The following is a 56,049-nucleotide window of genomic DNA, read 5'->3' as shown; positions in this document are numbered from 1 at the left end:
GAGGTGCCCGGCACCCACCAGGAGCTGGCCGGCGCGCTGCGGGCGCCGAGCCTGTACGACGACGTGCTGGCGCTGCTGGCGCGGCGCGGCCTGGCCGTCCCCTACGAGCCCTCGGCCCAGCGGTACCAGCCGCTGCAGCAGGTCCAGGACGCCTGGCACCGGGTGTACACCGAGCCGGCGTACGCCGACCTGGCCGGCCTGGGCGAGGCGCTGCTCGACGCCGCGGAGCGGGTCACCCGCTGGCGGCAGAAGCACTACTCGGCGGTCAAGCGCTCGATGGGCGACAAGCCCGGCACCGGCGGGTCCAGCGGGCTGACCTGGCTGAAGCGCTCCGCCGAACAGGATGTCTTCCCCGAACTGTGGACCGTGAGGAACGAACTGTGAGCATCGGACCCGACGACACCCGGCCCTCCGGCGGCCGGCCCGGCACCACCCGGGAGCAGTGCGAGGCCCTGGACGCGGCCGACCCGCTGGCGGGGTTCCGCGCCGAGTTCACCCTGCCCGACAAGGGCGTCTACCTGGACGGCAACTCGCTCGGCGCGCTGCCGGTGCGGACCGCGGAGCGGGTCCGCGAGGTGGTCGAGGAGGAGTGGGGCCGCGAGCTCATCCGCAGCTGGAACGACGCCGGCTGGTTCGAGCAGCCGTACCGGCTGGGCGGCCGGATCGCGCCGCTGGTCGGGGCGGCGGCCGGCGAGGTGGTGGTCTGCGACACCACCTCGGTGAACCTCTTCAAGGTGCTCGCGGCGGCCCTGCGGCTGCGCCCGGGGCGGCGCACGGTGCTCGGCGACGGCGCGGCCTTCCCCACCGACCTCTACATCGCCGAGGGCGTGACCGGCCTGGTCGGCGGCGCGCGCAGCGTCCTGCTGCCCTCGACCACCCCCGAGGAGCTGGAGCGGCACCTGGACGGCGACGTCGCGGCCGTCGTCCTCTCCCACGTCGACTACCGCACCGGCGAGCTGCTGGACATGGCGGCCGTCACCGCCCAGGTCCGGGCGGCCGGCGCCCTGATGATCTGGGACGTCTGCCACTCGGTGGGCGCCCTGCCCGTCGAACTGGGCTCCTGCGGCGCGGACTTCGCGGTGGGCTGCACCTACAAGTACCTGAACGGCGGCCCGGGCTCGCCCGCCTTCCTGTACGTCGCCGAGCGCCACCAGGCGGCCGCCGAGCAGCCGTTGAGCGGCTGGTTCGGGCACGCCCGCCCGTTCGCCTTCGAGCCGGCGTACGCGCCGACCGGCGGGATCGGACGGTTCCTGACCAGCTCACCCTCGCTGCTCGGGCAGGCCGCGCTGGGCGCCGCCCTGGACGTCTGGGAGCGGGCCGACCTGCGGGCCGTCCGGGCCAAGAGCCTGGCGTTGACCGACCTGTTCATCTCGCTGGTCGAACCGTTGGACGGAGTCGAGGTGGTGACGCCGCGCGAGCACCACCGCCGGGGCAGCCAGGTCGCCCTGCGGCACCGCGACGGCTACCCGGTGGTGCAGGCACTGATCGAGCGCGGGGTGATCGGCGACTTCCGGGCCCCCGACCTGATGCGCTTCGGGTTCACGCCGCTGTACGTCTCGTACGCGCAGGTCTGGGACGCGGCACAGCAGTTGGCCGAGGTACTGGAGTCCGGCGAATGGCGCGAGGAGCGCTTCAACCGGCGCGGGGCGGTGACCTAGGCCACCGGCAGGCCCCTTATGTGACGGATCGTCATTTCGTACGATGGTCCGTATGGGACCTCTGGAGCCTGACCCCGCCCAACTCCTCGTCGGACTGCTCTGCTTCTTCCTGATCTTCGGCATCCTCGGCCGGATCGTCCTGCCGGGCCTCGAACGCACCCTCGCCGCACGGCGGGACGCCATCGAGGGCGGGGCCGAACGGGCCGAGGAGGCGCAGGCCGAAGCCCTCCGCACGCTCGCCGCCTACCGGCAGGAACTCGCGGCGGCCCACCACGAGGCGGCCCGGATCCGCCAGGCCGCGGCCGAGGAGGGCGCCGCCCTGGTCGCGGCCGCCCGCGAGGAGGGCCAGCGCGAACGCGAGGAACTCGTCCGCACCGCCCGCGCCCGCTTCGCCGCGGACCAGGTGCTCGCCGCCGCGGTGCTCCGGGAGAACGTCGGCGCCCTCGCCACCGATCTCGCCGGCCGGATCGTCGGCGAGCCGCTCGACTCCTTCACCGCCGGGCGCGGCTCGGTCGAGCGGTTCTTCGCCGAACGCTGACCGCGGCCCGGAGCCGTCGGCCGACCCCCGGCCGCCCCGGACCTGAGCGCTTTTTTTTCGAGGCAACGACGGTGCCCCGGTGTCCGAGGACACCGGGGCACCGTCGGTTCAGCGGGAGGCCTGCCGGGGGCAGGTCAGCTGTGGCGTCCGCGACGACGGACCACCATCACGACCAGACCACCACCCGCCAGCAGGACCGCACTGGCGAACCCCATCAGAACGGGGCTGACGCTGCTGCCCGTGGACGGCAGCGACGGACCGCTCGGGGATCCGCCACCGTGCCCGTGGGTCGGCGGGCCGCCGGGAGTACTCGGCGAAGGCACGACGCTCGGGCTGTGGCTCGGGCTCGGGCTGGGGCTGGGGCTGGGGCTCGCACTGTGCGAGGGCGAAGGCTTGGGGCTGTAGGAGTGGGTCGGGCTCGGCTTCGGGCTGTACGAGTGCGTCGGAGACGGCTTCGGACTCACGGACGGACTCGGACTCGGCGAAGGCTTCGGACTGTACGAGTGCGTCGGGGACGGCTTCGGACTCACGGACGGACTCGGACTCGGCGAAGGCTTCGGACTGTACGAGTGCGTCGGAGACGGCTTCGGACTCACGGTCGGACTCGGACTCGGCGAAGGCTTCGGGCTGTACGAGTGCGTGGGGCTCGGCTTCGGACTGTACGAGTGCGTCGGGGACGGCGACGGGCTCGGACTCGGGCTCGGCGACGGCGACGGCGACGGGCTCGGGCTCGGCGACGGCGACGGCGACGGGCTCGGACTCGGGCTCGGGCTCGGCGAAGGCGACGGGCTCGGACTCGGGCTCGGGCTGGGGCTCGGCGACGGCGACGGGCTCGGACTCGGCGACGGCGAGGTGCACTCCGGGAGGTCCCCGTCGAAGGGGTAGGCGTGCAACTCGTACCCGCCCACACCGCGCTGCTCCAGGTTGCCGGCCAGGTAGACCCGGCCGTCGAGGCCCGGCTGCTCGATCGTGGTGGTGCCGGCCGGGTTGCCGGCCATGATCGAACCCTGGAACTGGGCCTGGCCGGTCAGCAGCGCGGTCGTGGCGGTCGGGAAGTTCCACAGCAGCCTGGGCCGCAGGTCGGTGGTCGGGTCCCCGGGGATGCCGGTGCCCGTGTACGTGTTGATCACCGGATTGGCGGACAGCATGTTGACGATCACGGTGGCGCCCGCCGGGATGCCGGCGAATTCCAGGCCGATCGGGCCGCCGGTCGAGCCGGTCAGGTTCCCGGTGACGTTGAAGACCTGCCGCGCGCTGGTGCCGTCGCCGGTGAAGGTGGCGCTGAAACCGGTGAGGACGACCGTGCCGGTCGCGGTCGCCTGGCCCGTGCAGGTCGAGGCGTTCTCGATCTGGGTCCGGACGGACTGGTACTGGTCGGTGGCGTGGGTGTCCTGGATCGCCTGGCCGGTCGGCGCGATGTTGGTGTTCCCGGTCAGGGTGCCGGCGTACCGGAGGTTGCCGAAGGCGACGGTGCCGTCGGCCTGCGACCCCCCGAGGAAGAGCGTGTTGCCGGTCTTGATGTCGACGTTGCCGCCGACCGTGACGTGGTCGGTCCCGTCCGGCGGGGGCACCCGCGAGCCGACGCCGACGACGCCCGCGTTGAAGATGCCGCCGCCGTCCTTGTCGACGGTGAAGTTGCCGAGCGCGACGATCTTGCCCTCGGCCTCGGCCGCGCGCTGGGACGCCCGGAAGTAGCCGCCGGTGAAGATGTTGATGGTGGCGTCCCGGCCGAGGAAGTCGCCGTTGTTCGGCGGGAGGTAGCCGGCCGGGCAGTCCGGCCCGCTGCAGGGGCCGAGCGGCGGGGCCAGGGGGGCGGCGCTGCCGATGCTCAGCAGGGCGGTCAGCGGAGCCAGCGTCAGCCCGGCGACGAGGGCGGCCCTGAGCACCCGGCGGTTGCGGGCGGGCGGCGGACCGGTCGCCGGAGGGGGCGGTTCGACCGGCCCCGTGGTGCCGACACCAAGATTCATTGACTGCCCCTTACGCACGTCGGAGCGGGTTACCCCCCATCACCCGTCACTCATCTGATGATGTGTCCCATCCAAGCCCGCGGGCCGTCCGGTTCATGGTCACCACGCCGTCCCTTTTGCCCCGGGATCATACGGTTGGTCTCCCGTCGGCGGGTTGTCCGATCAGGCTTCCGGCTCATAGGTTGGGCACGGCGATCGGAGAGGGCGACAACGATGGACAACGCTTCGTACGAACCGGCGGGCCCCCTGGTGGCGGTCGCGGCGAGCACCGAGGTCATGCGGCACCCCGAGGCGGGCGAGCACCTGCTCGGCCCCGCCGAGCAGCAGCGCGCCGCCCGGTTCCACCAGGCCTCCGGCCGGCTCGACTACGTCGCCGCGCACGTCCTCGTCCGGATCTGCGCGGCGCGGGTACTGGGCGTGGACGCGAGCGGTCTGACGCTGGCCCAGCAGTGCCCCGACTGCGGCGATCCCACCCACGGGAAGCCCTACCTGCCCGGCCACCCGGACCTCCACGTCAGCCTCTCGCACACCCGCGGCGTGGTCGCCGCGGCCGCCGGCCACCACCCCGTCGGCGTCGACGTGGAGCTGCCGACCAGGACGGGGACGCCGGTCGAGGTCTTCGAACGAGTGCTCACCGAGGCCGAGATGCGGCTCGTCCAGGCGCACCCGGAGCCCGGCCGGGCGTTCCTGCGGCAGTGGGTCCGCAAGGAGGCCATGGTCAAGATCGGCCGGACCACCCTGGACACCCTCGGCGGGCTCGACCTCTCCGCCCTGCCGCTGGACACCCCGGGCGAGCTCCCGCTGCACAGCCGGTTCACGGACCTGTACCTGCTGGACTGGCAGGACGGCGGGCAGGCCGGGGACGGCGGCGGCACCGGTGCGACGGCCTGCGCCGTGAGCACCCGGGCACCCCGGCTGGCGACCCTGGCGACCCTCGTCCCCTGAGCCGTCCGCCGCCGCCCGCCGCCGGCGGCGGGGCCCCCGACGACCGCGACGGCCGTGCCCGCCCGGGTGGGCAGGCACGGCCGTCGTCCGGGTGTCAGCGCATCACGTCGGCGCCCGTCAGGACGCCTTGGCGTCGGCCAGCCTGCCGCTCTTGGTCAGGCAGTCGCGGAACTCGTACCAGGGCGCGGTGCCCGGCCAGCGGAGGAAGCCGGTGGCGCCGGTCCCCGCCGTCACGCTGCTGAAGCGGCAACCGTCGTAGAGCAGCTTGCCCGCCGTGGTGGCGGTGGCGGCCGTCACCTGGTGGGAGCCCATCAGCGCGCAGTCCTGGTAACGCACCATCGGCCCGCGCGAGGGGTTGACGGCGTCGAAGCGGTACTGGTGGGTGACGGCGTTCGCCCCCCAGGCCTGGAAGGAGAGCGCGGTGTCGTCGCAGGACACGAAGGTGATGGAGCCCTTGTACCAGCCCGAGTCGATGACCTTGTGGCCCGCGCCGCGCAGCTCGAAGCGGATGCCCTGCGCGTAGAGGCGCATGGTCGAGTCGGCGCGGCCGCTCGCGGCCGAACCGAGCTGGAAGAAGGTCCCGGTGGAGGCCGCGTCGGTGAGGATGTACGAGCCGCCGACGAAGTTCATCGAGCCGCCGCGCTCGTTGCGCACGAACGAGCCGGACTTGAACTCGACCTTGCAGTCCCGGAACCAGTAGTTCAGGAACTGGTCCTGCTGCGGCTCCGCCGGCGTCATGCCGATCACCAGGAAGGCGTCCGCGTAGGAGCCGCCGATCTGGCAGTGGTCCCAGCCCATCTCGCTGTTGAGGTCCGAGGTGGTGGCGGGCCCGTCGAGGCCGATGCCGACCTTCCAGGTGCCGCGCCACTCGACGTCCGTGTACCAGGTGTCCTGCACGCCGCCGGCGTCCGAGGAGTACGCGTAGTTGAAGGTCGAGGTGGCGTCCTGGCTGTCGAAGGTCAGGCCGCTGATCCGGATGTTCTTGTACCGCTGCCGGTTGGTCCACAGCGTGGTGTTCCGGGCCGTCGGCGCGTACGTGATCCGGGAGAGCCGCTTGCCGTAGCCGGTGATCGAGATGCCGTCGACGATGCCGCCGTGGCCGACGCCGTCCTCGCCCGGCAGCAGCGAGTCCGGCTGCGTGAGCAGGTAGTTGCCCGGCGGGACGAGCAGCACCTTCTTCGGGACGGCGCCCGAGATCGGGCCCGGCTGGAAGGAGCCGAGCAGCTCCGCCGCCGCGGCCCGGAACGCGGTGTCGCTGGGCGTCTGGCCCGTCGGGTCGGCCCCCTTGGCGACGACGTCGACCACGTAGGCGTCCACGCCCGTGGTCGCCGCCGAGGCGCTGCCGCCCCCGAGGACGACGCTGCCCGCGAGGGCGCCCGCCCCGGTGAGCCCGGCGAGCAGGGCGCGGCGGCCGGGCCTGCGCTCCGCGCCGCCGTCCGCCCGGCCGTCGCCCGGCCGGTCTGCGTATGTGGTCATCTGTACCCCCGTGGTGGTGCGTGCTCCGGTGGACCCGGATCAGGATGGATCATGACGGTGAACCGACACGATCTTCATACAAGCCTCGCCCCGCCACAAGGCCCGGCGGTCCACCGCCCCTCCCCGACGGCACGTCACTTCGACTGCTCCCGAGCCCGGTTGCGCAGCCCCGTGCCACCGGGCCTCGCGGAGCACCGGGCCCGTTCGCCACCGGGGCTCCGGTGCCCGGCCGCGGTGCCCCGGCGTGGGCGGCCGGACGGATGTGGCCCACGAGTCCCGCGGACGGCCGGCCCGCGGGGCCCCGCAGATCCCGCGGCCGGACCGGCGGCCCGGCCGAAGGTGCCCCGGCCTGAGGTGCCCCGGCCTGAGGCGCCCCGGCCGGCCGGTGCTAGCGTGCTCGGGGCTTCGCTCGGTGGACGCCCCGCCGCACCGCCCCACCCCAGCGCGAAAGGGCCGCCCCGCCATGGCCAAGTTCCTCCTCAGCCTGCACGTCCTCGTGTCGGTGCTGTTCATCGGTCCGGTCGCGGTGGCGGTCAGCATGTTCCCGGCCCGGGCCAGGGCCGCGCTCGCCGGCGGCACCGACGGGGCCCCGGAGGCCGGTTCCGTCCGGCTGCTGCACCGGATCACCCAGGTCTACGCGGGGCTGGGCCTCGCGGTGCCCGTGCTGGGCATCGGCACCGCCCAGGTGATGGACGTGCTGGGCCAGTCCTGGCTGATCGTCTCGATGGTGCTGACCGCACTGGCCGCGCTCTCGCTGCTGCTCTTCGTCCTGCCCGCCCAGCAGGCCGCCGTGGACGCGCTGGAACTCGCCGACCCGCAGGCCCCCGAACACGCGAAGGCCGTGCAGGGCCTGCGGCTGCTGCCCATGACGGCCGGCGTCTTCAACCTGCTCTGGGCCGTGGTGGTCGTCCTGATGGTGATCCGCCCCGGCTCCACCACCGGCGCCTGACGGCCCGGTCCGCCCGTCCCGGCCGGCAGCATCCGCCGGCCGCTCCGGCCCGGCCGGCGCCGCGGGCGGATCGGCCGGGCGTCCACGAACGGGCCGCCCGGCAGCGGCTCGGCCGCCGCGTCGCCGGCGGAGCCGTCCGACACCCCCGTGGCCGGACCGCCCCGCGCAGGACGGGTCATCAGTCACCGATCCTGCGGGGTCCCGCCAACGGACCACTAACATGTCACCAACAGGACCGACGGCGCAGAGTCGATGGGGGCGGCCGGGTCCATCACGGGAGACTTGTGACATGCGTTTTGGTCTGCTCGGTCCGCTGACCGTGCACAGCGATGCAGGTACCGGGCGCCCGGTCGGCGCCCTCAAGAGCAGGACGCTGCTGACCGCCCTGCTGCTGCGCCCCGGCCGGCAGGTCCCGCTCGACACCCTCAAGGAAGCGCTCTGGGGCGAGCACCCGCCCGCCACCGCGACCGCCTCGCTGCACAACCACGTGGCCCGGCTGCGCCGCGCGCTCGCCACCGACGGCGACTCGCGCCTGCGGGCCGTCCCCCAGGGCTTCCTGCTGCACGTCGAGCCGGGCGAGCTGGACACCGAGCTGTTCGCCGCCCGGCTGGCCGCCGCCCGCAGCGCCCACCAGCGCCAGGACTGGACCGGCGTGGAGCGGGAGAGCGCCGCGGCCCTCGAACTCTGGCGCGGACGGCCGCTCGCGGACGTGCCGGCCTTCGCCCAGCACCCGCTGGTCGACCGGCTGACGGACCAGCACCTGCAGCTGCTGGAGTGGCGCTACGACGCGGCACTGCAGCTCGGGCAGCACGAGTTCCTGACCGCCGAGCTCGGCTCGCTGACCCGCGAGCACCCCTACCGGGAGGCCTTCCACCGGCAGTTGATGCTCGCGCTGCACCGGACGAACCGGCAGGCCGACGCGATCGCCGCCTTCCACGCCCTGCGCCGGGCCCTGGTCGACGAGCTGGGGGTCGAACCGGGCCGCGCCGTCCGCGAGGCCTACCAGGAGATCCTCACCACCCAGCCGGGCCCGGCCGAGCAGCCGGCGCCCGCCGCCGCCCGGCCGAGGCCCGCCCAACTCCCGGTCCCGCCGGCCCACTTCGTCGGGCGCTCGGAGCAGCTCCGGGCCGTGCACGCGGCCCTCACCGCCGACGACGGGCAGCCCGCGGTGGCGGTCGTCAGCGGCATGGCCGGGGTCGGCAAGACCGGGCTGGCGCTGCAGGTCTCCCGGTCCCTGCGCGAGCACTTCCCCGACGGGCAGCTCTTCCTCAACCTGCACGGCGCGACCCAGGGCGTGGCCCCGCTCGAACCGCTGCAGGCCCTCGGCGTGCTGCTGCGCGGACTGGGCGTGGAACCCCGGCTGATCCCCGGCGACGCCGACACCGCGGCCGCCCTGCTGCGCTCCACCCTGGACGCCACCCGCACCCTGATCGTGCTCGACGACGCCGCCTCGGCCGCCCAGGTCCGCCCGCTGCTGCCGGCCGGCCCGGGCTGCGCCGTGCTGGTCACCAGCCGGCCCCCGCTGGCCGCCCTGGACGGCGCCACCCACATCCCGCTCGCCCCGCTCACCGCCGACGAGAGCACCGCGCTGATCACCAGCGCCTCCGGGCGCGATCCGGCGGAGCACGACTGCCCGGCGGTCCGCCGGCTGGTCGAACTCTGCGGCCAGCTGCCGCTCGCCCTACGGGTCGTGGCGGCCCGCCTGGCCGTACGGCGGGCACTGACCGCCGAGGCCCTGGTGGAGCTGCTCACCGACGAGGAGCGCCGGCTCGACCAGCTGGAGTACGACGACCTCAGCGTGCGCCGCTCGCTGGCCGTGGCCCACGACGCGCTGCTCACCTCGGAGCGTGAGGACGACCGCGACGCCGCCCTCGCGCTGCGCCGGATCGGCGCCCTGGACCTCGCCGAGTACGGCGCGCCGCTGCTCGCCCGGCTGATGGACGACGAGGAGCCCCGCGCGGCCGCCGCGCTGGAGCGGCTGGTGGACGTCGCCCTGCTGGAGGAGACCGACTTCGGCAGCTACGCGCCGCACGACCTGGTCCGCGACTTCGCCCGCGAACTCGCCGGACGCCTCGACCCGCTGGCCGCCCGGGAGGCGGCCGCCGACCGGGCCCTGCGCTGGTACGCGGCCGCCGCCCGGGAGTCGGTGCTGGCGATCCTGCCGCCCGGCGGGGAGCGCGACCGCCGGCTGCCCGACCCGGTCGGCTCGGCGCAGCCGTTCGCCGACTCCGCCGCGGCCTTCGCCTGGTGCGACCGCGAGCTGTCGAACATGGCCGCGCTGGCGGTGAACTTCGCCGGTCTGCCGGCCCACCGGGAGGCGGTGCTGGCGCTGGCCCGGTCGCTCTCGCCGTACCTGCAGCGCCGTGGGCGGGTCGAGGCCCTGCGGGTCCTCAGCGAGGTCGCGCTGGCCACCGCCCGGGCCGCCGCCGACCCGGCGGCGCAGGGGCAGGCGTTCAGCGACCTCGCCGCCGGCCACTACATGGCCGGCCAGTTCGAGGCCGCGCTGGCCCTGAACGACCAGGCGATCGAGGTCTGGCGGGCGCTCGGCGACGACGACCGGGTGCAGCCGGCGCTCGGCAACCGGGGGCTGCTGCTGCGGGACCTCGGCCGGACCGCCGAGGCCACCGTCGTCCTGGAGGAGTGCCTGCTGATCGCCCGGCGCCGCGGCGTGGAGCGGGACGAGGCGATCGTGCTGAGCACCCTGGGCAACCTCCGGGAGCAGGACGACCCCCGGCTGGCGATCCACTTCCACCGGCTGAGCCTGGAGTCGGGCGAGCGGATCGGCGACTCCATCATCCGGCAGGCGGCGCGCACCAACATCGGCTACGCGCACCTGACCCTCGGCGAACCCGACCAGGCGCTGCCGCACTTCGAGACCTGCATGCGGCTGCTGACGGGCAACGACGACTGGCACCACGAGTCGCAGGCCCGTCTCGGGCTGGTCCGCTCGCTGCACGGCCTGCGCCGGGACGAGGAGGCCGAGCGGGAGTGCCAGGCGCTGCTGGGCAAGGCCGCCGAGCGCGGCGACACCTACTCGCAGGGCCTCGCCCAGCACGTCAGCGGGCTGATCCTGGACGCCCGGGGGCGCCGGGCCGAGGCCGTGGCGCACTGGCAGGAGGCGCTGCGGGCGCTGGCCGGCACCGACTCCCCGCTGGTCGCCGAGCTGGAGGAGCTGATCGCGCCGGCCGTGGTGGGCGCGCCCGCCCCGACGCTGCTGGGCACGGTGCCCTCCCCGCGCTCAGGCGGGTCGGGGGCGGCCGCCCGGCGCTGACAGCAGCACGCCGGCCCGCTTGACGGCCCGCCCGACGACGGCGGTCTCGGCGCGGGTGACGCCGAGCGGGCCGAGCGTTCCGGTGGTGAACCGGTAGAGGCCGCCGTGGTCCGGGCAGAAGACGGTGGCCAGCAGGTTGCTCGGGCCGCTGGTGGCGAACACCCCGTGCACCTGCGGGTGCGCGGCCAGTGCCTCGCCCACCTCGGCGAGCCGGCCGGGCGGGACGTCGATCCAGAGGTTGGCGTCCACCGCCATCCCGAGCAGCCGCGGGTCGACGGTGGCGTGGGTGCGCAGCAGGCCGCCGGCCGCGAGGCGGTGCAGCCGGCGCCGGACGGTGGTCTCGGGGGCTCCGACGGCTGCCGCCAGGGCCGCGTGCGGGAGGCGGGCGTCCTCGCCCAGCCGGGCGAGCAGGAGCTGGTCCAGGGCGTCGGTGACCGGCGGCGGGGTGCTGGGCGGCGGCGGCCTGAGGGCGGCGGCCTCGGCGGCGTCCAGGTACCCGGCCCGCCACTGGCCGGCGTCGGCGAAGGCGTGCAGCACGACGTGCGCGGTGCTCTCCAGCACCGAGCCGGTGGCGGGCAGTTGGCCGTGCAGCAGCCGGTCGCGGGCGCCCTCGCCGGCCAGCACGACGGCGCTGACCTCACCTCCGCCGAGCATCACGTCGACGAACGGGACGTCCGGCCGGGCGGCGAGGGCGTGCGCGACGGTGTCGACCTTGCCGCGCAGCACCCGGACCCGCAGCAGCAGCGCCCCCACCGCACCGAACTCGGCGTCGGGCATCCGGACCACCGTCAGCAGGCCGGCCTGCCGCATCCGGGCCAGCCGGCGGGTGACCGTCCGCACCGAGACCCCGAGCACCTCGGCGAGCCGGCCGCTCTCGGCCCGGCCGTCGACCTGGAGGGCGCAGACCAGCCTGCGGTCCAGGGTGTCCAGCACCGTGGCCGGATCCGCCGTCGAGGTGTCCATGGTGTCCGATCTCCGCTGTCGCGGCCGCTCCGAGGTCCGGTCCGGCCGACGCAACGATACGACGTGTCCTGCACCCGGGACGCTCCCGGCGCACGGACGGAGGCCGCCATGAACGAGATCCAGCAGTTGCTCCCCGAGGTCGTGGACGCTGTCCGGGCGGTGGGCGCCCGGTTGGCGGCCGCCCGCCCCGCCGAGCCCTCGCCGGCCCGGACGCTGCCGGAGGCGATGGCGCGGTTCGCCGCGCTGGACGGCCCGGCCGGCGAGGAACTGCGGCTGCGGCTGGGCCGGTTGCGCCCGGGGGCCGGCCAGGTGGGCGACGAGCTGGAGGCCACCGTGCCGGCCGAGGGCGAGTGGTGGGTCTGCGACCCGACCGACGGGGCCGTCCAGTACCTGCTGGGGCTGCCGCACTGGGCGGTGACGGCGACCCTGGTCCGGGACGGCCGGGCGGTGCTGGCGGTGGTGCACGCGCCGCAGCTGGGCGGCTCCACGTACGCGGCGGTGCTCGGCGGCGGTGCGGTGCTGGACGGCCGGCCGGCCGCGCCGGTCGACCGCGAACTCGCCGTCGCGGTGGCCGGGTTCGGCCACCCGCCGCTGGCCGCGCAGGACCCGGTGGCGCTGCGCCGGGCGGGCGCCGCGCTGCCGGCCGTGCTGGCCCGGGTGCTGGCCGTACGGAACCTCGGCCCGACCGCCCTCCAGGTGGCCCAGGTCGGCTCCGGCCACCTCGGGCTGTTCTGGGAGTACGGGCCGGACGCCGGCAACCTGCTGCCGGGCGCGCTGATCGCGGCCGAGGCCGGCGCGGTGGTGACGGACGCCCTCGGCGCGCCGTGGACACCGGCCGCCGACAGCTTCCTGGCGGCGGCGCCGGGCCTGCACGGGGACGCCCTGAAGGCGCTCGCCGGGGTCGGCTGACCGTCAGGCGGCCCGGCCGGGAGCGAGGTTGAACAGCGCGGCCGCGTTGTCGTGGCAGACCGCCCGCAGCCAATCCTCCCCCAGCCCGAGCCCGGCCAGCGCGTCCAGCGCCTCGGCGTACGGGTACGGGATGTTGGGGAAGTCCGTGCCGAGCAGGATCCGGCCCTGGAGGGCCCGCAGGCGCGGCAGTTCGGCGGGCGGGAAGGGACTGTCCCGCTCGGTGAAGGCGGTGAACGCCATCGTGGTGTCCAGCCGGACCCGCGGGTACCGCTCGGCCAGGTCGAGGAAGTCCCCGTACTCGGGCAGGCCCATGTGCGCCACCACCAGCGGCAGTCGGGGATGCCGGGCGAGCACCGCGCCGATCGGCCCCGGGCCGGTGTGCTTGCCGGGCGCCGGGCCCGAGCCGCAGTGGGTGACCACCGGGGTGCCGCTCTCGGCGAGCAGCCCCCAGACCTCGTCCAGCAGCGGGTCGGCGGGGTCGTACCCGCCGACCTGGAGGTGCGCCTTGAAGACCCGGGCGCCGTCGGCGAGCGCCCGCGCCACGTACCCGGCGGCCCCGGGCTCGGGGTAGAAGGTGGCGGTGTGCAGGCAGTCCGGGGTGCGGGCGGCGAAGCCGGCCGCCCAGGCGTTCAGCCAGGCCGCCATGCCGGGCTTGTGCGGGTAGAGCATCGCGGTGAACGCCCGGACGCCGAACTCCCGCAGCAGCTCGACCCGGCGGGCCTCCTCCTCGCGGTAGGTGATCGGCCAGGGCCGGCCCAGCAGCGGGCCGGCCGCGTCGAAGTACGCCCACACCTTGTCCAGGACGTTCTTGGGCATGAAGTGGGTGTGCACGTCGACCAGTCCGGGCAGGCCGAGGCCCTGCCAGAAGGCCCGGACCTCGGCGGCGCTCACCGCAGGACCGGGGTGGCCGCCCGGGCCAGGATCGCGGCGGTGTCCAGGCCGGCCGGCAGGGTGCCGAAGGCGCCGCCGTGGTCCCCGCCGAGCCGGGAGGCGCAGAACGCGTCGGCGACCGCCGGGCTGCCGTACCGGACCAGCAGCGAGCCCTGGAGGGCCAGCGCCATCGACTCGACCAGCCGGCGGGTGCGGTACTCCAGGTCGGTCGGGTCGGTGAGCTCCTTGCGCAGTCCCGCGACGGCGGTGTCCAGGCGGCGGTCCGCCCCTGCGGCCAGGTCGAGTTCGCCGAGGAAGGCCTCGACGCTCTCCGGGCGTTTGGCCATCGCGCGCAGTGCGTCCAGCGCCGCGACGTTGCCGGAGCCCTCCCAGATCGAGACCAGCGGCGCCTCCCGGTAGAGCCGGGGCATCCCGGACTCCTCCACGTAGCCGTTGCCGCCGAGGCATTCGAGGGCCTCGGCGGCGTGCGCCGGACCACGCTTGCAGACCCAGTACTTGGCGACGGCCAGGCCGAGCCGGCGGACCAGCGCCTCGTTCTCGTTGCCGGCCAGCGCCGCGTCGGTGGCGGCGGCCAGCCGCATGGCGACGGCGGTGGCCGCCTCGGACTCCACCACCAGGTCCGCGAGCACGTTGCGCATCAGCGGCTGGTCGACCAGCGCGGCGCCGAACGCCCGCCGGTGGGTGGCGTGCTGGAGGGCGCGGGTGGTGCCCAGCCGGATCCCGGCGGCGGCGCCGAGGGTGCAGTCCAGCCGGGTCATGTTGACCATCTCGATGATGGTCGGCACCCCGCGGCCCTCCTCGCCGACCAGCAGGCCGACCGCGCCGTCGTACTCGATCTCGGCGGAGGCGTTCGACTTGTTGCCCAGCTTGTCCTTGAGCCGCTGGAGCTGGATCCGGTTGCGCCCGCCGTCGGGCAGCACCCGGGGCAGCATGAAGCAGCTCAGGCCGCCGGGGGCCTGGGCGAGGGTCAGGAACAGGTCGGACATCGGCGCCGAGGTGAACCACTTGTGCCCGGTCAGCCGGTAACTGCCGTCGGGCTGCGGGACGGCCGTGGTGGTGTTGGCGCGGACGTCGGAGCCGCCCTGCTTCTCGGTCATCGACATGCCGGCGATCAGGCCGCGCTTGGTGTGCGGCTCGCGCAGTCCGAAGTCGTACTCGGGCGCCGCGAGCAGGGGTTCGAGCCACTCGGCGAGCGCGGGGGTGGCCCGCAGGGCCGGCACGGCCGCGTACGTCATGGAGACCGGGCAGGTGTGGCCCGCCTCGACCTGGCTCCAGACGTAGAACTTGGCGGCCCGGGCGGTGTGCGCGCCGGGGCGGTTGTCGCGCCAGGGGGCGGCGTGCAGGCCGTGGCCGACGGCGGTCCGCATCAGGTCGTGCCAGTGCGGGTGGAACTCGACCTCGTCGATCCGGTTGCCGAAGCGGTCGTGGGTGCGCAGCACCGGCGGGTGCTCGTTGGCCAGCCGGCCCCACTCGGCGGCCTGCTCGGAGCCGGCCAGCACGCCGAGCCGGTGCAGTTCGGGCTCGGCCCAGCCGGCGCCGGCCCGGTGCAGGGCCTCGATCAGGCCCGGGTCGTCGGCGGTGTCGTGGCCGTAGGGCAGCGGCACCTGGTTGGTGACCTCATGCGTCGGTGGCATCGTGTCCTCCCAGGGCACGCAGGGTGAAGGAGACCAGGCCGGGGATGACCTCGTCCGGGGCGGAGCCGGCGGCGAGCGGTCCGGCCAGGGCCTCGCCGACCGCGCCGACCAGCGCGGCGGCGGTGAGCTCCGGGTCCTGCTCGGGCAGCCGGCCGGCGGCGACGGCCGCCGCGATCTGGGTCGCTATCACGTCGCGGAAGGCCCGCCGGAACACCAGCCGCTCGGTGTCGACGACCGCGTCGGCGGGCTCGACCAGCAGCGCGTACGCGAGGCGCGGTGCCTTCAGCGCGCGGACGGCGAAGGTCTCGACGACGGCGGCGACCTTGGCCTGCGGGGCGTCGTGGCGGGCGACGGCCTCGGTGACGGCGGCGATCTCCCGGCTGACCACCCGCCGGAACAGCTCCACCGACAGCTCCGCCTTGTTGGCGAAGTGCTGGTAGAGGCTGCCGGTGGCGATGCCGGCCCGGTCGGCGACGGCGGCCATCGAGCAGCCGCCGTAGCCGCGCTCGGCCAGCAGGCCGACGGCGGCCTGGAGCACCGCCTCGCGCTGGGCGTCCAGGCGGGCCTGTACGGCGGGGGTGCGTCGGTAGGGCATGGGAAGCATTGAAGCATCGATTCAATACTTCGGCCAGGGGGCGCGCGGAGCCTCCTCAGAGCGACGGGAGCGGCTCGCCGGCCTTCGGCTCCCGGCCCTCGGCCAGCCAGAACAGGTACCCGCGCAGGTAGTCCTCCAGCCCGTCGTCCAGGTGGGCGGCGAAGGCCAGCAGCGACTTCCGCTCGTTGTCACCGCCGCCCCGGCCTGCCAGGTCCTCCTCGATCCAGCGGCGCACCCCCGCCCGGCCGGCCCACCACTCCCGGACGGCGTCCGGCGTCCAGTGCTCGTCACCGTCGCCGGCGTAGCCGCGGAAGAGCTCCTCGCCGAAAGCCTCCTGGAGGTCCGCCAGTTCGTCGGGGCCGGCGGCCTGGCGGTAGACGAATTCCGTGCCCCGGTCACCGAAGAGGACGTGCCGCGGCGCGCACGCCGGACCGTGCCCGCCGCTGTCGGTGGCGCCGCCGTAGAACGGCCCGGGGACGTTCAGCCGGCTGCGGTCCTCCCACCGGCCCTCGCCGACCTCCCGCGAAGGGGAGCCGATCAGCTGCAGCGGGTTCCAGTAGGCGACCTCCGCCGGGTCGCTCACCTCCGGCCGGCCGGCCGTACGCCGCCGCTCCGGGCCGCGCTCCGGCCGGTCTGGCGGCGGCCCGGCCGGGCGGCCGTCCGCCCGCCGCTCGCGGATCAGCAGCAGGCCGAGGGGCAGGGCGAGAGCTGCGGCGACGCCCAGCCAGATCTGGTTCACGCCGTCGACCCTACGGCCCGGCCATCCGCGCCGGAGCACGGGCGGCCGGGCGGCCGGGCGGCCGGGCGGGTCCTAGAGCCGGTGGTGCTCCTCCAGCAGCCCGGCCCGGTCGAGGTCGGTGAAGGGTGCGCTCTGGGCGAGGGCGGCGGGGCGGCCGGCCTCGGCGGCCCCCAGGCCCGCCCAGTCGAGCAGCTTGGCGGTGGCGGCGGCCGACTCGGCGGGCGTCAGCGCCGCGATCTTGGCGCCGTGATTGGCACCGGGGGCGGTGTAGACGTAGCTGTCCTCGCTGCCGCGGCCTAGGGTGAAGCGCTCGGCGCCCCACGGGTCGTTCTGGCCGTAGACGAAGATGATCCGCTCGGCGTCGTGCCGCACCCAGCGGTCGATGTCCCGCATGGCGGACGGGTCGAAGCGCATCGGGATCGAGCGCGGCACGTAGCTGCGCGGCGAGTAGAGCTCCTTGGTGTCGTAGTGCAGCAGCCCCTTGAGGTGCGACACGTCGAAGTTCGGGGAGCCCAGCTCGGTGCCGGCCTGGTAGTAGTACGCGGTGTACCCGGCGAGCGACTGGTCGCTGTTGGAGGTGACCCCGGAGTGCGTGTCGAGCCAGGCGTACAACTGGTCGTCGGTGGCGCCGGCGGCGGGCACGTCCGCGCAGTCCGCCTCGATGCCGTACTGCCAGAACGCCCAGACCACGTCGAGGACGCCGACCTCGTAGGCGCGGTCGGCGTTGCCGATGGTGGCGAAGGTGTTGCCCACCGCCGCGTTGTCGGCGGCGTAGCGGGGCTCCAGGGTGGCCCGGCGGACGAGGAGTTCGCGTTGGGCGGCGTCCAGCGCGGCCCGGCAGGCGGAGGTCCCGACCTGGTCGAAGAAGGCGCTGTAGGCGGAGTCCTCGCGGTCGTCGACGTCGTTCGGGGCGACGTAGGCCACCGTGCCGTCCACGTCGTCCGGGTAGAACCGCCGGTGGTAGACGGAGGACATGCCGCCCTTGCTGGCGCCGGTGGAGATCCACTCGTGGTCGTAGATCCCCTTGAGGGCGGTGATCAGCCGGTGGGCGTCGCCGGCGGCCTGCTGGATGCCGGCCTTGGACCAGTCGGCGGGCTGCGGCCGGGAGGGCGTGAAGTAGCGGTACTCGACGGAGACCTGGTTGCCGTCGAGCAGCCGGGTGGGCTCGGTGCGCGAGGGCGTGGTGCCCAGGGTGTAGCCGTTGGTGTAGAAGACGGTCGGGCGGTCCTCGCCCCGGTGGAGCACGCTGAACCGCTGCTGGAAGGTGCCCAGCCAGGGCCGGCGGTGGTCGACCGGCTGGGTGTACGTCAGCAGGAAGTACCGGTGCCCGGTGGTGGTGGGCTTCTCCTCGGTGACGGTCACCCCGGGGATCGCCGCCAGGCGGTCCTTGATGTCCGTGGCGGCCGCGGCGGGCCCGGCGCCCTCGCCGCGGGCCAGCGCCGGCGCGGCGGACCCGAGGGCGAGCAGGGGGATCAGTACTGCCGCTACCAGCAGCCTCTTGAGCGTGGTGCGCATCGACTCTCCGTTGTGTCGGCGGGTGGCGGTGCGGTGCCGGCCGGACGGGGCCTGGTGGGCCGTCCGGCCGGTGGTGCTCACGGCCGAGTGGGCCACCCGCTGGCTGCGGGCGGCCCACCGGCTGTCGGTCGGTCTCAGGGGCGCGGCAGGGTGCAGCCGGCGCGGGTCAGGTCGAGGCGGTTCCCGGCGGCGAAGCAGGCCGGGATCCCGTACGTCTGCTGGGCGTAGTTGATGCCCTGACGAACCGTCACCTTACCGTTCTGGTCGACCTCGCAGGGGTTGTTGACGGTGCACGACTCGCCGTCCTCGTTGCCGGTGTTGTTCACGGCGACCACCTCACCGGTGGCGGTGCTGACCACCGGCGAGCCGGAGGTGCCGCCGATGGTGTTGCAGCTGGAGGTGTAGCGGACGGAGTCCTTGAAGGTCCACTCCCCCTCCTTGAGGCGGTAGGCGAAGCCGTCGACCGAGCAGGAGTAGATCTTCTTCCAGTACCCGGAGACGACCTTGATCGAGGCACCCTGGGCCGGGTGGGTCGCGGCGATGGTCAGCGGCGCGATGCCGTACCGCGACTGGATCGCGGCGTAGGTGGTGTTGAGCTGGTAGAGCGACACGTCGGTGTCGGTCATGGTGCCGTAGACGACCTTGCTGGCGCGCAGCGTGCCGAGCTTGGCGCCGGTGGAGCTGAGCAGCGAGAAGGTGCGGCTGGAGGCCTGGCCGACGACGACCTCGCCCGGGCCGGGCATGCCGTTCTCCAGGCAGTGCCCGTTGGAGAGGACCAGCGCCGGGTCGCCGGCGGCGGAGCCCGGCATCCGGACCAGGGACCCGGAGCAGTTGCTGAGCGCGACCGTCCCGGCGAAGCTGACGGCGGCGGCGGGCTGCGCCTGAGCGGCCCGGTCGGCGGAGGCGTCCTGGCCGACGGGGACGGCCCGGTCGGCGGATACGGCCCGGGCCTGTGCGCCGGAGGGGGCGGCGGCAGCGGCGGGGGCGGCGAGGGCGGTGGCCCCGGCCAGCAGGAGCGCGGTGAGCACGCCTATGAGCGGCTTCTTCATGGGAGGGCCTCTCGTATGTGGGGGTGCACCAAAATTGGCGCGTGCATGACGAGATGTCAAGACACCCTCAACCACGGGAGAGCGGGGCCACCGGCCGCCGACGGACCGTCAGGCGTCCTTCCAGTGCCGGCGCCCCAGGCTGACCAGGCGCAACTGCATCCGGGCGGTGGCGGCGACCCGCCGGGCCGCCTCGGGATCGCCGGCCGGCGCCTCCAGGAAGGCCGCCGCGGTCGACACCACATGGCCGACGTAGAGCTCCGCCAGCATCCGCAGCTCCCCCTCGCCCCAGCCCGCGGAGACCGACTGCAGCGCGAGCGCGGCGCCGACCTCCTCGGCGAAGCGGTCCAGCTCGGCCGCGATCGCCTCCCGCACCTGCCGCGCGCCGCCGTGCCGCTCGCGCGCCAGGAAGCGGACATGGGCGGGGTGCTCCCGGACGTGCAGCTCGATGATCTCGACCGTACGGTCGATCAGCTCCTCGGCGCCGCCGCGCCCCTCCAGCACCGAGCGGACCAGCAGGTGCAGGCTGGCGAGCGACTCCTCCACCAGGGCCACGCCGAGGTCGGCCATGTCCCGGAAGTGCCGATAGAAGCCGGCCGGTGACATGCCGGCGGCCCGGGTGACCTCGCGGACGCCGAGGCTGGTGAGGTTCTGGTCCTCCAGCAGGCGCAGGCCCGCGTCCATCAGCGCGCGGCGGCTCTGCTGCTTCTGGGCCTGTCTGACCCCCACGGTGTGACTCACATCATTCAGTAAACAACTGTTTGCCGAGATTCGCCAGCGTAGAGTGATGATGTCAGCGAACAGTTGTCATCCCAAGTGTTCGCCGACCTTCTCCCGCCCGCCGACCGACCCGAGAAAGGCCCACCCCATGTTCCTGCTCGCCCTCCTGGTCGCCATGGGACTCCTCGCCGGCGCCGCCGTGCACACCTCGATGCCCGTCTTCCTCACCGCGTCGGCCGTCATCGCCCTGTGGCTGCTGGCCTTCGGCGCCCGCGAGGGCCTCGCCCGGCGCCGGGCCCGCTGACCTGCCCGCCCCGCGCATCCGGCCCCACCGGCCACCCAGCACCGGCCCACCAGCACCGGCCCACCAGCCATACGGCCCGCCGACCGCCTGGCCCACCACCGGACCCCGGCCACGGCGACCCCGCCGGAACGCCCATCGGAGGAACCCCGTGAACAGCACCCTGACCGCCCGTCACAGCACCGCCGACCGTCGGACCACGACCACGGACCGGGCCGGCACCGACCGGGGGGCCGCCGACGCCGACAACCTCGCCGTCGCCTCCTTCCTGCTCGGCCTGCCGGGCCTGCTGCTCTTCAACATCGCGCTCGGCCCGCTCGCGATCGTGCTGGCCGTCCTCGCCCTGGTCCGCGGCACCACCCGGCGCGGCCGCGCCCTGCTCGGCCTCACCCTCGGTGTCGCCGACCTCGCGGTGCTGGCCGCCACCACGCTGGCCGGCCACGGCCAGCTCTGGCACCTCGGCTGACCGGCGCCCAGGAAGACCGGGGGCACGGACGACCGGGGCACGGACCGACGGACGGCGATCGACCCGGCCCCGCCCGCTCCAGCGGCCCCCGCGACAGCCCTGCGACGGCTGCTCCGACGGCCACCGGACAGCCGTCCGGACCGGGGCCGGCCCCAGGCCCCTGCCCACCCGGTACCGGTGGCGACTACGCTCCCCGCATGGAGCCAACCTTCGCCGACTTTGCTTCAACTCCCTTCATTTCCAACAACATCGGCATCCGATCCGGGCCCGGCCCGGCATCGGCCGAGGGCTACCACGCGATCCCGCCCGGCAGCACGCTGGAGCTCGGCTTCGGACTCCCCGGGCGGCCTGCCGAGCTGACCGTCACCCTGGCCGCCGACGGCGCCCCCGTACTCTCCGTCAACGGCGAGCCGGTGGAGACCCGGCCCGGCCGCACGGACCCGACCGGCCCGGCCCCCTCGGGCGACTCCCCCGCGGGCCGACGACACCTCGGACCGCCGCCCTTCGGCGGGCGGACCATCACCGCCACGATTCCCGCCGGCCTGCTCCGGCCGGGCCACAACCTGCTCACGGTCGGCCCCGGCCCGGCCGCCGCCCGGGCCCTGCGGATCAGCCGGATCCTGATCGACCCCGCCGCCCACCCCGGCCGCGCCGAACGGGCCCGGCTCGCCGACCCGGACCGGGACAGGTTCGTCCCGGTCGGGACCCGGCTGCGGGTCTTCAGCACCCTGCGCACCCCGCTGGACGACGCCGGCGAACCGCGCCCCGGCGCCCTGTGGCTCGCCCTGGACGACGGCACCGCTCCGCAGTTGCGCACCCTGTCCTGGCTGGACGCCGAGGGCGGCCGCGCGGCGATCGGCTTCGGCGCCCGGATGCACCGCTTCCAGGGCCACTGGGTGGCGGCCGACGGCCGGCGGTTCAGCTACGAGGGCGACGCCGCCTCCCCCACCGGCCTGCCCACCGGACCGACCCCCGGCTGCCACGCCGTCTTCCACCGCCTGGCGGACGGCCGGCCGGGCCTCGACCTCCGGCTGGACGCGGGCGTCGCGCCGCTGCCGGTCGAGCTGGCCTGGACCGACACCGAGGGCCGCGCGACCTCCGTCCTGTTCGACGCCGGATGGGACACCTTCGTCGGCCACACCCACCGCGACGGGGCGCCGCTCGGCGCCTACCGGGGGCGCCGGGCGCCCGTCCTGCCCGGCGCGGGCGGCCCCGGCAACGGCCGGCCACCCGGCCATCAGCCGCAACTGCCGGGCGTGGGAGCCTCCTTCGCCCGGGTGCGGGCCGAACAGGTGGACTTCCCCGCGCTGTTCGCCTCCTACGCGCCGAACCTCGGCCCGCGCCCCGGCACCCCCCAGCAGATCCAGGAGGTCGGCGACCTCGTGCTGCCCACCGGCGTCCTGGCCGTCACCGACCCGGGGCCGGACGGGTGGACGGCGGACACCACCCTGCCGCCGGGCCGCTACCCCGTCGCCGTCGCCGTCGAACCGCTGGCCGACGCCCCGCAGGCCGGGCAGCACGCGCGGGTCCGGATGCTGGCGGTGGCCCTGTCGACCGACCCGCCGGTCAGCTGGGACAAGGAGACCTGGAGCGGCCCGAACGACAGCGGGCTGCTCTGCTTCGGCGGCCGCCCCGGCACCCCGTCGGCGGGGACGGCGCAGGCGGTCGGGCGGCTGGTGGAGCACGCCCGGCCGGTGCTCGCGGCCCGCCGGACGGCACGGGAGGGCGCCGGCCCGGACGGGACGACGGGCTCCGCCCGGCCGGCGGAGAACCCCTCCGGGCGCGACCCCGGCGCCTTCGCCCACGGCTGGCACGCGGCGCCGCACCCGGACGCCGGCGGCGTGGCCGTCGGCGTCCTGCTGGAGCGGACCGGCACCTCGGCCGACCCCGGGACGGGACGGGTCGGCCGGGACGCCGGGGGCCGCCCGGTGGCGTACGTGCACCACTTCCCGCAGGGCTGACCGCGTCGGGGGCCGTCAGGTCCGCGGACCTGACGGCCCCCGACGGGGACGGTGTGGACGGTGCCGGGCGGGGCGGCCCCGCGCGGTCAGTCCGAGGCGACGGCCCGCAGCACGTCGAGCCTGGCCGCCCGCCCGGCCGGGCGCAGGCCGGCCACCGCGCCCGCCAGCAGCCCGGCGACCAGCACCACGGCCAGCTGGAGCGGCGGGATCGCGAAGGAGCCCGTCCCGGCAGCGTCCGAGGCCTTCACCAGCGCCCAGCCCAGGAAGGCGCCGAGCCCGAGCCCGCCGACCGTGCCGAAGGCGGCGACCAGCACCGACTCCCAGCGGACCATGCCGCGCAGCTGGCCACGGGTCTGGCCGACCGCGCGCAGCAGGCCCAGCTCCCTGGTCCGCTCGTGGATCGCCAGGGTCAGCGTGTTGGCGATGCCCAGCAGCGCGATCAGCACCGCCAGCGCGAGCAGGGCGTAGACGACAGAGAGCATCATGTCGACGCCGGACGCGGCGCTCGCCGCGTACTGGTCGCGGTCCTGCACCTGCGGGTTGCCGAACGGCGCGGCGGCCCGTTCCACGGCGGCCCGGCCCTGCGCGAGCGGGACGCCCGGGCGCAGCGCGACGGCGACCATGGTGTCGCTGTCCTGGCCCCGGTGCGGCGCCCACGCCTCGCGGGTGACCAGGTAGTCGCCGGCGAGGCCGGCGGCGTCGTACACGGCCCGGACGGTGAACGGGCCGCTCGTCCCGTCGGTGAAGCCGACCGTGACGCTCCCGCCGAGCCGCCAGCCGCGCCGGTCCGCCTCGGCCCGGGAGACGGCGAGGCCGTCGGTGCCGAGCGCGCCCAGCGAGCCCTCGACCCGGCCGAGGTCGACGATGCCGGCCAGCCGCGCCGGGTCGGTGACGTCCAGCGTGCGGCCGTGGCCGTCGACCCGGGCGACGCCCCGGCCGAGGCCGACGCTCTGCCGCACCTCGGGCAGGCCGGCCAGCGCGTCCGCCAGCCGGGGGCTGAGGCCGCTGCCGCCGGCGCCGAAGGAGGGCGCGGTGACGGCGAGGTCCCCCGCGAAGGAGTCGTCGACCGTCCGGTCGAGGGTGGCCCTGATCGAGGCCCCGAAGACGGTGAAGAGGGTCACCACCGCGACGCCGATCATCAGCGCGGTCGCCGTCGCGGCGGTCCGCCGGGGGTTGCGGGCGGCGTTGCGCCTGGCCAGCGTGCCCGGGACCCCGCGCAGCCGGGTCAGCGGGGCACCCAGCGTCCGGACGGCCAAGGCGGCCGCTACCGGGCCCAGCACCACCAGCCCGGCCAGCACCGCCAGCGCCCCGGCGGTGGTCAGCACGACGGACGGGCCACCGGTGGCACCGGTCACGGCCAGCGGGACGCCGGCCGCCAGCAGCAGCCCGCCGAGCGCCGCCCTGGCCCGGCCGGCCCGGCCGTCGGCCGCCCGGTCCACCGCGGTCTCCCGCAGGGCGGCGAGCGGCGCCGTCCGCCCGGCCCGGACGGCGGGCAGCAGGGCGGAGCCGGCCGCCACCACCGTCCCCACCAGCAGCGGCAGCAGGACGGCGGCGGCGCTGATCACCGTGCCGCCGGTCGGCAGCGAGAACCCGAGGGCGGCGAACAGCGCCTTCAGGCCCGTCGCCACCCCGATGCCGCCGAGCAGGCCGGCCAGCGAGGCCAGCAGGCCCACCGCGAGCGCCTCCGCGAGGGTCGCGCCCAGCACCTGCCCGCGGGCCGCGCCGAGCGCCCTGAGCAGGGCGTTCTCCCTGGTCCGCTGGGCGACCACGATGGCGAAGGTGTTGTGGATGGTGAAGGTGGCGACCAGCAGGGCGATCCCGGCGAAGACCAGCAGCAGGGTGGTGAACATGGTCAAGAACCGGCCGGAGACCTGCGCGGTGCTCTCCGCGGTGGCGGCCGCGCCGGTCACCGCCTGCACGCCCGCGGGCAGGTACGGGGTGATCGCCCGGACCAGCTCGGCCTGCGAGGTGCCCGGCGTGGCGCGGACCTGCACGGCCGAGGCCTGCCCGGCGCCCTTCGGGGTGAGCCGGGCCGCGGCCTCCTCCGTGGTCAGCGCGGTGAAGGTGCTGGGGCCCATCCCGTCGGCGCTGTCGCCGAAGGTGGCGATGCCGACGATGGTGATCCGCAGCGGGTCGGGGGTGCGCAGCACCGTGGTGTCACCGAGGTGCAGGCCGCCGCTCCGCGCGGCCCCCCGGTTGACCACCGCCTCGCCGGGCGCGGCCGGTGCCCGGCCCTCGGCCAGCCGGTACGGGTTGAGCTCCGGGTCGGCCAGCCAGTTGCCGGCCAGCGTGGGCGGTCCCTGGCCGCCGACCGGCTTGCCGTCGCTGCCGACCAGCTGCCCCGCGCCCTGGACGGACGCCTCGGCGGCGGCCACCCCCGGGACGGTGCGCAGCCGGGCCGCGAGGGCGGCCTCGACCGGGGCCCGGACCCCGCCGGGGGTGCCCGGGGAGTCCAGCACGTCGGCGCTGCGCACCACGGCGTCGGTGCCGGCGTTGGCGTCGGCGAACAGGGTGTCGAAGTTGGCCCGCAGGGTGTCGCCGAGCACCATCGTCCCGGCCAGGAAGCTGACGCCGAGCAGGATCGACAGGAAGGTCCCGGCGAGGCGCCGGCGGTGGGCGCGCAGCGAGCGCAGGCTGATCCGCAGGGTGGTGCCGGCCGGGCTCATGACTGCCGCCTCTCGAAGGCCTTCATCCGGTCGAGCACCCGGTCGGCGGTGGGCGCGTCCATCCGGTCGACCAGGCGGCCGTCGGCCAGGAACAGGGCCTGGTCGGCGTAGCCGGCGGCGGTCGGGTCGTGGGTGACCATGACGACGCACCGGCCCATCTCGTCGACGGCCCGGCGGAGCAGCCCGAGGACCTCGCCGCCGGTGCGGGAGTCGAGGTTGCCGGTGGGCTCGTCCGCGAACACCACCTGGGGCCGCCCGGCCAGTGCCCGGGCGACCGCGACCCGCTGCTGCTGGCCGCCGGAGAGCTCGCCCGGGCGGTGGTGCAGCCGGTCGCCGAGCCCGATCACGTCGATCAGGGAGTCCAGCCAGGCCTGGTCGGGGGCGGCGCCGGCCAGGTCCAGCGGGAGGGTGATGTTCTCCCGGACGGTCAGCGTCGGGACGAGGTTGAACGCCTGGAAGACGAAGCCGATCCGCTCGCGGCGCAGCAGGGTCAGCCGGCGGTCGTTCAGGGTGCCGAGTTCGGTGCCGCCGATCCAGGCGCTGCCGGCGCTGAGGGTGTCCAGGCCGGCGGCGCAGTGCATCAGGGTGGACTTGCCGGAGCCGGAGGGGCCCATCACGGCGGTGAAGCGGGCGGCGGGGAAGTCGACGGTGACGTGGTCCAGGGCGCGGACCTCGGTGGCGCCGACGCCGTAGACCTTCACGGCGTCGGCGACCCGGGCCGCGACGTCCGGGACGAGGTCGAGGGTGGTGGCCCGGGGCTCGGTGGCACTCATTCGGCACCGCCCCGGCGCTCGCGCGGGTCCTCGGTGAGGACGGCGCGGCGGGCCCGGTACTCCTCGGCGTCGATGGCGCCCTCGGCGTAGCGGCGGCCCAGCACGGCCAGCGGGCTGTCCGGCCGTCCGGCCCAGCCCCGGCCCCGGAAGGCGCGCCGCAGGACGAGGACGACGAGGAGCACCACGACGATCCAGAACAGCGGGAACAGCAGGATCCAGGGGCCCGGCCCGTCCCACCCGTGGTCGGCGAGTGCGGTGGCGGCCGGCGTGACGCCGGCCAGCAGGGTGTCCATGACGGTTCATCTCCTCGGGCGGTGGCTCGTCCCGGGAGTGCTTCCCGGGGCATTTCGAGCATTCCGCCGAGGGGGGTCGCGGCGCGTCGTACGGGCAGCGGCTTCACGGCTACTGCGTGCGGAGTACCCGGCGGGCGGGCGGGTACCCCGCGGGCCGCCGCGCCGGTCGGCTCGGCCGGCGGCCCCGGAGCCGTCCTGGTCGGCCCAGCCGTCCCGGTCGGCCCGGTCGGTCCTGCCAGCCCTGCCAGCCCTGCCAGCCCGGGTCGGCCCTGCCAGTCCTGGTCAGCCCAGCCAGCCCTGCCAGCCCGGGTCAGCCCAGCCAGCCGGGCCGGACCAGCCCGGACTCGTAGGCCAGGACGACGAGTTGGGCCCGGTCCCGGGCGGCCAGCTTCACCATCGCCCGGCTGACGTGGGTCTTGGCGGTGAGCGGGCTGACCACCAGGCGCCGCGCGATGTCCTCGTTGGACAGGCCGAGCCCGACCAGGGCCAGCACCTCGCGCTCCCGGTCGGTGAGCACCGAGAGGTCCGGCCCCGAGCCGTCGGGCGCCTTGGAGCGGGCGGCGAACTCGCCGATCAGGCGGCGGGTCACGCCGGGCGAGAGCAGCGCGTCGCCCGCGGCCGCGACCCGGACGGCGCGCAGCAGGTCGGCCGGCTCGGTGTCCTTGACCAGGAACCCGGCGGCGCCGGAGCGCAGCGCCTCGAAGACGTACTCGTCCAGCTCGAAGGTGGTCAGGACGACCACCCGGACGGCGGCCAGGGCCGGCTCCCCGGCGATCCGGCGGGTCGCCTGCAGGCCGTCCAGCCGGGGCATCCGGACGTCCATCAGGACGACGTCGGGGGTCAGTTCGCGGGCGAGCCGGACGGCCTCCTCGCCGTCGCCGGCCTCCCCCACCACCTCCAGGTCCGGCTGGGCCTCCAGCAGGGCGCGGAAACCCGCCCTGACCAGCACCTGGTCGTCGGCCAGCAGGACCCGGATCACGTCGTCCCCTTCGTCGTCGTCCCCAGCGTGGCCCGGACCCGGAAGCCGCCGTCCGGCCGCGGGCCCGCCTCCAGCGTGCCGCCGAACGCGGCCACCCGCTCGCGCATGCCGACCAGGCCGCTGCCGGAGCCGCCCGCGTGGGCGTGCCCGGCCGGGCCCGGGTCCTCCACCTGGACGGTGAGGGCGTCGGCGTCCTCCCAGTCCAGCAGGACGTCGGCGGACCGCGCGGCCGAATGCCGGATCACGTTGGTCAGCGCCTCCTGGACGATCCGGAAGGCCGTCAGGTCGGCCCCGGCGGCCGGCGGCCGGGGCCGGCCGGCGACCCGCAGGGTCACCTTCAGCCCGGCCCGGCCCGCCTGTTCGACCAGCTCGTCCAGCCTGGCCAGGCCGGGGGCCGGGCCGCGCGGGGCGGCGGCGTCCGGCGAGCGGAGCGTGCCGAGCACCTGGCGCACCTCGCCGAGCGCCTCCTTGCTGGCGCTCTTGATCGTGGTCAGCGCCGTCCGGGCCTGCTCGGGCCGGGTGTCCAGCAGCTCCAGGGCCACCCCGGCCTGCAGGTGGATCAGCGAGATGCTGTGCGCCAGGATGTCGTGCAGCTCGCGGGCCATCCGCAGCCGCTCCTCGTCCGCCCGGCGGCGCTCGGCCTGTGCCTCGAAGGCCCGCCGGGCGTCCATCCGCTCCCGCCGGAAGCGCAGGATCTCGGCGACCGCGACCACCAGCAGCACCCAGGCCAGCGCCCCGGCCTCCTGCCACCAGAGGATCCGCGGCGCGGGCGCGCGCGACCAGTCGGCCGGCAGCACGAAGGTGACCAGGGCGTGTGCCAGGTAGCAGACGCCCAGGCCGGTCCAGGCCGCCCGGCGGTGACCGGTCTGCACGGCCGCGCAGACGGCCACCACCAGGCTGATGAACACCGGCCCGTACGGGTACCCGGCGGCCAGGTACGCGACGGTCACCGCCGAGACGCCGGCCACCACGGCGACCGGCCGGCGGCGGCGCAGCACCAGCAGCGCCGGGCCGAGCAGGAGCAGCAGGTAGCCGAAGGCGTCCAGGGCGGCCCGGCTGCCGGCCTGGTGACGGGCGGCCGCGGCGGTGCCGGCCACCTGGACCACCGCGATCACCAGCGCCGAGGCCACCGGCCAGCCGGCCTTGGCCGCGCGCACCCACGGAGGGCGCCAAGGACCGCCGTCCTGAGGATCTGATGCCATGCCGGAAGGCTAGACCGGCCGGTCCGCGCCGCGCGTCACCCCGCCGGGGCGGTCCGGCGTACTCCCTGCGTAGTACGGCGTAGTACGCGTAGTACGGCTCCGGCGGGCCGGCCGCGGTGGGAGCGGGGCACGGCGGAGCGGCGTACCGCGCGGGGAGGTCACGCCGGGGCGGCCCGTGCTCAGGCCGGGCCGCTCCCGGCGGCGGCCCCCGCCGTGGCGGGCGAGGGGAGCGGCGACGGGCCGGGCGGCGGGACGGCCGGCGGGACGGCCGGCACCCCCGCCACCGCGGCGCTCCGCGCCAGCCGGTCGGTGAGCCGGGCGGCCAGGTCCCGGTGATGGGCGCAGCGGCGGGGCTGGGCCAGTCCGGGGATGAGGACCTCCCACATCTCCAGCAGCCGTGCGGGGAGGTGCCCGGGCGACTCCAGCGCCCGGGCCACCAGGTGCACGCCGGTGAAGGAGCTGAGCACGAAACGCGCGCAGGCGTCCGGGTCGACGGCCGGGCGCACGTCCAGCTCCCGCACGCCCCGCCGCAGCTGCTCGGCGAGGACGCCGGTCCATTCCTCGAACGGACCGGCGACGGGATTGCGCAATGTCCCCCCCTCCAGGGTGAGCCGGACCCCGGCGCGGGCCACCGGGTCGGTGAGTACCTGCTCGGCCAGCACGAAGGGGGCCCGGAGCACCGTTTCGAGCCCGGGGAGATTGCGGGAGAGCAGCCGTTCCGCGGCGTCCGCCGACCGCTGGTGCTGGCGGGCGATCACGGCGCGGGCCAGTTCGTCCTTGGAGACGAAGTGGAAGTAGAGGGCACCCTTGGTGATGCCGCCCCGGGTGACGATGTCGCTGAGACTGGTGGAGCCGAACCCCTGGCGGTCGAACATCTGCGCCGCGGCCTCGATGATCGTTGTGCGGGTCTGCTCAGCACGCGGCTGCTTCGCCATGGCTGGTTCCTCCGGGGGTTCAACAGGGCCTGAACGTCGGGCGCACCCAGAAAACGGGTCGACCGGTATGGTCTGCAGGCCGAGACAAAATGTTAACGCATCATCCCTATCCCTGTTCCCGGCACCCCTGGACATTCCAGAACTGGGCAGTCGTGTCATGTGCCCTACAGATTCCGCCCACTGAGCCGCTGTCAGCACGACCGGCCCGGTGATTGACCGAGTGGTCTCGACCTTTTAAGAAGATAACGAATTAGGCACTTGTCCAGCGTCGACGGTTTAGTTATTGACGACAAGCACCGGGGGGCGTTTGACTCCGTGCTCGGCCGCAACGATGCGGCGCAGTCAGGAGGCACCACCCAGCATGAATGTTGTGACGCGACGCACCATCAGTGGCACAGCCGCGCTCTCACTCGCGCTCCTGGGCCTGACCGCCTGCGGTCAGGACGACGCGGGCAAGAGTTCGGGCGGCGTCGGCGCCACCACCGTCGGCCTGCTGCTGCCCGAGAAGACCTCCTCCACCCGGTACGAGGCCTTCGACAAGCCGCTGATCGAGGCCTCCGTCGCGTCCCTCTGCACCAAGTGCACCATCGACTACGCCAACGCGGACGGCAACGAGGAGACCCAGAAGCAGCAGTTCGACGCACTGCTGGCCAAGGGCATCAAGGTCATCCTGCTCGACCCGGTGAACGCCAAGAACACCGCGCCCTGGGTCCAGGCGGCCGCCGCCAAGGGCGCCAAGGTGGTCGCGTACGACCGCCTGGCCGCCGGCAACGTCGCCGCGTACGTCTCCTTCGACAACGCCCGCACCGGCGAGCTCCAGGGCAACGCCCTGCTGGACGCGCTCGGCCCGAAGGCCGCCGAGGCCGAGGTCGTCATGATCAACGGCGCCGAGTCCGACCCCAACGCCGCCAGCTTCAAGGCCGGCGCGCACAAGTCGCTGGACGGCAAGGTCAAGCGGATCTCCTACGAGCAGTCCGGCGAGTGGAAGCCGGAGGTGGCCGCCCAGAAGATGACCGAGGCGATCCGCCAGGTCGGCAAGGACAACGTCGACGCCGTCTACGTCGCCAACGACGGCATGGCCGCCGCCGTCATCGAGACCCTCAAGGGCGCCGGCCTCAAGAACGTCCCGGTCGGCGGCCAGGACGCCTCGCTCGACGCCGTCCGCCGGGTGCTCTCGGGCGAGCAGTCCTACACGATCTACAAGCCGTACAAGCCCGAGACGGACGCGGCCGCGACCATCGCCGTCCACCTCCTGAAGGGTCTGGACGTCACCTCGATCGCCAGCGCGATCACCGAGAGCGGCGGCTCCCACGTGCCGTCGATGCTCCTCACCCCGATCGTGGTGACCAAGCCGAAGGTCGCCGTCACGGTGATCGCCGGCGGGCTCTACACCGCGGCCGAGGTCTGCGCGGCACCGTACGCGGACGCCTGCGCGGCCGCCGGCATCAAGTAGCCCCCGTCACGGGCGGCCCGTTGACGGCGACCGGAGACGGTCCCGGTCGCCGTCAACGGGCCGCCCGGGTGGCCCGCCCGCCGTCGCGGCCGGTGCCGGGACGCACCGGCGGCGGCCGGCGGCGGGCCACCCGGCGGGCGGTCAGGCCCGGTCCACCGCCGCCGAACGGCGGTCGAACACCTCCGGCCGGGCGGTGCGCAGGGCCGTGGACAGCGCGCCGATCAGCACCGCCTCGTCCCCCAGCAGGCTCGGCGCCAGCCGCGGCCGCAACGGGGTGAGCGCGTGCAGCGCCTCCTCGACCCGGTCGAGCAGCAGGTCGGAGCTCTGGCCCATGCCCCCGCCGAGCACCACCAGGTCCGGATCGATCACCGAGGACACCACGGCCACGGCGTACGCGAGCTGCTCCGCCTGCCGCTGCACCGCGGCGAGCGCGGCCGGATCGCCGGCCCGCGCGGCGTCGAACACCTGCTTGGCGGTGGCCGCCCCGCGCACGCCCAGTTCCCTGGCGCTCCGGACCACGGACTCCGCCGACGCCGCCGACTCCAGCATCCCGGGCCGCTGGTCGTGGTCCCTACCCTCGTCCCCGCCCTGGTCGGGGCCCTGCTCGGGGGCCTGGTCCGCACCCTGGCCGCCGCCACGGCCCCCGCCGGCCCCGGCACCCGGGCCCCCCGGCAGCGGCAGGAAACCGATCTCGCCGGCCGCCCCGTGCGCGCCGCGCTGCAGCTTGCCGCCGGAGACCACGCCCATCCCGATGCCGGTGCCGAGCAGCAGGTAGACGAAGTGCCGGCTCCCCGCCCCCGCACCGCGCGCGTACTCCCCCAGTGCCGCCAGATTGGCGTCGTTGTGCACGCTGATGGTGGTGTCCAGGCCCGCCCTGATCCGGTCGAACAGGCCGCGGCGCCCCCAGCCGGGCAGCTGCGCCGCGTACCGGACGCGTTGCTCCGTCTCGTCCCAGACACCCGGGGTGCCGATGGCGGCGTGCACCACGGCGCCCGGTCCGATCCCGGCCTCGGCGATCGCGGCCCGGGCCTCGGCGATCACCGCGTCGGCCACCGCGCCGGCCGTACTGCCCCGGTTCGGGACGTCCCGCCGCGCGGTGATCTCCCCGGCCAGGTCGGCGACGGCGACCCGCAGCCGGCCCCGGCCGATGTCCACGCCGAGCACGTACCCAGCGGTCGGGTCCGGCTCGTACAGGACGGCGACCCGGCCCCGGCCGGGTGCCAGCAGCCCGGCCTCACGGGCCAGTCCGGCCTGCTCCAGGGTGGCCAGCGCAGCCGAGACGGTCGGCTTGGAAAGGCCGGTGTCCCGGGCCAGTTGAGCACGGGAGGCGGCGCCGGTGGTCCGCAGCCGTTCCAGCAGCAACCACTCGTTGTTGCTGCGCAGCCGCTGCCTGCTCCAGGGCTGCTCGGCGGCCGACCCGGGCGCCGGGTCGGGCCCGCCGAGATCGCGGCCGCCCTGCTCCCGGCCGCCGCCCTCCGGGCCGTCCGCCCCCCTCCGGAGGCCCTCACCGGAACCCTCGCCGAGACCCGAACCGGGGGGACGGCCTGACGTCCCGTCCGTCACGGACCGCCCGCCCGGGCCTGAGGTCCGGTCGGAACGCTGGTCGGAGCCCGGGCCGGGTCTCGCGGCCGGGTGGGAGCTCATGGGTCGCCTCCGCGCCTGAAATGGTGTCGGTGATCTTCTGACTTCCTCCGCAACTGTATGCGCCGGCACGGCTGCGCCGACCGGTGGTCAGCAAGGTCGATGTGATGCCGGGGTGCCGCCGGTGTGACGCGGGTGTGGACGCGCGAGCGGGCACGGCCGTCCGGGATCGGGTGGGCGTGCGCGTACGGGCACGAGCTGCACGCGCGTCCGGGCAGAGCGGGTGCGCGTGCGCGTGCGGGCGAAGGTCATGGGCAAAGGTGGCGGGCAGGCGCACGGCGGGAGGCGCGCGGGCGGGAGTGGGGGCACCGGAAGGGGCGCGCGGGCGGCGGCGCGCGGACCCGGTGCGGCACGGGCCTGGCCACCCGCTCCGCCAATGAGTTAAGTTAGCCTTACCTAAGTCAAGCGGAAGGCAGCCATGCGCCCCACCGACGTCAGCACCCCGGCCCCCACGGACGCCGAGCGGGTCCGCAGCGTGCTCCAGGCCGCCTGCTCCCTGACCGCCACCACCCGGGCCGGCCGCCACGACCTGCTCGGCCCGCACCTGCTCGGCTTCGGCAGCGCGAGCGGCTTCGGCCCCGCCCCCGAGCCGGACTTCGCCGCCCAGGGCGCCGGCCCCTACCTCCAGGCCCCCCGGGACTGCCGCCTCACCCGCGAGGCGGCCGAGGCCGACGAGGACGGCCTGCCCGTCCTGCTCGAATGGACCGACGTCGCACCGGTCGCCGTCCGCGACCGGGTCCGCTGCCAGGTGCGGATCGCCGGCCGGCTCGGCCGCCCCCGCGAGGCGGCGGACGGCACCGTCAGCATGCCGCTCGACCCGACCCAGGCCCTGCTCGGCACCGGCGGGACGCACACCCCCGTCGACCTGGACGCCCTCGCCCGGACCGCCCCCGACCCGCTCGCCCCCTACGAGGCGGTCCTGCTCACCCACATGACCGACGACCACCACGACCAGGTGGCCGCCCTCTCCGGCCTGGTCGACCCCCGGCTGCTGATCGGCGTCACCCGGGCCTGGCCGCTCGCCATGGACCAGTACGGCATCGTGCTCCGCCTGGAGACCCTCCGGACCCACCACGACGTCCGTCTCCCGTTCGAGCAGCCGCTGCTCGATCCCGACCAGGTCGGCCACCGCATCCACGCCCTGCTGCACTCGGCGAGCCGGGTCCGCACCCGCCGGCTCCGGCTCCACACCGAGCGCCGCTGACCCGCCCCCGCCCGGCCCCGCCCGCTCCCCCGGTTCGCATCCGAGCCCGCGTCCGCCCCGGCCGCCGGACCGGGACGGGCTGACAACCCCCGCCCGCTCGCGGCATAGTGACGCCGTGATCGGACGCCTGTTCTCGCTCGTCATCGACTGCCCCGCCCCCGCCGAACTCGCCGGCTTCTACGAGCGGCTGCTGACCCTCGCCCGCGTCGAGGACAGCGGCGACTACGTGGTGCTCGAAAGCCCGGACGGCCGGGAGCGGGTGACCTTCCAGCGGGTCGACGGCTACCGGCCGCCGCGCTGGACCGACCCCGGCCACCCGCCGCAGATGCACGTCGACGTCCTGGTGGCCGACCTGGACGTGGCGCAGGAGGCGGTACTGGCCCTGGGCGCGACCCTGCTGGAGGGCTCCGACAAGCCGATCGGCTACCGGGTGTACGCGGACCCGGCCGGCCACCCGTTCTGCCTGGTCACCCACGAGGGCGTCACGCCGCCCGGGCCGCCGGCCCCCGGCGAGGAGGCCGGACGGCCGGGCCCGGACGACGACCGCTGACCGGACGGCCGGACCGGTCGGGGAGGGGCCAGGCCGGTGAGGCCGCTTCAGACCCGGTCAGGCCGGTCAGGAGTGGAAGACCTCCCACACCGAGGTGATCTTGCCGGCGGGGCCGAGCGCGATCTCGTGGGTGGAGCACCAGAAGCACGGGCGCTGCTCGAAGTCCTCCGTCCTGCTCCGGCACTTGGTGGTGTGCGGGGCCGGCTCCGCGAGGGTGACCGCCTTCTCCGAGCCGGTCAGGCCGACCTCGAAGGCCTTGGCACCCACCGCGAAGCCGTACGCCTTCTCCGGCCCCGCGCCGCCGGCACCGCCACCGGTGCCACCGCCACCTCTCCGGCAAACAGGGGGTCACGGCCGCGGCCTCACCGCCAGTCGTCCCCGCGTGGTTCGTCGCCCGCCGTCCTGACCTGCCTGCGGTAGGCCCCCGGCGGCGCTCCGAAGTGTCGTTTGAAGGCCTTGGCGAAGGCGAACTCCGACGTGTACCCGGTGTGCTGCGCGACCGTGCTCAGCGGGGCCGCCGAGTGGTGCAGCAACCGCGCCGCGGTGGCCATCCGCCAGTTGGTCAGGTAGGTCAACGGCGGCTCGCCGACCACCGAGGCGAAGCGGCGGGCGAACGCCGCACGGGACAGCCCGGCGCGGGTGCCCAGCGACTCCACCGTCCAGGGGTGGCCGGGGTCGTCGTGGATCGCCTTCAGGGCCGGGGCGACCGCCGGGTCGGTCAGCGCGGCCGTCCAGCCCCGGGTCCGCTCCTTCGGCAGTTCGGCGTACCACGACCGGAGGATGTACAGCAGCAGCAGATCGATGAGCGCCGTGACCACCGCGTCCGACCCCGGCTGCGGCGCGTGGAACTCGGCGCACAGCTGATCGACCGCCGAGCGCAGCACCGGGTGGCGGCCGGGGACCGCGGGGAGGTGGACGACCTCCGGCAGATCGCCGAACAGCGGATGCGGGCGGTCGACGTCGATCGCGTACGCGCCGCACACCAGCACCGTGCGCGGCCCCGGTCCGTCCACCGTGACCTGGCCGATCGGCGAGGAGCGGTCCACGCGCTCCGGTACGAAGTCCACCGGGTCGCGGTCCGGCAGGTCGCACAGGACGTGTCCGCTGCCGCGCCGCAGGAACACGATGTCGCCAGGGCCGAGCGCGAGCGGCCGGCCGTGCGGTGGCAGCAGGTGGCAGTGGCCTTCCACGACCACGTGGAATCCGGCTCCTGAGACGGGCTGGAACTTCAGGGCCCACGGGGCGTGCGCCTCGGTGCGGCTCACCATCGGGCGTCCCGTGCGCAGGACTTCGAGGGTGTCGCTCAGGATGTCCATAGCGCCACCCTAATGCCTGTTCGGCGAGACGATATGACAAAGAATCGAGATCTTCAGTCATTCATCGTCTCGGCCTGGAGCCATACGTTCGGGCCATGGAGGTGCCGGGCCCCGGCACCTCGTCGACGAAGGAACGGACACCTCATGTCTCTGGCCGGCAAGAAGATCGTGATCATCGGCGGAACCTCCGGCATCGGCTTCGCGGTGGCCCGGCAGGCCGTGGCGGCCGGCGCGGACGTCGTGGTCGCCTCCAGCAACCAGGGCCGGGTGGACGCCGCGACGAAGCGGCTGGGCGGGGCGGCCGAAGGCCACCGCCTGGACGTCGCCGACGGGGGCGCCATCGCCGCGTTCTTCGAGCAGGTCGGGGAGTTCGACCACCTCGTGTACACCGCGGGCGAGTCCCTGCTGATCAAGCCGCTGGCCGACACGGCACCGCAGGAGGCCCGGGCGCTCTTCGAGCGCCGGTTCTGGGGCGCGTTCCTGTCGGCCAAGTACGCCGCACCGCGACTGCGCGACGGCGGCTCGATCACCTTCAGCTCGGGCGTCCTCGCGATCCGCCCCCTGGCCGGAACCGCGCTCGCGGCGGGCATCACCGGCGGCGTCGAGGCCCTGTCCCGGGCACTCGCCGTCGAACTCGCCCCGCTGCGCGTCAACGTGGTCCAGCCCGGCGTGATCCGCACCGAGCTGTGGGACAGCAGCGTCCCGGACCCGGAGGCCTTCCTCCAGGGCGCCGGGTCCGGGCTGCTCACGGGGCGTGTCGGCACGGCCGAGGAAGCCGCGGCGGCCTATCTGTTCGCCCTGTCCAACGCCTACGTCACCGGCACCACGCTCGCGGTGGACGGCGGCGCGGCACTGGTCTGACACCGGCGCGACGCACCCCGGCCCACGGAGCGACGCCGCGGCCCTCACCGGCCGCGGCCCGCCGCCCCCTCCGGCGCGTGGAGCGCGAAGTCGCACCGGAGTCCCGGCCGGCCGGGAGCAGCTCAGCGGGCCCGGGGCCCCGGCAGGCGCACCGTCACGCACAGGCCGCCGCCCGCCCGGGCCCGCGCACGGACGGTGCCGCCATGGCTCTCGACCACCGCCTGCACGATCGACAGCCCGAGCCCGGAGCCCGGCCGGCCGGTCGCCAGCCGGGCGGCCGCGCCCCGGTGGAACGGCTCGAACAGGTCGTCCACCTCGGCCGGGTCCACCGCGCAACCGGTGTTCTCGACCCGCAGTTCGGCGCCGCCGCCGACCTTCGCGGTACTGACCCGGACCAGCCCCCGGCCGCCCCCGGCCGGACCGTTGTGCCGGACCGCGTTCTGGACGAGGTTCACGGCGACCTGCCCGAGCAGCACCGGATCGCCCGAGGTGGGCGCGCCGGCCAGGTCGCAGCTGAGGTCGATGCCGGCCGCGGCGGCCTGCTCGCGGTGCGCGTCCACCGCGTCGGCGGCCTGCCCGGCGAGGTCGGCGGGCAGGTAACTCCGCGGCCCTTGCTGCCCCTTGGCGAGCAGCAGCAGGCTGTCGACCAGGCGCTCGCTGCGCGCGGTCGCCCGCAGCGCCCGCTCCAGCGAAGGCCGTAGGTCCTCGGGCACCCTGCCCTCCGCGAGCGGGATCTCCAGCGAGGTGCGCTGCAGCGCCAGCGGGGTGCGCAGCTCGTGCGAGGCGTTGGCGGCGAACCGGCGGTTCGCCGCGAAGGAGCGCTCCAGCCGGACGAGCATCGCGTCGAAGGTGTCGCCGAGTTCCTTGATCTCGTCCTCGGGGCCGGTCAGCGCGAACCGGTCGTGCAGGTTCTGCTCGGAGATCCGCCGCGCCGCCGCCGTCACCGTGCGCAGCCGGGCCACCGAGCGCCCCGCCGTCCACCAGCCCAGACCCGCCGAGACCAGCGCCATCACACCGAGGGCGGCCAGCGACTGGCCGACCAACGAGCCCAGCACCACGGTCTTGAAGTCGACGAACCTGGCGCTCGCGAAGGTGGTGGCCTGGGCCGCCTGCGGTGCGGTCAGCCCGGACACCGCGCCCCCGTACGGCTCGGCCGGCCTGGCCAGGAGGGCGCCCGCCAGGAGCGGGTCGTCCGCCTCCGGGAGGGTGGTGGCCGCACTGGCCGCACTGGTCACGGTCGCCGGGACGGTGGTGATCACGGCCTGGTTGTCGCCGATGATCCGGTTGACCGCGAGGTACTGGACGACGAGCAGGACGGCCCCGCAGGCCAGGAACAGCCCGGCGTGCAGCAGCGCCAGCCGGGTGCGGATCCGCAGCCCGCCGCGCCCGCGCACCGGCTCCACCTGCTCCACCTGTACCGTCGGCCCCGTGCCCGCGCCCGCACCCGCGCTCACAGCCGGTATCCGATCCCGGGCACGCTCTCGATCAGCGGCGGTTCGCCCAGTTTGCGGCGCAGCCCGTGGATGGCGACCTTCACCACCGTGCTGCGCGGGTCGACGGCCTCCTCCCACGCCTCGTCCAGCAGGTCCCCATGGGTGACCACACCACCGTCGGCGGCCAGCAGCAGTTCGAGGATGAGCATCTCCTTCGGGCTGAGACGCAGCAGTCGCCCGTCCCGTTCGGCCAGGTGCCGCTGGGTGTCCAGGACGACGCCGTCCCGCGCCAGCACGGTGCTCCGCGCCCCCGCACCGCCGCGCCGGGCCAAGGCGTGGACGCGGGCGACGAGTTCGGTGTACGCGAAGGGCTTGGCGAGGTAGTCGTCGGCGCCCAGGTTCAGCCCGTCGACCCGTTCGGCCAGCGATCCGGAGGCGGTCAGCATCAGGATCCGGGCCCCGTGGCCCGTGGCGACCAGCGTGCGGCACACGGCGTCGCCGTGCAGGACGGGCAGGTCCCGGTCCAGCACGACGACGTCGTACGAGGCGCCGGCCGCCCGGGAGAGCGCCTGCGCGCCGTCGCCGGCGGTGTCGACCGAGAAGCCCTGCCGGCGCAGTCCGTCGGCGAGCAGGTCGGCCAGCTCCGCCTCGTCCTCGACGATGAGCACCTTCATCCGTGTTCGACCCCTCTGGTCATGAGCGTTTTCGGTCTGGTCATGCGTGTCTCCGCCCGGTCCGGGCCCGTCGGCCGTCCACCGGGCCGTCCGGCTTCCGGCTTCCGGCTTCCGGCTTCCGGCTTCCGTGCGGCGTCCGGCGGACGGCCCTGGCGCGCATCCGCACGTCACGGCCCGCCGCTCCCGGCTCCGGACAGCATCCGCCGCAGGGGGTTAGCTCCCGGTTAGCACCGCCCGAACCGGGCCCGAACCGGCCCTTCCGTAGAACTGCCGCATGCCGGGCGGCAACGGGCCGCCCCGGGCGAAGGGACCTCGCGATGCGGAACCCCGGCGAACGCGACCACGACCGTCACGGCAGCTGTCACACCACCTCCGACCACCTCCCGGACGGCGCCGGCCGGTACACCGGCCGGCTCAGGCTCGCGGTGCTTGGTGCCACCGCGCTGGCGCTCGGCACCGTCCTGCTGCTCTCGTCCTGCTCCGCCGGCGACGGCTCGGGCCGCGGCGACAAGGTCGCCTCGCTCGCCGGCAAGGGGGCCTCGTCGGGCGCTCCGGCGCAGGCCGCCGCCGGCGAGAAGGGCGACATGGTGAAGTTCGCCGGCTGCATGCGCGAGCACGGCGTCGACATGCCCGACCCGAACGCCGACGGCAGCATGCCGGCGATGGCCGCCCGGCCGGCGGACGCCGCCGGCAGCGCGGAGGCGGAGAAGATGCAGGCCGCCGACGAAGCCTGCCGCAAGTGGCTCCCGAACGGCGGTGTGCTCTCCGAGAAGGACAAGGCGGAGCAGCGCGAACGGGGGCTGCAACTGGCGCGCTGCATGCGGGACCACGGCGTCGACATGCCCGACCCCAAGCCGGGCGAGGAGGGCGGGCTGACCCTCGGCAGCGACAACGCCGACAAGGACACCATGGAGAAGGCCATGCAGGCCTGCGCGGGCGGCGCCCTCGGCGCGGCAACGGTGGTGGCCCCGTGACCGATCCCGTGACCGATCCCGTGACCGATCCCGTGAGCTACCCCGTGGCCGACCACGTAGCCGGCCCAGGGACCGATCCCGCGGCCGGCACCGGCCGGCGGCCGGCCGGCGGCACCGCCCCGGACGACCTGCCCTCCGCCGCCGCCCCGACCGGGCGCGGCCGCCGGGGCACCCGTACCCGGGCCTTCGTGATCGCCGCCGTCGCCGTGCTCGCCGCCCTCGGGGCCGGCGGGGCCGTGGTGCTCGCTCCCGGCGGCCCCGGGAAGGCCGCCGCCCGGCCCGAGGAGCACGGGACGACCACGCCGATCGTCCGGGGCGACCTGACGGTGACCGCCGACGTGGACGGGACGCTCGGCTACACCGGCACCGGATCGCTGTACGCCCAGGCTCCGGCGCCGGCCCCGGACAAGGGATCGGGTCAGGGCCCGGGCCAGGGCGCCGGCCCCGGCGGCGCTCCCCGGCCGCAGGGCGGCGGCCCGTCCTCGCCGAGCCCGTCGGGCGGCCCGAAGGGCGGCGCCGGACCGGACGCGGACGACCAGGACTCGGGCACCCGCCTGTTCACCGGGCTGCCCAAGGTCGGCGACTCCTTCAAGCGCGGCGACACCGTCTACCACGTCAACGGCCGTCCCGTGCCGCTCTTCCAGGGCGAGGCACCGCTCTGGCGAGCCCTCGCCAAGGGCGTCCCGGACGGCCCGGACGTCCGCCTCCTGGAGCAGAACCTCGCCGCCCTCGGCTTCGGCAAGGACCTCCAGGCGGACGAGAAGTTCACCGACGCGACCACCGCCGCCGTCAAACGCTGGCAGAAGTCCCTCGGGGTGCCGCAGACCGGCCGGGTCGACCCGTCCGCGATCGTGGTCCAGCCGGGCCCGGTCCGGATCACCGCCGTCAAGGTGGTCGTGGGCGCGCCCGCACAGGGCGAGGTCGCCGCCGTCTCCGGCACCGGCCGCCAGATCAGCGTCAACCTGCCGGTCGACAAGCAGACCCTGGCCAAGCAGGGCGACAAGGTGACCGTGCGGCTGCCCGACGGCAGCTCGACCGCGGGCACGATCACCTCGATCGGCACCGTGGCCGCCAAGGAGGAGAACCCCGGTCCGGGCCTGGGCGGCGGCGGCAAGGCCACCGTCCAGGTCCTGGTGGCGCTGGACAAGCCCGAGGACGCGGGCACCCTGGACGGCGCCCCCGTCACGGTCGGCTTCACCAGCCGGAGCCGCAAGGACGTCCTGTCCGTACCGGTCAACGCCCTGGTGGCGCTGGCCGAGGGCGGGTACGCCGTGGAGGTGGTCGAGGCGGCGGGCAGCCGGCGACTGATCGGGGTGAAGCCCGGCCTGTTCGCCAACGGCCGGGTGGAGATCGGCGGCGAGGGCCTGCGCGAGGACCAGAAGGTGCTGGTGCCGAGCCCATGAGCGCTGCGCCCGACCCGCTGCCCGACCGGTCGCCCGACCTCCTGCCCGACCCGCTGCCCGACCCGGCCCCCGGTCTGCTCGACGGGCGGCTCCCCGGCCCGTCCCCCGCGGTGATCGCGCTGCGCGGGGCCTCGAAGACCTACCGCGGCGGCCTGACCGCCCTCGACAGCGCCGACCTCACCATCCGCCAGGGCGAACTCCTGGCCATCGTCGGCCCGTCCGGCTCCGGCAAGTCGACGCTGCTCAACCTGATGGGCACCCTCGACCGGCCCAGCTCGGGCAGCGTCGAGGTGCTCGGGCACGACATCGCCAGGCTCTCCGACCGCCGCCTGTCGGCCGTCCGGGCGCACTGGATCGGCTTCGTGTTCCAGCAGTTCTTCCTCTCCCCGCACCTCAGCGCACTGGACAACGTCGCCACCGGACTGCTCTACCAGGGTGTCCGCCACACCCGGCGCCGCCGGCAGGCCGCCGAGGCGCTGGAGCGGGTCGGCCTCGGGCACCGGCTCGGCCACCGCCCGCACGAGCTGTCCGGCGGCGAACGCCAGCGCACCGCGATCGCCCGCGCCCTGGTCGCCCGGCCGCAGATCGTCCTCGCCGACGAGCCCACCGGCGCTCTGGACTCCGCCTCGGGCGCCTCGGTCGTCCAACTCCTGCGCGAGCTCAACGCCGAGGGAACAACGATCGCGGTCATCACCCACGATCCGCAGCTCGCCGCCGGCCTGCCCCGCCGGGTGCGGATCCTGGACGGCCGGATCCGCGAGGACACCACGACGAAGGCGGTCGCATGAGCACCCCGGCCACCTCTCCCACCACCACCGCCGCCACCGCCACCGCCGCCGCCCCCGCGTCGAGCAGGCCCTCACCGGACGGTCCGGAGCACACCGCCCGGACCGCCCACCCGCTGCCGAGGCCGGCCCGGCTCCGGCCCCGCGACGCCCTGGCCGTCGGCGTCTCCGGCCTGCGCGGCCGCAAACTGCGGGCCGTGCTCTCCGCCCTCGGCATCGCCATCGGTGTCGCGGCGATGGTCGCCGTGATCGGCATCGGCACCTCCAGTCAGGCCCAACTCGCAGCCCAGATAGCCAAGCTGGGCACCAACCTGCTCACCGTCGGCCCGGGCCAGAGCTTCACCGGCAAGGACAGCCCGCTCCCCACCGACGCCGATGCGATGGTGCGACGCATCGGCCCGGTCAGCTCGGCCACCGCGACCGGGAAGACCCGGGCGACCGTACGCCGCAACGACCACGTCGACGCGGGGATCACCGGTGGCATCGCCGTCCTGGCCGCCCGCGAGAACCTGCTCGACACCGTCGGCGGCCACCTGAGCAGCGGCCGGTTCCTGACCGTCGCGAGCAGCAAGTACCCGACCGTCGTACTGGGTTCGAAGGCCGCGGCCCGCCTGGCCGTCGAGCGGCCGGGCGGCCTGGTCCGGCTCGGCGAGCAGTGGTTCACCGTCACCGGCATCCTCGACCCGGTGGCGCTGGCCCCCGAGCTCGACACCGCCGCCCTGGTCGGCTGGCAGGCCGCGGCCGAACACCTCGGCTTCGACGGCCACCCCACCACGGTCTACACCCGCACCGCCGAGTCCGCCGTCGAACAGGTCCGCGACGTACTGGCCCCGACCGTCAACCCCGCAGGACCCAACGAGGTCAAGGTCAGCCGGCCCTCCGACGCGCTGGCCGCCCAGCTCGCCGCCAGGAACACCTTCAACGCCCTGCTGCTGGGCCTGGGCGCGGTCGCCCTGCTGGTCGGCGGCGTCGGCGTGGCCAACACCATGGTCATCGCCGTCCTGGAACGCCGGCAGGAGATCGGCCTGCGACGCTCCCTCGGGGCCAACCGGGCCCAGATCCTCACCCAGTTCCTCACCGAGGCGGTCACCCTGGCCGGGCTCGGCGGCCTGGCCGGCGCGGCCCTCGGCGGCGTCGCCACCTACGGCTACGCTGCCGCCAAGCACTGGCCCTTCGCCATCCCCGGCGGAGCCCTGGCCGCCGCCGTGGCCGCCTCGGCCCTGGTCGGCGCCGTCGCCGGCCTCTACCCGGCCTCCCGGGCGGCCCGGCTCACCCCCACCGAGGCCCTGTCCACGGGGTGAGCCCCGGACGGCGGCCGCCGGGCCCCGGCCGGTGCGAGCGCCCTCCCGGGCAGGCGCGCACCGTCCGGGGCCCGGCGCGTGCACCGGACACCCGCCGCTATTCGGACTCGCGCTTCCCGTTCTCCGCCTCGGCGATGCCCGCCGCCCGGCCGGCCTCGTACACCTCGCGGACGAACTGGACGGCCGCGTTCGGATCGATGCCGTCGGCCAGGTGGATGAGCTGCTCGGAGTACTTCGCCAGCCAGCGTTGAGTAGTAGCCATGCCCCTATCCGATCGCTGGTTCCGCCCTCCCGCACCCGGATGGGTCCGATCAGGCGGTGCGCCCGTCCCCCTTCGCGCTCCCCGCCGCGCCCTCAGGCCGGGGTCTGCGCCGAAGCCGACTCCTTCGCCTCGGCCGCCGCCGGCTCCTTGAGGCGCTTGCCCAGCAGCACGAACAGCAGGATCAACCCGACCGTGAGCAGGATGTGCCCCAGCCCGGCCGTCATCGACACGGCCTCCGGCACGCTGCTGCCCAGCACGGTCTCGGTGCCGTGGACGAACATCATCGAGACGGTGATCCCGATCCCGGCGTTGTAGAACCAGAAGAAGGCGGTGAACAGCCTCGTCCCGGACAGCTGGAACAGCTTGTCCAGGGCCAGCACGATCAGGAACCCCAGCATCCCCAGCGCCAGCAAGTGCGTGTGGATCAGCGCCAGTTGGGTGTCACCCTCGAAGTCGTTGGCCTTGGTGAACTCCCGGTAGTACAGCCCCGAGACCACGCCCAGGATCATGTAGACGTGCGCCGCGTAGTAGGACTTCCGCATCCTCGTACCCACTCCCCCGCAGATCAAGTACCGCTCTTTCGGGGGCCATTGAAGCACTCAGCACGCGTCCGGTCATCGGTTCGGACACAGGGGAAGGACGTCGGACGGCGCCACACCCTCCCCACCGGCACCACCGTTCCGCCCGGACGGGCTCCGCCACGGTTCGACGGGGCCGGACGGCTCGACCCGGCCGGACGGCTCAAGGGAGCCGGACGGGTCACCAGGGCAGGACAGCTCGACGGGCGTCGCGTGTTCGAGTACGTCGTCCAGCCGCCCCCTCGACCGCCCGCCGGTGTCCAACCGCTCGGTCTCGACGTACGTGACCCCGTCCTTCGTGTGCACGGCGGTCACCCGGAAGTCACGGTCGAACCGGGGAAAGCCCGGAACGCGCCGGGCCCAGCACGAGCCGGCCTCGACGGGGTGGTGCGGGTCTGTCGTCACGCTTCCATTCTCCCCGTACGCACGAGCCCCCGGGCGGCAGACAGGCCCGGGCTCCGCCGCAGCGGCGACAGGCGGTGGCATCGGTCGACGACGGCTCGGTCGAGCACGACTCAGTCGATCAAGGCTCAGTCGATCACGGAGCCGCAGCTGAGGTTGACCACCGTCCCCGTGACAGCGCCGGCCCGGTCGGACGCCATGAAGGCGGCCGTGTCGGCGACTTCGGCCAGCCTCGGCAGCCGTCGCAGCGCTGTGCCACGCTCCATGTAGGCCTTGACCGTCGAACTGCCCTCCGGATCGGGCGCCGCATCCTCGATCATGCCCCAGGTCACCCAGGCATCCGGAATCCCGTCCGGCCGGAGACAGACCACGCGCACCCCCAACGGCCCCACCTCGCCCGCCAGATGCCGCGACAGCAGCTCCACCGCGCCACAGGCGACACCGAAGCCCCCGGTCGCGTGAAAACCCTGGTCACGCCCGGAGAGCCGGGACGCGGCGGTCGAAAAGGTCAGGATCACACCCGATCCCTGCTCGGCCATCCGCCGGGCGGCGGTCGTCGCGGTGAGGAAATTCGCCGTCGCGGCGGTGTTCACCGGCGCGAGGAAGTCCTCCAAGGACAGCCCCACGAGCGGCGTGCCCTGCAAGTCCCCACGGATGCTGACCGCATTGACGGAGATGTCGATCCCACCGGCCGCCTCGACCACCTCCGCGGCATGCCGCTCAACCTCGTCCCGGTCGAGCGCATCGACCCGGGCGACCTCCGCCCGGCCACCGGCGGCCCTGATCTCAGCCGCCAACTCCTCAAGTCCTGCCAGCCTGCGACCGGTGAGAAAGACCCACGCCCCCTCCCGGGCAAAGGCCCGGGACACCGCCCGGCCGACGGCACCACCCGCGCCGTAGACGACGGCGGTCTTGTTCTCCAACAACACGTCCGGCCTCCAGCATCAAGGTCACCCGACCCCGCTCGTGAGCGCACCCTACGGTCGGCAACTGACATGCAAGCTCTCGGAGCCGGCGGCCACCCACTCGGGCGTGGGACCCGGCCACCCGCCCGGACCCACCTGGGGAACGGAAGACACACGGCTCCGCAGGCGGGACGTCAATTCCCTGATTGAGTGGGGCATCGGGCAAACCCGCCCTCCCCTAGTCGCTACCAGGCGCAGCTGATCCACGGGTAGCAGTAGTCCCACTCCATGTTCGCCTGCCGCCCCTCCGAGTTCCATTGCCTGGCAGGGGCACCGTTGTCGGTACGCCAGTCCGCGATCTCCAGAAGTCTGAAGCTGTGCAGATTCAGCAGATACTCCGCGACGCTGCCGTCAGGTGGTATCCCAGGCCCCACTTCGCGGTAACTCCAGGCCTGGTTCGTCCCGCCGGTGCAGTCCCACTGCCTGGCGGGGGCACCGTTGTCGGTACGCCAGTCGGCGATCTCCAGGCACTTCCCGCTGTACTGGTTGATGAAGAAGGTCCCGGTGCTGCTCTCACTGGTGAGCCACTGCTGGTTCGCCCCACCTGTGCAGTCCCATTGCCTGGCGGGGGCACCGTTGTCGGTACGCCAGTCCGCGATCTCCAGGCACTTCCCGCTGTTGTGGTTCCGCAGGGGATGGGGCGTCGCCGCACTCGCCGGCGTCGTTCCCGCCCCCACCAGCAGCCCGGCCGCAGTCGCCGCCGCCCCCAGAACCCTGAAGATCCTCATCCGTCCGTGCATCGTCCCCTCCTGATGTCTTCCGGACGGCGCTCCCCCGACCGTCTGTCGGGATCATAGAGGTCGCCGCAGACAGCGCAACGAGTCACGTGTCCAGGGGACTCGGAACACCAAGGGCGCGGTAGGGGGCCCGGTCCGGGCAGGTCGGGTACCGCCGTGGACCCGCCCGCCCCAGCCACATCGGGGCTTGCCGCCCAGCTACGTTCTTCGGCCCGGCGCGCGGCCCATCTACGCCTGCCCACCCCTCCGGTCCCGCGTCCGGCGCCGAGCCTGGCTGATCGCGTTCTTGTCATCACCACCTCGGGCGTGCTGATCTCGCGTCAGGGGTCGCGCATCTGGAGGGGGCAGCATGGAGGAACTGACGGTCGGGCCGTGGCGTAGGCCGGGCAAGGATCGCTTGTACGTCAACCGTCCGGGGGCGAAGGGCGAGTCGGTTGCGTGGCTGGACTGCCGAACAGGCGTGGTGACGATCACCAATCGGGAGTATGAAGCCGCAGCTCTCGCCAAGATCGAGGAGTGGTGCAGGACCTGCGGTCGGACCATTCCACCTCGAACCGTGAAGCCGAACGCCGGCCCGACGCGGCAGCCGGTCCGCCCGCCACAACCGCCGTCGCCACCGCACACACCGAGCCTGCCCGTCCTGCCTCCGCTGACCTCTGCGGACGACCTCGCCCGGAACCGCCCCGGTGCCGGCTTGCAGTCGATGATCAGAGCTGACGAGCAGCGTCACAAGTGGCTGGTGCGGGTCGCCGCCAAGCTCGTCGGTGACTCGCTGGGGGGCGAGCAGCGTCTCAAGGGGCTTGCGGGAGAAGAGATCGTCGGTGGTCTCCTGGAGAGCCTCAAGCCCGCCGGCTGGAAGGTGCTGCACGGTATCCCGCTGCCCACCGGGGCGGACATCGATCACGTGGTGATCGGGCCGCCGGGCGTCTTCACCGTCAACGCGAAGCACCATCCCGACGCTTCGGTGTTTGTCGGCGACGGTGCGGTGAAGATCAACCGCAGCAGCCACCCCTACTTGCAGAACTCCGAGTTCGAAGCCGATCGCACGGCCAGGCTGCTCTCACGGTGGTGCGGGTTCGACGTCCCCGTCCACCCGGTGATCGCGGTGGTGGGGGCTCGGAAGATCAGCCATGGCGCGGACGCCCAGCGGGTGGAGGTTCTCGATGCCGCGCTGATCGGTTCGGCCCTTTCCGCTCGGCCGGCCCTCCTGTCTCCCGCCCGGCAGGAGCAGATCTACCGGATCGCCCGGCACCGATACGTCTGGAGCCAGCTGGGGAAGCGGAACAGCCGGAGCCGGTGACTCGGCTCGACGCCGTCGATGACCAACTCATCCGGCGCAACTCCTGCCGACTCGCACCGACGTCATCGCCGTCATTTGGGGGGATTTCAGGGGGCGGGACCGGCCGGCCGGACACTGGCACCCTCGGAGCAACTACGGCTTCATGCCGCACACGACTGCGGCCCAGGCCGGACAAGTGTCCCGGCCTGGGCCGCAGCCTCAGTTCTGTCCGTTCAAGGAGTGGGCGCGGACGGTTTCGAACCGCCGACATCTGCTTTTGTAAGCTCGTTCATGAGTTCAAAGGTGCCGTACAAGGCCTTGCGCGCCGCTCCAGGGATCGGTCTCTGGTGGCCTCGTTCGTCATCTTGTGTCTGTCAGGGTTGCCGTCAGTTCTTGCCGTCAGCAACGGCAGACGCGATCACGGACTTGCCAGTCGGAATTGCCGAGCTGCACTCACCTGTTCCTGCGCGCAGTCCCAGGCCTGTCCCACCCCAAACCGGCAGGTCAGCAGCCATGCTGGGACAGCGGGACAGCTGGGACACAAGAACCTCTGTCCCCTGTTCCACCCTCAAGGGCAGAGGCGCTTCAGCGTCCCTCTCCGGGCTAGCTTCAACCCCCGACCAACCTTCACGAACACCTCACTCAGGCACGACGATTGCCTCTACGCTCCGTCATAGATACGGCAAGGTAGTCGCATAGGCCCAGGGAGACGCCGATGAGCACGGAGATCGTGGAGCTGGTGGGGCAGGCCACCCCCTACCTAACCGCAGCGGTGAGCGCCTATGGGGGCGCAGTTCTGGCCCGGACCGAGGACGCTGCTGTGGAGGCCACCGCGAACCTCGGCCGCCGCATCCTGCACGCCGTGTTCCGCCGAGGCTCCCAGGCCGAGCAAGCTGCTCTGGAAGCCGCGGTCCAGGACGCTGCCCAGGACCCTGAGAATACGGACGCTGTGGCCGCACTGCGGCAACAAATCAAGCGGGCACTTCGCGAAGATGCCGACCTGCGCAAGGAACTCGCCCATCTCCTCCCCGCACCGGCCGCCGGGCCAGTGACCATCACCGCCTCCGGGGAACGGTCCATCGCCGCCCACACCATCACCACCGCCATCACCGGCGACGGCCACCGGATCGGGCAGTGACCGGCCCCCACTACGACGCTACCGGTGCTAGAGCCGTTGCTGCCCAGACCATCGGAACCGCGATCACAGGTTCGGTGACCGCGCTTCCCGCTGAGACTCTCCACGCCGCTCGCGACATTCAAGCACCGGCCAGCCTTACCAACTTGCCGCCCTTCCCCCTGTGCCTCGGGCGCGAGGACGCCCTCACTTGCCTCCGCGACACATTCGCTGAGGCCAACGGGACCGCGATCACCCAGACCTCGGCTGTCCACGGTCTCGGCGGTATCGGGAAGAGCACTCTCGCTCTTTCGTACGCCCACCGGTTCCGTCAGGACTACGCCCTCATTTGGTGGATCAACGCCGAATCCTCCGCGCACATCGAGCAGTCCGTCGGCGACCTCGCCTTGCGGCTCGTGCCAGCATGGGCTGGAGGGGCATCGCACGACGAACGCGCCGCCTGGGCCCTGACCTGGCTGCAATGGCATCCAGGGTGGCTGCTGATCTTTGACAACGTCGAGGACCCCAGCGACCTGGCCCCCTACCTCGGCGCCCTCAATGGCGGGCACCACTTGATCACCAGCCGCCGCGCCACCGGATGGCCCCGCACTATCCGGACTCACCCCCTGGGAGCCCTGGATGCCGACAAATCCGCTGACCTGATCTGCACCTATGCGTTTGCCGGCAGCGTCATAACGCCCCGGGAACATCAGGACGCCCGCGCCTTGGCGGCCGAACTCGGCTACCTGCCCCTCGCTCTGGAACAGGCCGGTGCCTACCTCCGGCAGAACCCCAACATCACAATCAACGCCTACCGTCAACGACTGTCAGCCAAGCTGGATAAGGCCGCCGTCGGCATCGACGCTGAACGCACCATCGCCCGTATCTGGACCCAGACAATCAAAGCCCTCACCGCACGGAACCCCCAATCCGTCCACGTCCTGCATACTCTCGCTTGGCTCGCCCCTGACAAAGTCTCCGTCAGCCTTCTAGAGACGCCCGACGCCGACAATGACGACCTCCACGAAGCCCTCGGCCTCCTGAACGCCTACAGCATGGCCACCGTCGACAGGCACACCGTCAGCGTCCACCGCCTTCTCCAAGCGGTTCTGCGCGCCACTGCACCGGCCGAACCTGACGGATCACCGGCCGGGCGCCATGCAGCCGAGGAAGTCATCGTAAGGGTCCTCGATGCCCCGACCCCGGGCGCAGACATGGCCTGGGATACAGTAATGCCCCACTTGATCGCACTCGCAACCACCCGACCAGCGGGGCACAGTGGCGACCGCGCGGCCGACCGCTACAACGTCGCCGCCCAGCACCTGCATATACAGGGCCGCTACGTCCGCGCCACGCCTCTGCTCGCGGCCGTCGTCGCCCAGTGCGAGCAAGTTCTCGGTGACATCCACCCCAACACCCTGACCAGCCGCAATAACCTCGCTCTGGCCTACCGGCAGGCCGGAGACCTGGCCCGCGCCGTCCCATTGCACGAGTCAGTCCTCGCCGACCGTGAGAGGCTCCTCGGCGACATCCACCCGGACACCCTTAGCAGTCGCAACAACCTTGCCAACGCCTATAGGGCGGCTGGGGATACGGATCGCTCCATGGCCCTGTACGAGGCCGTCCTTCCCCAGTGTGTGCAGGTTCTGGGCGATACCCACCCCCATACCCTCGTCACTCGAAATAACCTCGCCAACACATACGCATCCGCCGGCAACCTTGACCTCGCCATCCCGCTCTACGAGACCGTCCTCGCGCAGTGCGAGCAGGCTCTCGGCGACACCCACCCCACCACCCTGATCAGTCGCACAAGCCTCGCTGGCGTCTATGCTGCGGCCGGAGACCTCGACCTCGCCATCCCGCTACACAAGACCGTCCTCGCCCAGTTCGAGCAGGTTCTCGGCGACACCCACCCCAACACCATCACCAGCCGCGATAGCCTCGCTGACGCATACGCATTGGCAGGAGATTCCAACCTCTCGATCCCGCTCTTCGAGAGCGTCCTCGCTCAACGTGAAAACGTCCTCGGTGACATCCATCCAGACACCCTCAGCAGCCGCGATAGCCTCGCCGCCGCCTACGCCTCGATGGGCGATCTGGAGCGCTCCCTCCCTCTACTGAGGACCGTACTCACTCAGCGTGAGGATCTCCTCGGTGACACCCACCCAGACACCCTCAGCAGCCGCAACTACCTAGCCATTGCCTACGCCTCGATGGGCGATCTGGACCGCTCCCTCCCTCTACTGAGGACCGTACTCACTCAATATGAGAGCCTCCTCGGTGGCACCCACCCAGACACCCTTAGCATCCGCAACTACCTTGATGCGCTTATCTCTACTGGCAGGTCACCAGGGGTTCTATCCAGCCCCGATACGCAGCTCAGCGATCGTCATCGGATAGCCCGACAGCCCGATTAGCGGTCTTGAGGGCGGCGGCGACCAACAGAACCACCGGATTCGATGCCGGTAGGTTGGGGTCGCTGCAGTAGTGGGTCCGATACATGGACAAACTACGCCGACTGGCTGCGGCCCTCGGAAGCAGTACCGAGACATCGAGCCCGTCAGAATCTGAGTCTTGAAGAAGTCGCTGCGGTCATCACAATTCGCACTATGCTGGCGAAAGGCCGTGAGGCGTCCTAGGGAAGGGTAAAGCTGTGGACTTTACGGATCAGTTTGCCCGGATCGACCGTGCCGAGTACTTGGGCAGGCAACTGAGCGAGGACATTCAAGCTTGGGTTGCGGCTGGCCATGTGGGTGCAGAAGCAAGCATCGCCTCGGATCGCATGAGTTGGGAACTTCGACTCAAGGTCCGCGAGCAGATGCCGATGGGACTGTGGGGCCTTCAGTTTAGCGAGGCAATTCACCACCTGAGGGCAACGCTGGACAATTTTGCCACCTCGATAGCTATTCAGTCGGGCATTTCGCGACCCAGGACCCTAAGGGAAATTTATTTCCCAATCTGTCAAAATGAGGCCGATTGGCACTCCCCTGCAACTCAAGGCAAAATTTCCGCCTTGCCGCAAAGCTATCGCGATGCCATCGAATCCATCCAGCCATTCCATCGACTAAAGGAGGACGCCGGCTCCGTCTCGCAAGACCTGCTGGTAATTCTAAGCTTGCTTGACAATAAAGATAAGCATCATCTGCAAGTGAAGCCGCTCATGCAATGGGGATCCTTGGGTCACGAAATGACCGTGGAATTTCAGACGGAGGCTGGCGCAGCCGCCAGCGTGCCGCCCGACAACGAAGTATTCGCACCATTGCTTCAAGACGGCGAACTCCTCTTGCGAGGCAATACCAAAGGAGCTATTGCGCAAATCAAGGGTGCCCTACAGCTCCAAGCCCAAGTTCAGGTGGCACTTTCAGACGGACGCGACTTTGGGCTCTTGGACCTACTGACCGCACAGTGTGGTTATATACGCACCGTCGTATCGCACATTGCAAGCATGGGCGGGCAGCCTGTTGGCCTCACCGAATAGCTCGCTACACCTGATATCACACGGCAACTCAGGCAAGCCGCTCGGAAATCTTATCAAGCATGCGCATCAGCAAACTGGCCGTCATCACGGCCTCGGATGCTTCAGTTACATCTTCGAACGACACCTCACGATGGCCCGACGGGTTGCGAAGCACGGCATAAGCACCACGGAATAGGGCCATAGTGCCCTCAACTTCGCCGCCCGGCGCTGCCGAATCAGCCAAGGGGCCGCCCGGCTTAAAGGCACGGGTCATCAGGTCCACCCCGACAACGTCGTGGCCGTATCCACCCAATTCTCGGACTCGGACTTCAATGGCCTTCATGGACACGAAGATGGCATTCTCGTACTCACCAAGCAGAAACTGACGGCGCGCCTTTCGCTCGATGAGTGGGTGCAGGTTGCCTTGCAGCCGGCTAATGCTGCGGGCGGCGCGCACGTCCTGCTTCGATGCCTCGATGCCACGACGTGTAATGAAGATCGCCTGACTGGCGCCATCACCTGGCTTGGCTGCGATCATGCCGTTAGCCCGCAGCCATTCAACGGCCTCAGCAATAGCCTCTGGCGCTCCGGGACAAATGCGATAGGTCGCATCAGACGTGTAGCTCAGGGTGTAGTTGTAGGCACTCCATGTCTTGGCTCTGATCATGTCAGCCAGAACCAGAAGGGCAAGCTCGTCTACCGGCAGTTCTAGAGCCTCAAGTGGATCAATGGCGATCATGCATCAGCTATACCGCGAGACCTCCGAACCGTCAAAGCTTTTGCAAGATCAATATCTAGTGATCCCTAAGGGCGACGAGCCAACCCTCGCCCATCGATGGTGAACCCGACCGCGCGGGCTGGACGAGGCCCAGGAGATAGAACCCGTGCGGGTTTCGATAACCCTCCGGAGGGATAACCGGACACAAGCTGCGGCCCGTCCGGGCGATACATGCACCTCTTTGCTGCTCACGGGGCAGACCAGGAAATCAGGACACCCGTACACAAGGTGATCAACATCTCCAGTCCGGGGAGCCCGCAGTGGAAGGGTGACTCAGAATCCTGTGTGGGTTGGGGCTCCCGGTAGCACAGCGAAGACTGGCCATGGCTGTTAGATGATCGCGAGGTCCCTGCACAACCTCAGCCATAATGGCCAGGCCGACAATGATGGCCCTCGCGCCACGACATCCGTCATCGCGGCCGGAGACCACAGGACGAGGAAGGGGTGGCCAGTGAGCGACCGGAGTCCGCGCGGCACGTACCTACAGATCGCCGAGGCGTTGCGTGTCGAGATCGGCGACGGTTCCGGGCTGTCAGCCCTGCCGTCCGAGGCCGAGCTCATGGCGCGGTTCGGCGTGGCTCGGAGCACGGTCGGACGCGCGCTCAAGATTCTGACAGACGAAGGCCTGATCCGCTCCCGTCAGGGCACCCGCAGAACGGTAGCGGCAGCGCCGGCCGGACCCACGGTCTACGACCGGATCGCCGCTGTGATCGTCGAAGAAGGGCTGACACCAGGCGACGAGTTTCCCTCGGAGAGCGACCTCTGCAAGCTGACCGACGCGTCCCGGGGCACCGTACGCCGCGCACTGGCACAGCTCGAAGGCGCTGGCGTACTGGAAGTCCGGCAGGGTAAAGGTCGCTTTGTCCGCACGTTGCCCGGCCCGAACGTCGCACCACCCATCTCCTAGGAATGGACGCCATCGTGTGGGCCTACGACCTTACTGAAGCACTTCTCGCCGACGACCTTCCCCGCCGCTGGGCCCACTCTCAGGGAGTGGCCGGCCGGGCTCGCGCGCTGGCGCCGATCCTCGGGCCGGATGCCGAACTGCTTGAAGCCGCCGCCGTGCTGCACGACATCGGGTACTCACCCCGCATCACCGACACTGGCTTTCACCCACTCGACGGCGCGCGGTTTCTCCGCAACGTGGAGCGGGTGGACGAGCGGATCGTACGGCTCGTCGCCCACCACTCCTGTGCGTTGCTGGAGGCGGAGGAGCGAGGGCTGCGCGATGAACTTGAAGCCGAGTTCCCGCTTGAGGAGCCCGGGTTGGTCGATGCGTTGATCTATTGCGACATGACCACCACGCCGGACGGCACACCGACGACGACGCCGGCGAGGGTCGCCGAGATCGTCGGCCGGTACGGGCCGGACAGCATCGTCGGGCGGTTCATTCGCCGGGCGGAGCCGGAGATCCACGCGGCAGCCCGGCGCATTGCGGACAGGGTGACGATGGTCGGCCCTGCGGCCTAGCCGATGTACGGCTGAACGCGGTCCGGGTCGAGCGCATGCTGGATCCGGAGCCGCATGGACGGATGAATGGCGAGGCGACCGAGGTCCGCCGGGTTCACCCAGCGGACCTCTTTCGATTCCTCGCTCGTCCGAAGGTCTCCGCCGATGGGCCTTGCCCGGAAGCAGATCGAGAACTGCTGCCGGACCTCACCGTCGTCGTAAGCCATGAGATGACCCGGGTCGGTGTACAGACCCGTGACCGTCACGACCTCAACGTCGATACCGGTCTCCTCGTGCACCTCGCGTACGACCGTGTCGGCGACGAACTCACCGATGTCGTGACCACCGCCGGGAAGGGCCCACAGCCCGTTATCCGTCTTGTGGATCAGGAGCACCCGGCCGGCGTCGTCCTGAACGACTGCGACGACCGACGGCACCACAGAGTTCGCCGCCGGTGCGTTCGGGTCGTTGATGTAGTCGATCCGGCTCATGCCGCCTCGTCTTCAAGCCTCGGAGAAGTGATCCTTCGGGAACTCTCCCAGATTCGCTCGATGCTCGCCGCGTACGTACTGAAAAGCTCCCCGCCGGGGACCTGCGAGAGGTGCAGTACGGGCGCCAGGTAGGCGCCGACGCCGTAGACGTGGCCGTTGACCAGCATCTCGTCATCGGCTCGGTAGATCGAGTTGTAGAGCGTGGTCGAGTGCAGGCGGAACTCAACTCCTGGCACCTTGAAGAGCGGTGCGTAGTTGGCCAGCGCGTTGCGGACCTTCCCGGCCATCGCGGGGCCGATCGCTTCGTCCTCGCCGCGCTGCGCGACCTGGGGTGAGTCCGGGTCGCCGAGCATCATCCGAACAGGCACGCCTGCGTTCGCCTTCTCCCTGATCAGTCGGAAGAAGAGCGGATCTTCGGAGAGCCAGAAGCCGGCGTAGACGACCAGGTCGAACTGCCGGGTGGCGCCCGAGTAGATCGTGGTCCACAACTCCTTTGGCACCACCGCACGGTGTGGGTAGAGCCTGACCAGCTCGGCACGGCCGGCCTCAGCTGTCTGGCTGGTGCTCTGCTCGTCCGACCAGAGGTCCGACAGGTCGCGCTGCAGGAGATTCGCGAGGGCGTACTGGAAACGCCGGTACGGTCGGCGCTGATCCTTGGCCTCGACCCATCGCTCTACTGTGCGCTCGCTGACACCGAGCCGCTCTGCGATCTGCTCAACCGTCAAGCTGCTTGCCAGGATCGCTCCTCGAAGCCGCTCATTGGCCATGTCGTCCTCCCCTGGACGATGCGGTGGCTCTTGGACGATGCCGGACGACTTGACCGTAGCGAAGTCGGTTCGCGGCCGTCCACTGACGCCGTATCTCGACATGCCCCAAGACGCGAATCTAGTGATGCGCAGTCGGGGAGACCTCGACGCAATCAACGAAGGACTTGACGGGGAGTCGGTTCAGCGTCATCGTAAGAGACATGTTCAACATGTCTCGCATGGCGAGGCTGGCGAACTGACAGCCCTTCGTCGGGCTGCCCTCAGCTGCGCAAATGCGTCCGGAAGTCAGCCTCTTCGGGGGCCGGCCAGGGAAGCGCTCGTCCTTGACAACGCTGCCGTCCTACGGCCCTCGAAAGGGGCCGCGCGGTGGTGGGCTGACCTTCGGGCCACGCCCCACAAAGATTCTTGGATCTTCCCCGCAGCGGCCCCGTCGGGTTTCGGCTGCGGGTCTCGACCGTGGCCGATCCGGCTGCGGTCCCTTCAGCCCGAGGGTGGGGCGGCTTCCTGACCTTGGCCGGGAGAGAAGCCGCCCCACTGGGCCCTCACCAACTGGAGAAGGACCCGTGAAACTGATTGTTGCAGGACAGGAGGCCGCCACGGCCTCCGAATTCGCCGAGCTGGCGCTCGGCATCGACGTGGAACTGTTCGCCGGGACCTTCGGCGAGTCCGCGATCTCGCGGCGGGCCCGGCTGGCGGTCGCGAACGAGGTGTTGCGGGACCTGGCCCCCGAGGAGGCCAGGTACGCGAAGGCCCTGATGCGCACGGCGGCCCGCCGCCGGCTGC

At 73.1% G+C, this 56,049-nt stretch carries 53 protein-coding genes (1 of these 53 only partly in view); 25 read left to right on the top strand and 28 right to left on the bottom strand.

Going from position 1 to position 56,049, the window contains the following annotated elements; translation table 11 throughout:
- The 3 genes in view from IE329_RS19310 to IE329_RS19300 are tightly spaced (at most 52 nt apart) and all read left to right on the top strand, a layout consistent with a single transcriptional unit that may run on beyond the window.
- Positions 1-384 carry the 3' portion of a tryptophan 2,3-dioxygenase gene (locus tag IE329_RS19310; protein ID WP_190212174.1) on the top strand. The gene continues 447 nt to the left of window position 1, outside the view, so the window shows 384 of its 831 coding nt (coding positions 448-831); its start codon lies beyond the left edge, outside the window; its stop codon occupies positions 382-384.
- The gene (kynU, locus tag IE329_RS19305; RefSeq protein WP_229927587.1) at positions 381-1,658 is read left to right on the top strand and encodes a kynureninase; all 1,278 of its coding nucleotides are present in this window, start codon (positions 381-383) and stop codon (positions 1,656-1,658) included. The genes IE329_RS19310 and kynU overlap by 4 nt, the downstream gene beginning before the upstream one ends.
- Positions 1,659-1,710: 52 nt before the next feature.
- Complete coding sequence (locus IE329_RS19300) at positions 1,711-2,196, top strand: F0F1 ATP synthase subunit B family protein (protein ID WP_190212173.1); 486 nt, start codon at positions 1,711-1,713, stop codon at positions 2,194-2,196.
- A gap of 134 nt (positions 2,197-2,330) precedes the next feature.
- Here IE329_RS19300 and IE329_RS19295 read toward each other — a convergent pair whose 3' ends face one another.
- Positions 2,331-4,163, bottom strand: a complete 1,833-nt coding sequence (locus tag IE329_RS19295; RefSeq protein WP_190212172.1) for a choice-of-anchor A family protein — start codon at positions 4,161-4,163, stop codon at positions 2,331-2,333.
- Positions 4,164-4,376: 213 nt separating this feature from the next.
- On the opposite strand from IE329_RS19295, the gene IE329_RS19290 reads away from it, so the two are divergent.
- Positions 4,377-5,108, top strand: a complete 732-nt coding sequence (locus IE329_RS19290) for a 4'-phosphopantetheinyl transferase family protein (RefSeq protein WP_190212171.1) — start codon at positions 4,377-4,379, stop codon at positions 5,106-5,108.
- A gap of 117 nt (positions 5,109-5,225) precedes the next feature.
- Here IE329_RS19290 and IE329_RS19285 read toward each other — a convergent pair whose 3' ends face one another.
- Entirely contained in the window at positions 5,226-6,584 is a 1,359-nt protein-coding gene (locus IE329_RS19285; protein ID WP_229927586.1) for a hypothetical protein, read from the bottom strand.
- Between the two features lie 463 nt (positions 6,585-7,047).
- Between IE329_RS19285 and IE329_RS19280 the strand changes: the two genes are divergently transcribed.
- The gene (locus IE329_RS19280) at positions 7,048-7,533 is read left to right on the top strand and encodes a hypothetical protein (protein ID WP_190212170.1); all 486 of its coding nucleotides are present in this window, start codon (positions 7,048-7,050) and stop codon (positions 7,531-7,533) included.
- 289 nt (positions 7,534-7,822) lie between these two features.
- Positions 7,823-10,804, top strand: a complete 2,982-nt coding sequence (locus tag IE329_RS19275) for an AfsR/SARP family transcriptional regulator (RefSeq protein ID WP_190212169.1) — start codon at positions 7,823-7,825, stop codon at positions 10,802-10,804.
- Here IE329_RS19275 and IE329_RS19270 read toward each other — a convergent pair.
- Positions 10,772-11,767, bottom strand: coding sequence for an Lrp/AsnC family transcriptional regulator (locus tag IE329_RS19270; RefSeq protein WP_190212168.1), 996 nt, complete (start codon positions 11,765-11,767; stop codon positions 10,772-10,774). The genes IE329_RS19275 and IE329_RS19270 overlap by 33 nt on opposite strands.
- Positions 11,768-11,875: 108 nt before the next feature.
- Between IE329_RS19270 and IE329_RS19265 the strand changes: the two genes are divergently transcribed.
- Positions 11,876-12,676 carry an inositol monophosphatase family protein gene (locus IE329_RS19265; RefSeq protein WP_190212167.1) on the top strand — a complete coding sequence of 267 codons (801 nt, stop codon included), beginning with the start codon at positions 11,876-11,878 and terminating at the stop codon, positions 12,674-12,676.
- Between the two features lie 3 nt (positions 12,677-12,679).
- Here IE329_RS19265 and IE329_RS19260 read toward each other — a convergent pair whose 3' ends face one another.
- From IE329_RS19260 to IE329_RS19230, 7 genes are all read right to left on the bottom strand, one after another.
- Positions 12,680-13,567, bottom strand: a complete 888-nt coding sequence (locus IE329_RS19260; protein ID WP_229927585.1) for an amidohydrolase family protein — start codon at positions 13,565-13,567, stop codon at positions 12,680-12,682.
- Positions 13,564-15,201 carry an acyl-CoA dehydrogenase family protein gene (locus IE329_RS19255; protein WP_190212166.1) on the bottom strand — a complete coding sequence of 546 codons (1,638 nt, stop codon included), beginning with the start codon at positions 15,199-15,201 and terminating at the stop codon, positions 13,564-13,566. The genes IE329_RS19260 and IE329_RS19255 overlap by 4 nt, the downstream gene beginning before the upstream one ends.
- The gene (locus IE329_RS19250) at positions 15,185-15,796 is read right to left on the bottom strand and encodes a TetR/AcrR family transcriptional regulator (protein WP_190212165.1); all 612 of its coding nucleotides are present in this window, start codon (positions 15,794-15,796) and stop codon (positions 15,185-15,187) included. The genes IE329_RS19255 and IE329_RS19250 overlap by 17 nt, the downstream gene beginning before the upstream one ends.
- Before the next feature lie 55 nt (positions 15,797-15,851).
- A complete protein-coding gene (locus IE329_RS40745) occupies positions 15,852-16,535 on the bottom strand; it encodes a ferredoxin (protein ID WP_229927584.1) in 684 nt (227 codons plus the stop codon).
- 72 nt (positions 16,536-16,607) lie between these two features.
- Positions 16,608-18,050 carry a S28 family serine protease gene (locus tag IE329_RS19240; protein ID WP_190212164.1) on the bottom strand — a complete coding sequence of 481 codons (1,443 nt, stop codon included), beginning with the start codon at positions 18,048-18,050 and terminating at the stop codon, positions 16,608-16,610.
- Positions 18,051-18,184: 134 nt separating this feature from the next.
- Positions 18,185-19,099 (bottom strand): trypsin-like serine peptidase, encoded by a 915-nt coding sequence (locus tag IE329_RS19235; RefSeq protein ID WP_190212163.1) that lies wholly within the window; start codon positions 19,097-19,099, stop codon positions 18,185-18,187.
- A gap of 108 nt (positions 19,100-19,207) precedes the next feature.
- Positions 19,208-19,837: a TetR family transcriptional regulator gene (locus tag IE329_RS19230; protein WP_190212162.1), complete on the bottom strand. Its 630-nt coding sequence runs from the start codon at positions 19,835-19,837 to the stop codon at positions 19,208-19,210.
- 127 nt (positions 19,838-19,964) lie between these two features.
- Between IE329_RS19230 and IE329_RS19225 the strand changes: the two genes are divergently transcribed.
- The 3 genes from IE329_RS19225 (at position 19,965) to IE329_RS19215 (ending at position 22,544) form a co-directional block, all read left to right on the top strand.
- Positions 19,965-20,120, top strand: coding sequence for a hypothetical protein (locus IE329_RS19225; protein WP_190212161.1), 156 nt, complete (start codon positions 19,965-19,967; stop codon positions 20,118-20,120).
- Between the two features lie 148 nt (positions 20,121-20,268).
- Positions 20,269-20,583: a hypothetical protein gene (locus IE329_RS19220; protein ID WP_229927583.1), complete on the top strand. Its 315-nt coding sequence runs from the start codon at positions 20,269-20,271 to the stop codon at positions 20,581-20,583.
- Positions 20,584-20,780: 197 nt separating this feature from the next.
- Complete coding sequence (locus IE329_RS19215; RefSeq protein ID WP_190212160.1) at positions 20,781-22,544, top strand: hypothetical protein; 1,764 nt, start codon at positions 20,781-20,783, stop codon at positions 22,542-22,544.
- Between the two features lie 86 nt (positions 22,545-22,630).
- On the opposite strand, the gene IE329_RS19210 is transcribed toward IE329_RS19215, so the two are convergent.
- The 6 genes from IE329_RS19210 to IE329_RS19185 form a co-directional block, all read right to left on the bottom strand.
- A complete protein-coding gene (locus tag IE329_RS19210; RefSeq protein WP_190212159.1) occupies positions 22,631-25,210 on the bottom strand; it encodes an ABC transporter permease in 2,580 nt (859 codons plus the stop codon).
- Positions 25,207-25,983: an ABC transporter ATP-binding protein gene (locus tag IE329_RS19205; RefSeq protein WP_190212158.1), complete on the bottom strand. Its 777-nt coding sequence runs from the start codon at positions 25,981-25,983 to the stop codon at positions 25,207-25,209. The genes IE329_RS19210 and IE329_RS19205 overlap by 4 nt, the downstream gene beginning before the upstream one ends.
- On the bottom strand, positions 25,980-26,276 hold the full coding sequence (locus tag IE329_RS19200) for an SHOCT domain-containing protein (RefSeq protein WP_190212157.1): 297 nt from the start codon (positions 26,274-26,276) through the stop codon (positions 25,980-25,982). Before IE329_RS19200 ends, IE329_RS19205 begins: the two co-directional genes overlap by 4 nt.
- A 310-nt stretch (positions 26,277-26,586) precedes the next feature.
- Positions 26,587-27,255: a response regulator gene (locus IE329_RS19195; protein WP_190212156.1), complete on the bottom strand. Its 669-nt coding sequence runs from the start codon at positions 27,253-27,255 to the stop codon at positions 26,587-26,589.
- Complete coding sequence (locus IE329_RS19190) at positions 27,252-28,457, bottom strand: sensor histidine kinase (protein ID WP_190212155.1); 1,206 nt, start codon at positions 28,455-28,457, stop codon at positions 27,252-27,254. The genes IE329_RS19195 and IE329_RS19190 overlap by 4 nt, the downstream gene beginning before the upstream one ends.
- A gap of 179 nt (positions 28,458-28,636) precedes the next feature.
- Complete coding sequence (locus IE329_RS19185) at positions 28,637-29,392, bottom strand: ScbR family autoregulator-binding transcription factor (RefSeq protein ID WP_190212154.1); 756 nt, start codon at positions 29,390-29,392, stop codon at positions 28,637-28,639.
- Positions 29,393-29,753: 361 nt separating this feature from the next.
- On the opposite strand from IE329_RS19185, the gene IE329_RS19180 reads away from it, so the two are divergent.
- Positions 29,754-30,845, top strand: a complete 1,092-nt coding sequence (locus IE329_RS19180) for a sugar ABC transporter substrate-binding protein (RefSeq protein ID WP_190212153.1) — start codon at positions 29,754-29,756, stop codon at positions 30,843-30,845.
- 141 nt (positions 30,846-30,986) lie between these two features.
- Here IE329_RS19180 and IE329_RS19175 read toward each other — a convergent pair whose 3' ends face one another.
- Positions 30,987-32,489, bottom strand: a complete 1,503-nt coding sequence (locus tag IE329_RS19175) for an ROK family transcriptional regulator (protein WP_190212152.1) — start codon at positions 32,487-32,489, stop codon at positions 30,987-30,989.
- 415 nt (positions 32,490-32,904) lie between these two features.
- Between IE329_RS19175 and IE329_RS19170 the strand changes: the two genes are divergently transcribed.
- Positions 32,905-33,690: a DUF2470 domain-containing protein gene (locus IE329_RS19170; protein ID WP_190212151.1), complete on the top strand. Its 786-nt coding sequence runs from the start codon at positions 32,905-32,907 to the stop codon at positions 33,688-33,690.
- Between the two features lie 115 nt (positions 33,691-33,805).
- Positions 33,806-34,240, top strand: coding sequence for a VOC family protein (locus IE329_RS19165; RefSeq protein ID WP_190212150.1), 435 nt, complete (start codon positions 33,806-33,808; stop codon positions 34,238-34,240).
- A gap of 66 nt (positions 34,241-34,306) precedes the next feature.
- Here the strand turns inward: IE329_RS19165 and IE329_RS19160 are convergent, their stop codons facing one another.
- Together IE329_RS19160 and IE329_RS19155 are read right to left on the bottom strand one after the other, a co-directional pair.
- Positions 34,307-34,507 (bottom strand): hypothetical protein, encoded by a 201-nt coding sequence (locus IE329_RS19160; RefSeq protein WP_190212149.1) that lies wholly within the window; start codon positions 34,505-34,507, stop codon positions 34,307-34,309.
- Positions 34,508-34,602: 95 nt separating this feature from the next.
- Positions 34,603-35,556 (bottom strand): AraC family transcriptional regulator, encoded by a 954-nt coding sequence (locus tag IE329_RS19155; RefSeq protein WP_190212148.1) that lies wholly within the window; start codon positions 35,554-35,556, stop codon positions 34,603-34,605.
- Positions 35,557-35,700: 144 nt separating this feature from the next.
- On the opposite strand from IE329_RS19155, the gene IE329_RS19150 reads away from it, so the two are divergent.
- Positions 35,701-36,417: an SDR family oxidoreductase gene (locus IE329_RS19150; RefSeq protein WP_190212147.1), complete on the top strand. Its 717-nt coding sequence runs from the start codon at positions 35,701-35,703 to the stop codon at positions 36,415-36,417.
- Between the two features lie 122 nt (positions 36,418-36,539).
- On the opposite strand, the gene IE329_RS19145 is transcribed toward IE329_RS19150, so the two are convergent.
- Both IE329_RS19145 and IE329_RS19140 read right to left on the bottom strand, forming a co-directional pair.
- Entirely contained in the window at positions 36,540-37,829 is a 1,290-nt protein-coding gene (locus IE329_RS19145; RefSeq protein ID WP_190212146.1) for a sensor histidine kinase, read from the bottom strand.
- Between the two features lie 38 nt (positions 37,830-37,867).
- Positions 37,868-38,524 (bottom strand): response regulator transcription factor, encoded by a 657-nt coding sequence (locus IE329_RS19140; RefSeq protein ID WP_190212145.1) that lies wholly within the window; start codon positions 38,522-38,524, stop codon positions 37,868-37,870.
- A gap of 317 nt (positions 38,525-38,841) precedes the next feature.
- On the opposite strand from IE329_RS19140, the gene IE329_RS19135 reads away from it, so the two are divergent.
- The 4 genes from IE329_RS19135 to IE329_RS19120 are packed head-to-tail and all read left to right on the top strand — an operon-like array spanning position 38,842 to position 42,987.
- Positions 38,842-39,498 carry a hypothetical protein gene (locus tag IE329_RS19135; RefSeq protein ID WP_190212144.1) on the top strand — a complete coding sequence of 219 codons (657 nt, stop codon included), beginning with the start codon at positions 38,842-38,844 and terminating at the stop codon, positions 39,496-39,498.
- On the top strand, positions 39,495-40,901 hold the full coding sequence (locus tag IE329_RS19130; protein WP_190212143.1) for a peptidoglycan-binding protein: 1,407 nt from the start codon (positions 39,495-39,497) through the stop codon (positions 40,899-40,901). The genes IE329_RS19135 and IE329_RS19130 overlap by 4 nt, the downstream gene beginning before the upstream one ends.
- Positions 40,898-41,689: an ABC transporter ATP-binding protein gene (locus IE329_RS19125; protein ID WP_190212142.1), complete on the top strand. Its 792-nt coding sequence runs from the start codon at positions 40,898-40,900 to the stop codon at positions 41,687-41,689. The genes IE329_RS19130 and IE329_RS19125 overlap by 4 nt, the downstream gene beginning before the upstream one ends.
- Positions 41,686-42,987 (top strand): ABC transporter permease, encoded by a 1,302-nt coding sequence (locus IE329_RS19120; RefSeq protein WP_190212141.1) that lies wholly within the window; start codon positions 41,686-41,688, stop codon positions 42,985-42,987. Before IE329_RS19125 ends, IE329_RS19120 begins: the two co-directional genes overlap by 4 nt.
- 97 nt (positions 42,988-43,084) lie before the next feature.
- Here the strand turns inward: IE329_RS19120 and IE329_RS19115 are convergent, their stop codons facing one another.
- From IE329_RS19115 to IE329_RS19100, 4 genes are all read right to left on the bottom strand, one after another.
- Positions 43,085-43,249: a hypothetical protein gene (locus tag IE329_RS19115; RefSeq protein ID WP_190212140.1), complete on the bottom strand. Its 165-nt coding sequence runs from the start codon at positions 43,247-43,249 to the stop codon at positions 43,085-43,087.
- A 92-nt stretch (positions 43,250-43,341) separates the two neighbouring features.
- The gene (locus tag IE329_RS19110; protein ID WP_190212139.1) at positions 43,342-43,791 is read right to left on the bottom strand and encodes a DUF2871 domain-containing protein; all 450 of its coding nucleotides are present in this window, start codon (positions 43,789-43,791) and stop codon (positions 43,342-43,344) included.
- 566 nt (positions 43,792-44,357) lie between these two features.
- On the bottom strand, positions 44,358-45,158 hold the full coding sequence (locus IE329_RS19105) for an SDR family NAD(P)-dependent oxidoreductase (RefSeq protein WP_190212138.1): 801 nt from the start codon (positions 45,156-45,158) through the stop codon (positions 44,358-44,360).
- 221 nt (positions 45,159-45,379) lie between these two features.
- On the bottom strand, positions 45,380-45,922 hold the full coding sequence (locus tag IE329_RS19100) for an RICIN domain-containing protein (protein WP_190212137.1): 543 nt from the start codon (positions 45,920-45,922) through the stop codon (positions 45,380-45,382).
- 358 nt (positions 45,923-46,280) lie between these two features.
- Between IE329_RS19100 and IE329_RS19095 the strand changes: the two genes are divergently transcribed.
- From IE329_RS19095 to IE329_RS19080, 4 genes are all read left to right on the top strand, one after another.
- Positions 46,281-47,231: a nuclease-related domain-containing protein gene (locus IE329_RS19095; RefSeq protein WP_190212136.1), complete on the top strand. Its 951-nt coding sequence runs from the start codon at positions 46,281-46,283 to the stop codon at positions 47,229-47,231.
- Positions 47,232-47,925: 694 nt separating this feature from the next.
- The gene (locus IE329_RS19090; RefSeq protein WP_190212135.1) at positions 47,926-48,348 is read left to right on the top strand and encodes a hypothetical protein; all 423 of its coding nucleotides are present in this window, start codon (positions 47,926-47,928) and stop codon (positions 48,346-48,348) included.
- Positions 48,345-50,741, top strand: a complete 2,397-nt coding sequence (locus tag IE329_RS19085; protein WP_190212134.1) for a tetratricopeptide repeat protein — start codon at positions 48,345-48,347, stop codon at positions 50,739-50,741. Before IE329_RS19090 ends, IE329_RS19085 begins: the two co-directional genes overlap by 4 nt.
- Positions 50,742-50,977: 236 nt before the next feature.
- Positions 50,978-51,802 carry a hypothetical protein gene (locus IE329_RS19080; protein WP_190212133.1) on the top strand — a complete coding sequence of 275 codons (825 nt, stop codon included), beginning with the start codon at positions 50,978-50,980 and terminating at the stop codon, positions 51,800-51,802.
- A 28-nt stretch (positions 51,803-51,830) separates the two neighbouring features.
- Here the strand turns inward: IE329_RS19080 and IE329_RS19075 are convergent, their stop codons facing one another.
- Positions 51,831-52,520 (bottom strand): TIGR02391 family protein, encoded by a 690-nt coding sequence (locus IE329_RS19075; RefSeq protein ID WP_190212132.1) that lies wholly within the window; start codon positions 52,518-52,520, stop codon positions 51,831-51,833.
- A gap of 490 nt (positions 52,521-53,010) precedes the next feature.
- Here IE329_RS19075 and IE329_RS19070 point away from each other — a divergent pair, with 490 nt between their 5' ends.
- Both IE329_RS19070 and IE329_RS19065 read left to right on the top strand, forming a co-directional pair.
- Entirely contained in the window at positions 53,011-53,466 is a 456-nt protein-coding gene (locus tag IE329_RS19070; RefSeq protein WP_190212131.1) for a GntR family transcriptional regulator, read from the top strand.
- A 2-nt stretch (positions 53,467-53,468) separates the two neighbouring features.
- Entirely contained in the window at positions 53,469-54,029 is a 561-nt protein-coding gene (locus IE329_RS19065) for an HD domain-containing protein (protein WP_190212130.1), read from the top strand.
- Here the strand turns inward: IE329_RS19065 and IE329_RS19060 are convergent.
- Together IE329_RS19060 and IE329_RS19055 are read right to left on the bottom strand one after the other, a co-directional pair.
- Positions 54,026-54,499, bottom strand: coding sequence for an NUDIX domain-containing protein (locus tag IE329_RS19060; protein ID WP_190212129.1), 474 nt, complete (start codon positions 54,497-54,499; stop codon positions 54,026-54,028). The two genes, IE329_RS19065 and IE329_RS19060, sit on opposite strands and share 4 nt — an antisense overlap.
- A complete protein-coding gene (locus IE329_RS19055; protein ID WP_190212128.1) occupies positions 54,496-55,266 on the bottom strand; it encodes a helix-turn-helix domain-containing protein in 771 nt (256 codons plus the stop codon). Before IE329_RS19055 ends, IE329_RS19060 begins: the two co-directional genes overlap by 4 nt.
- 563 nt (positions 55,267-55,829) lie before the next feature.
- On the opposite strand from IE329_RS19055, the gene IE329_RS19050 reads away from it, so the two are divergent.
- Positions 55,830-56,049, top strand: a 220-nt coding sequence (locus tag IE329_RS19050) for a hypothetical protein (RefSeq protein ID WP_190212127.1), incomplete at its 3' end; no start/stop codon positions are given.

The sequence above is a fragment of the Kitasatospora indigofera genome, assembly GCF_014655955.1.
Taxonomy (GTDB): Bacteria; Actinomycetota; Actinomycetes; order Streptomycetales; family Streptomycetaceae; genus Kitasatospora; species Kitasatospora indigofera.
The sequence above is the reverse complement of the archived record's forward strand: the minus strand, read 5'-3'. Positions and strand labels throughout refer to the sequence as shown.

Excerpts from the sequence above, each read along its gene's own strand:
- IE329_RS19300 (WP_190212173.1), top strand. The coding sequence starts at position 1,711 with ATGGGACCTCTGGAGCCTGACCCCGCCCAACTCCTCGTCGGACTGCTC.
- IE329_RS19295 (WP_190212172.1), bottom strand. The coding sequence starts at position 4,163 with ATGAATCTTGGTGTCGGCACCACGGGGCCGGTCGAACCGCCCCCTCCG.
- IE329_RS19290 (WP_190212171.1), top strand. The coding sequence starts at position 4,377 with ATGGACAACGCTTCGTACGAACCGGCGGGCCCCCTGGTGGCGGTCGCG.
- IE329_RS19285 (WP_229927586.1), bottom strand. The coding sequence starts at position 6,584 with ATGACCACATACGCAGACCGGCCGGGCGACGGCCGGGCGGACGGCGGC.
- IE329_RS19280 (WP_190212170.1), top strand. The coding sequence starts at position 7,048 with ATGGCCAAGTTCCTCCTCAGCCTGCACGTCCTCGTGTCGGTGCTGTTC.
- IE329_RS19275 (WP_190212169.1), top strand. The coding sequence starts at position 7,823 with ATGCGTTTTGGTCTGCTCGGTCCGCTGACCGTGCACAGCGATGCAGGT.
- IE329_RS19270 (WP_190212168.1), bottom strand. The coding sequence starts at position 11,767 with ATGGACACCTCGACGGCGGATCCGGCCACGGTGCTGGACACCCTGGAC.
- IE329_RS19265 (WP_190212167.1), top strand. The coding sequence starts at position 11,876 with ATGAACGAGATCCAGCAGTTGCTCCCCGAGGTCGTGGACGCTGTCCGG.
- IE329_RS19255 (WP_190212166.1), bottom strand. The coding sequence starts at position 15,201 with ATGCCACCGACGCATGAGGTCACCAACCAGGTGCCGCTGCCCTACGGC.
- IE329_RS19250 (WP_190212165.1), bottom strand. The coding sequence starts at position 15,796 with ATGCCCTACCGACGCACCCCCGCCGTACAGGCCCGCCTGGACGCCCAG.
- IE329_RS19240 (WP_190212164.1), bottom strand. The coding sequence starts at position 18,050 with ATGCGCACCACGCTCAAGAGGCTGCTGGTAGCGGCAGTACTGATCCCC.
- IE329_RS19235 (WP_190212163.1), bottom strand. The coding sequence starts at position 19,099 with ATGAAGAAGCCGCTCATAGGCGTGCTCACCGCGCTCCTGCTGGCCGGG.
- IE329_RS19225 (WP_190212161.1), top strand. The coding sequence starts at position 19,965 with ATGTTCCTGCTCGCCCTCCTGGTCGCCATGGGACTCCTCGCCGGCGCC.
- IE329_RS19215 (WP_190212160.1), top strand. The coding sequence starts at position 20,781 with ATGGAGCCAACCTTCGCCGACTTTGCTTCAACTCCCTTCATTTCCAAC.
- IE329_RS19210 (WP_190212159.1), bottom strand. The coding sequence starts at position 25,210 with ATGAGCCCGGCCGGCACCACCCTGCGGATCAGCCTGCGCTCGCTGCGC.
- IE329_RS19205 (WP_190212158.1), bottom strand. The coding sequence starts at position 25,983 with ATGAGTGCCACCGAGCCCCGGGCCACCACCCTCGACCTCGTCCCGGAC.
- IE329_RS19200 (WP_190212157.1), bottom strand. The coding sequence starts at position 26,276 with ATGGACACCCTGCTGGCCGGCGTCACGCCGGCCGCCACCGCACTCGCC.
- IE329_RS19190 (WP_190212155.1), bottom strand. The coding sequence starts at position 28,457 with ATGGCATCAGATCCTCAGGACGGCGGTCCTTGGCGCCCTCCGTGGGTG.
- IE329_RS19185 (WP_190212154.1), bottom strand. The coding sequence starts at position 29,392 with ATGGCGAAGCAGCCGCGTGCTGAGCAGACCCGCACAACGATCATCGAG.
- IE329_RS19180 (WP_190212153.1), top strand. The coding sequence starts at position 29,754 with ATGAATGTTGTGACGCGACGCACCATCAGTGGCACAGCCGCGCTCTCA.
- IE329_RS19175 (WP_190212152.1), bottom strand. The coding sequence starts at position 32,489 with ATGAGCTCCCACCCGGCCGCGAGACCCGGCCCGGGCTCCGACCAGCGT.
- IE329_RS19170 (WP_190212151.1), top strand. The coding sequence starts at position 32,905 with ATGCGCCCCACCGACGTCAGCACCCCGGCCCCCACGGACGCCGAGCGG.
- IE329_RS19155 (WP_190212148.1), bottom strand. The coding sequence starts at position 35,556 with ATGGACATCCTGAGCGACACCCTCGAAGTCCTGCGCACGGGACGCCCG.
- IE329_RS19150 (WP_190212147.1), top strand. The coding sequence starts at position 35,701 with ATGTCTCTGGCCGGCAAGAAGATCGTGATCATCGGCGGAACCTCCGGC.
- IE329_RS19140 (WP_190212145.1), bottom strand. The coding sequence starts at position 38,524 with ATGAAGGTGCTCATCGTCGAGGACGAGGCGGAGCTGGCCGACCTGCTC.
- IE329_RS19135 (WP_190212144.1), top strand. The coding sequence starts at position 38,842 with ATGCGGAACCCCGGCGAACGCGACCACGACCGTCACGGCAGCTGTCAC.
- IE329_RS19125 (WP_190212142.1), top strand. The coding sequence starts at position 40,898 with ATGAGCGCTGCGCCCGACCCGCTGCCCGACCGGTCGCCCGACCTCCTG.
- IE329_RS19120 (WP_190212141.1), top strand. The coding sequence starts at position 41,686 with ATGAGCACCCCGGCCACCTCTCCCACCACCACCGCCGCCACCGCCACC.
- IE329_RS19115 (WP_190212140.1), bottom strand. The coding sequence starts at position 43,249 with ATGGCTACTACTCAACGCTGGCTGGCGAAGTACTCCGAGCAGCTCATC.
- IE329_RS19110 (WP_190212139.1), bottom strand. The coding sequence starts at position 43,791 with ATGCGGAAGTCCTACTACGCGGCGCACGTCTACATGATCCTGGGCGTG.
- IE329_RS19100 (WP_190212137.1), bottom strand. The coding sequence starts at position 45,922 with ATGAGGATCTTCAGGGTTCTGGGGGCGGCGGCGACTGCGGCCGGGCTG.
- IE329_RS19095 (WP_190212136.1), top strand. The coding sequence starts at position 46,281 with ATGGAGGAACTGACGGTCGGGCCGTGGCGTAGGCCGGGCAAGGATCGC.
- IE329_RS19090 (WP_190212135.1), top strand. The coding sequence starts at position 47,926 with ATGAGCACGGAGATCGTGGAGCTGGTGGGGCAGGCCACCCCCTACCTA.
- IE329_RS19075 (WP_190212132.1), bottom strand. The coding sequence starts at position 52,520 with ATGATCGCCATTGATCCACTTGAGGCTCTAGAACTGCCGGTAGACGAG.
- IE329_RS19065 (WP_190212130.1), top strand. The coding sequence starts at position 53,469 with ATGGACGCCATCGTGTGGGCCTACGACCTTACTGAAGCACTTCTCGCC.
- IE329_RS19060 (WP_190212129.1), bottom strand. The coding sequence starts at position 54,499 with ATGAGCCGGATCGACTACATCAACGACCCGAACGCACCGGCGGCGAAC.
- IE329_RS19055 (WP_190212128.1), bottom strand. The coding sequence starts at position 55,266 with ATGGCCAATGAGCGGCTTCGAGGAGCGATCCTGGCAAGCAGCTTGACG.